Below are 43,765 nucleotides of genomic sequence, written 5' to 3'. Positions count from 1 at the left end.
GCCACCCCCACGTCGCCGACCCCGGTGTCCCGTACACCCGGAACCAGTACAGCCCGGGCCGGCGGCGTTCCCACGTCGGTACGCCGGCCGCCCGTTCGACGGCACCGAGCACCGTCTCGAGGTGCATGATCGCTCGTGCGTCGGCGAGCCCGGCGGCGGACAGCCCGGTGGCCAGCATTTCCAGCGCCAGTGACCGTTGCCGGTCGGTCAGCTCACCCAGCGCGATCCCGGGCCGGGACCGCGGCAGGTACGTGAACGTGCGCCGGTCGGACGCGTCGAACGGCGCGGCCGCCCGCGCCAGCTCGTCAGGGTCGAGCGCGGCGAGGAACGTCGTCGCCGCGGCGGTCATCGGATCCGTCATCGAGCACCACTCTGCCAGGCGCCGGCGGGCCCTCAGGTGGTGCCATCACAAGGTTTCTCGACCGTCGACACGATCGCCGACGTAGTACGACACGAGATTTCGTGCCGAACGGGGTCATCGCTGCGGCAAGGGAATGGCGACGGTGGGACGGTCGCTGACAGTCCTTGTCAGTGTCAGCCCGTCACCATCGGTCCATGGAGACAACGCTGGAAGGCAAGGTCGCGCTCGTCGCGGGGGCGTCCCGCGGCGCGGGGCGGGGGATCGCCGTCGAGCTCGGGGCGGCCGGCGCGACGGTGTACTGCACCGCTCGCAGCACGCGGGCGCAGCGGTCGGAGCAGGATCTGCCCGAGACCATCGAGGAGACCGCGGAGCTGGTGACCGCGGCCGGCGGTACTGGCATCCCGGTGCAGGTCGACCACCTGGTGCCCGACCAGGTGAAGGCGCTGGTCGACCGCATCGACGCGGAGCAGGGGCGGCTGGACGTCCTGGTCAACGACATCTGGGGCGGCGAGCTGCTGTTCGGCTGGGGCGAGACGGTGTGGGAGCACTCCCTGCAGAAGGGGCTGCGGGTCCTCCGGCTCGCCGTCGACACGCACATCGTCACCAGCCACTTCGCGCTGCCGCTGGTGATCCGCACGCCGGGCGGGTTGGTGGTCGAGATGACCGACGGCACGGCGGACTACAACGCGACGAACTACCGGGTGTCGTTCTTCTACGACCTCGCGAAGGCGTCGGTGCTGCGGATGGGGTTCGCCCTGGCCAACGAGCTGGCGCCGCACGGAGCGACGGCGGTCGCGCTGACGCCGGGCTGGCTTCGCTCGGAGCTGATGCTGAGCCATTTCGGCGTCACCGAGCAGAACTGGCGCGATGCGCTCGAGGGGCAGCCGCACTTCGCGATCTCGGAGACGCCGCGATACGTCGGCCGGGCGGTCGCGGCGCTGGCCGCCGACCCGGAGGTCGCGCGGTGGAACGGGCAGTCGCTGTCCAGCGGCCAGCTGGCGCAGGTCTATGGTTTCACTGACCTCGACGGCAGCCGCCCGGACGCCTGGCGGTACTTGGTGGAGGTGCAGGACGCCGGCAAGCCCGCCGACGTCAGCGGGTACCGCTAGGACCGAGAGGCGACCGCGAGGTCGCAGGCGGCGGCGAGTCCCGCAAGGGAAGGGATGGGAGAGTAGATGACGACGGACTCGGCCGGCCGCATCCGCTGGGGCATCCTCGGCACCGGCGGCATCGCCGCCTCGTTCGCCCGCGACCTGCAGCTGGTCGACGACGCCGAGGTGGTCGCCGTCGGGTCGCGCAGCGACGAGAGCGCCAGCGGCTTCGCCGGCCGGTTCGACGTGCCGCGGGCGTACGGCTCGTACGAGAAGCTGGTCGAGGACTCCGACGTCGACGTCGTCTACGTCGCCACGCCGCAGACGGCGCATGCCGCGAACGTCCGGCTCGCGCTCGAGGCCGGGAAGCCGGTGCTGTGCGAGAAGCCGTTCACCGTCACCGGCACCGAGGCCCGCGACGTCGTCGAGCTGGCGCGCGAGCGCGGGGTGTTCCTCATGGAGGCGATGTGGACGCGGTTCCTGCCGCACTTCCGCCGCATCGACCAGCTGCTGCGCTCGGGCGTGCTGGGCGAGATCACGACGGTGGTCGCCGACCACGGCCAGGCCATCCCGGCCAGCGGCGGCCACCGGCTGCATGACCCCGCGCTGGCCGGCGGCGCACTGCTCGACCTCGGCGTCTACCCGGTCTCGCTGGCGTCGTACGTGCTGGGCCGCCCGGCGGGCGTCACCGCCGCCGGCACGTTGCTGCCGAACGGCCTGGACGCCCAGACGTCGGCGGTGTTCACCTACGAGGGTGGCGCGCACGCCGTCGTCACCACCACACTGGGGGCGCGGACGGCGAACCGCGCGGTCATCACCGGCACTGCGGCGCGGCTGGAGGTCGACGACGTCTGGTACGCGCCGACATCGTTCTCGCTGCTCCGGCCGGGGTCGTCGCAGCCGGAGCGGTTCGAGCACACCCGGGTCGGCGGCGGGCTGCGCTACCAGGCCGTCGAGGTCGGCCGGCTGCTGCGCGCGGGCGCCACCGAGAGCGACATCATGCCGCTGGACGAGACGGTGGCGATCATGGAGACGCTCGACGAGATCCGCCGGCAGATCGGGCTGCGCTTCCTCGGCGAGTAGGCGGCCCGCTGGCCCCGAGCACGGTGCGGCGATGTAGGGCATCATCCTCCTGAGGAGGGGGCCATGACATCCATGCTCATGCCGGGCGTGACGGAGACTCGTCATCCGACGCCGCGGCTCACCGTCAACACGCTCACGGTGGCCGGCCGTGACACCGGGCAACCGATCGTCTTCGTCCACGGCAACGTATCGTCCAGCGTGTTCTGGCAGCCGGCCATGCTCGGGCTGCCGGAGCGGTTCCGCCCGGTCGCGGTCGACCTGCGCGGCTTCGGCGGCACCGAGACGCTGCCGGTCGACGCTGCCCGCGGCGTGCGCGACTACGCCGACGACGTCGCCGGGCTGCTCGACACTCTCGGGCTGGACGGGGCGCACCTGGTCGGCTGGAGCATGGGCGGCGCCGTCGTGCTGCAGCTGCTGCTTGATGCGCCGGCGCGGTACCCGTCGGTCACGCTGGTCAACCCGGTGTCGCCCTACGGGTTCGGCGGTACCCGTGGCGCGGACGGCGCGCTGGCCGATCCGGCGGCGGCGGGATCCGGCGGCGGCGCGGCGAACCCCGACTTCGTGGCACGGCTGCGCGACGGCGACCGTGGCGACGACGCCGCTCTGTCGCCCCGTCAGGTCATGCTGTCGTCGTACGTGAAGCCGCCGTTCGTGCCCGAGCACGCCGATGCCTACGTCGAGTCGATGCTGACCACCGCCGTCGGCGACGACCACTATCCCGGCGACTCCGTGGCCACCGACGCCTGGCCGGGCGTGGGGCCGGGCACCCGCGGCGTGCTCAACACGATGGCGCCGACGCACCTGCGGCTCGACGGGCTCGACGCCATCGACCCGAAGCCGCCGATCCGCTGGATCCGCGGCTCCGACGACGTCATCGTCTCCGACACGTCGCTGTTCGACCTCGCCTACCTCGGCTCCATCGGCGCGGTGCCGGGCTGGCCGGGCGAGGAGGCGGCGCCGCCTCAGCCGATGGTCGCGCAGACCCGCGCCGTCCTCGACGCCTACCGCGCGGCGGGCGGCGTCACCAGCGAGACCGTCATCGACGGCACCGCGCACAGCCCGCACATCGAGAAACCGGACGAGTTCGTGGCGGCACTGGTCAGCGGGCTGGACACCCGATGACGCTCGGGGTCGCGGTCGACGGGGGGACGCTCGCGGTCCACGAGCTGGGACGGGGCCCGGCCGGCGCCCCCGTCGTCATGGCGCTGCACGGCATCACCGCGAACGCGCTCGCCTTCGGCGCGGTCGCGCACGCGCTGGACGGTCAGGTCCAGCTGCTCGCACCCGACCTGCGCGGCCGGGCCGACAGCCGGTCGATCCGCGGGCCGTGGGGGCTGGCGGCGCACGCCGCCGACGTCGTCGCGGTGCTCGACGCCGCACGGGTGGAGTCGGCGGTGCTGCTGGGCCACTCGATGGGCGCCTACGTCGCCGCGCTGACGGCGTACCTGTACCCGTCCCGGGTGTCGTCGCTGGTGCTGATCGACGGCGGCGTCGGGTTCCCCGCGCCGGAAGGCGACATCGACGCGGCGCTGGACCAGGTGATCGGGCCGGCCATGCGGCGCCTCACCATGACGTTCGCCGACGAGGCCGCCTATCTGGACTTCTGGCGCGAGCATCCGGCGATCGGCCCGGCCCTCGATGCGTCGTACGGCGACCTGTTGACGGCCTACCTGCGGCACGACCTCGTCGGTCCCGAAGGCGAGCGCCGCTCGTCATGCGTGCTCGACGCCGTGCGGGCCGACGGCGCAGACGTCCTGGCCGACCCGGTCGTGCTGCGGTCACTGCGCGACGGCACGGTGCCGGCAACCTTGCTGTACGCCGCGCGCGGCGTCCAGGACGAGCCGCAGGGCCTGCTCGACGCCGGCCGCATCGCGGCGGCTGGCCTGCCACCGACGGTCCGCGTCATCCCCGCCGGCGGCGTCAACCACTACACCGTCCTGTTCGAACCCCAGGCGGTCCGGCTGATCGCGTACGCCGTCGGCACCTCGGTCTAAGGCCAAGGCCGACCGCGAGGTCCCAGGCGGCGGCGAGTCCCACAAGGGAAAGGAAATCAGCGGGCGGACCAACCGCCGTCGATGACGAGGTCGGTGCCGGTGATCGACTGGGCGGCCGGGCTGGCGAGATAGGCGACCGCCTCGGCGACCTCGTCGGGCTCGATCAGGCGTTTGATCGCCTCGTTGGCCAGCATGATCTCGCTGACGACGCGGTCTTCGGGCAGGCCGTGCACCGTGGCCTGGTCGGCGATCTGCGCCTCGACCAGCGGCGTGCGGACGTAACCGGGATTGACGCAGTTCGAGGTGACGCCGTGGGGCGCGCCCTCGAGCGCCGTCACCTTCGACAGCCCCTCGAGTCCGTGCTTCGCGGCGACGTAGGCCGACTTGAACGGGCTGGCCCGCAGGCCGTGCGCACTGGAGATGTTGACGACGCGGCCCCACTCGCGCGCGTACATGCCCGGCAGCGCGGCGCGGATGAGCAGGAACGGCGCCTCGAGCATGAGCCGGAGCATGAACGCGAACCGGTCCGGTGGGAACTCCTCCAGCCGGGCGACGTGCTGGATGCCGGCGTTGTTGACCAGGACGTCGACGTCGAGCTGGACACTCGCCAGCGCGGCGGTGTCCGCGAGGTCCACCTGCCACGGCTCGCCGCCGACGTCGCCGGCCACGGACGCCGCGCGCTCGCCGTCGACGTCGGCGACGATGACGTGCGCGCCGGCCGCACCCAGCCGCCGGGCCACCGCGGCGCCGATGCCGCTGCCGCCGCCGGTGACCAGCGCCCGCCGCTCGGTCAGATCCAGTTCCACCATGGCCGGACTCTATGCCCTGGAGGATCATCTGACTACGGTCAGAGAATGGATGAGACGATGGTCGCGCAGGTGCGGCGGTTCAACCGGGTCGTCACGCAGCAGGTCGGTGCGCTCAACGACCGGTTCCTGGCCCGCGACCGGCCGCTGGGGGAGTCGCGGCTGCTGTGGGAGATCGGTGCCGACGGCCGCGACGTGCGGTCGCTGCGCACGGCGCTCGATCTCGACTCCGGCTACGTGAGCCGGCTGCTGCGCTCGCTGGAGTCGGCCGGCCTGGTGGCGACGGAGCCCAGCGGGGCCGATCGGCGGGTGCGGCTGGCCCGGCTCACTGACGCCGGGCGGGCCGAGCGGCGGCTGCTGGACGAGCGCAGCGACGAGCTCGCCGCGCTGCTGCTCGCGACGCTGCCGGAGCGGCAGCGCGAGCGGCTGGTCGCGGCGATGGCCGAGGTGGAGCGCCTGTTGACGGCGGCGACGGTGCGCGTCGCTCCGGCCGATCCGGACGACGCCGCGGCGAGGCACTGCCTGCGCGCCTACGCCGCCGAGCTCAACGCGCGGTTCGAGGGCGGCTTCGACCCCGCTCGCAGCATCCGCGCCGATGCCGCCGACCTGCGTCCGCCGGCCGGGCTGCTGCTGGTCGCGACGCTGCACGGTGCACCGGTGGGCTGCGGTGCGCTGAAGCTGCACGGCGCCGAGCCGGCCGAGCTGAAGCGCATGTGGGTCGACGAGTCCGCGCGCGGGCTGGGCATCGGCCGCCGGCTGCTGGCCGAGCTGGAACGGCACGCCGCGGAGCACGGCGCGCCCGCCGTCCGGCTCGAGACGAACGCGGCGCTGACGGAGGCGATCGCGCTCTACCGGTCGGCCGGATACGCCGAGGTCCCGGCGTTCAACGCCGAGCCGTACGCCCACCACTGGTTCGAGAAGCCCCTCCCGCCGCAGGCCTGACGACCCGACCTGCGACAATGGGGTCATGGCGGAACGCAAGCCGCCCGGCATGGGCTTCGAGACGTGGATCGACAAGCAGGTCCGCGAGGCTCAGGAGCGCGGCGAATTCGACGACCTGCCGCTCACCGGCAAGCCGCTGCCGCCCCGCCGTCCAGGCGACGAGTACGCCTGGATCCGCGAGAAGCTGGCCAGCGAGGGCGAGTCCGCCGACGCCCTGCTGCCGACGCCGCTGCGGCTGCGCAAAGAGATCCACAAGCTGCCCGAGACGCTCCGCGACGTCCGGTCCGAGCAGGCGGTTCGCGACGTCGTCGGCGAGCTGAACGAGCGCATCGTGCAGTGGCTGCGCGCGCCGTCCGGCCCGAACATCCCGGTCGGGCCGGTCGACGCCGACGCCGTCGTCGCCGAGTGGCGCGTCGCCAGGGCCGAGCGCCTGGCCGCCGAACGGCAGGTCACTCAGGAACGCGCCGCCGCGGCCGAGCAGGCGGCCGCCGCCGCACGTGCCGCCGAGGAGGCCCGCAGCAGCGGCAACCCGCTCAGCCCGCTCACCTGGCTCAATTGGTGGCGCCGCCAGATCGGACGCCGGGGAGACCGAACGCCCTGACGAGCTCCGGATCGCGGAAGACCGTCACCCGGTCGATCCGGCCGCCGGCCGTCGTCAGCAGCATCAGGCCGTGCGCCCGGTGCACGCCGTCGTCGCCGCGCTTGTACATCGCGTGCGCCGGCTGCCCGTTGGCCCGGGTCTCGATCGTCAGCATGTCGCCGGACGCGCCGAGCCGCGACGCCAGGAACCGGCCGATCGCCTCGGCACCGCGGAACCACGTCGCGTGCGGCGGCATCTCCAGCACGGCGTCGCGGGCCAGCAGCCGGACCAGCCCATCGACGTCGGCGTGCTCGAACGCGGCCACGTACCGGTCCAGCAGCTCGCGCTGCCGCGCGTCGGACGGCTCCGGCGCGACGCGCGCGACGCCGTCCGCGTCGAGCCCGGCCAGTTGCGCCCGTGCCCGCCGCAGCGCGCTGTTGACCGCGGTCGTCGTCGTGTCGAGCAGCCGCGCCACCTCAGCGGCCCGCCAACGCAGCACGTCACGCAGGATCAGCACCGCCCGCTGCCGCGCCGGCAGGTACTGCAGCGCGGCGACCAGCGCCAGCCGGGTGCTCTCCCGGCCGACAGCGATCGCGGCGGGGTCGCCGGCATGCGAGTCGGCGACGGCGTCCGGGAACGGCTCCAGCCATGCCACATCGGTGAGCGGCGGGTCGAGTGGCGCGTCCGGGTCGGCGCTCGGGCTGCCCAGCCCCGACGGCAGCGCGCGGCGGCCGCGGCTCTCCAGCGCGCGCAGGCAGGCCCGGGTCGCGATCGTATAGAGCCAGGTCCGCAGCGACGCCCGGCCCTCGAACCCGTCGTAACCGCGCCACGCCCGCAGGTACGTCTCCTGGACGGTGTCCTCGGCGTCGTGCAGCGAGCCGAGCATGCGGTAGCAGTGGGCCAGCAGCTCCCGGCGGTACGGGTCGGTCTGCCGGGCGAACTCGTCGGCCCGCGCCTCGGACATCACGGTCATCGATCCTCCTCGTCGTGCGCTCTCCATCGGTACAGATCCGCCCGGCCTCGGGAAGTCATCGGTGCGGCGAGTTCCGGAGTGCTCGCGGATCTGCCTGGGTGACGGATTCATGAAACCGAAGGAGTCGCACGATGAGCTCGCGCTCACACCGGGCCTGGGTGCTGGCCCTCACCTCGATCGCCTCACTCATGGTCGCACTGGACACCCTGATCGTCACGGTCGCCCTGAGCACCATCAGGTCCGATCTCGGTGCCACGCTGGAAGAGCTGGAATGGACGGTCACCGCCTACAGCCTGAGCCTGGCCGTGCTGTTGATGACCGGATCGGCGCTGGGCGACCGGTACGGCCGCAAGCGGCTGTTCGCCATCGGCCTGCTGGTGTTCACCGCAGCGTCGGCGGCGTGCGCGCTGGCGCCCGGGATCGGCTGGCTGATCGCGGCCCGGACCGCCCAGGGCGCCGGCGCCGCGCTGCTGATGCCGCTGTCGCTGGCGATCCTCAGCGCGGCGTACCCGCCCGAGCGCCGCGGCCGGGCGATGGGCATCTTCATGGGCGTGACCGGCCTCTCGGTGGTCGGCGGGCCGCTGCTGGGCGGGGCCATCACCGAGGGCGCGTCGTGGGAGTGGATCTTCTGGCTGAACGTGCCGCTCGGGCTGCTGGTCCTGCCGTTCGTGCTGACGCGGATCGAGGAGACCCGCGGCGGTGACACCGGGCTCGACCTCCCCGGCCTCGTGCTGGGCACGGCCGCGGCGTTCGGGCTGGTGTGGGGGCTGGTCCGCGGCAACGTCGCCGGCTGGGGCAGCGCGGAGGTCGTGACGGCGCTGGTGCTGGGCGCCGCGCTGCTGGGAGCCTTCGTGGCGTGGGAACGGCGAGCGCCGGAACCGATGCTGCCGCTGCGCTTCTTCCGATCCCGGGCGTTCTCCGCCGGCAACGCCACCGCGTTCCTGCTGACCGCGTCGCTGTTCGGGACGCTGTTCCTCATCGCCCAGTTCATGGAGATCGGCCTGGGGCGCACGCCGTTCGAAGCCGGCCTGCGACTGGTGCCCTGGACCGGCTGTCTCATGGTCGTGGCGCCGATCGCCGGTGCGCTGGTCGACCGGCTGGGCGAGCGGCCATTCCTCGTCGGCGGCCTGCTGCTGCAGGCCGGCGGGTTCGGCTGGCTGGCCTTGATCGCCGAGCCGGGCATGGCGTACGCACCGCTGGTCGCGCCGCTGGTCGTCAGCGGCGTCGGCATCGCGATGGCGATCCCCGCCACCCAGAACTCCGTGGTGGGCGCCGTGCCCCCGCACATGATCGGCAAGGGCGCCGGCACGAACACCATGCTCCGGCAGCTGGGCGGGGTCTTCGGCATCGCCGTGCTGGTGGCGGTGTTCGCCGGCTGGGGCGGCTACGCGTCATCGCAGGCGTTCACCGACGGGTTCGTCGCCGCCCTGGCCGGCGCCGCGCTGCTGGCCCTCCTCGGCGCCGCCGCCGGGTTGCTGATCCCCCGGCGGCGGACGACGGCGGGCGCCGAGGACGGCGCGACGGACCGCCCGCGCGAGGTGGTCAGGAGCTGAAGTACTCCGTGAGCACCGGGACCTGCACGGCCGCCTTCACCATGTGAGTCTGGCCGGGCAGGGTCCGGTGCTGCGCGTTCGGCAGCACCTCGGCGAGCCGGCGCTGGCTGTTGCGCATGTACTCGGGGCTCTTGCCGCCGTCCATGACCAGCGTCGGCTGGGTGACCGAGGACCACTGGTCGGCCGGGAACGGCTTGCCGTAGCCGGCGTCGCCGAGCACGCGGTAGTCGTACGGGATGGTGTGGGCGACGGCCTTGAGCTTCTTCCACACCGGGGTGAGCCGCATGATCGCTACGACGAACGACGGCGTGCCGACCGTCTTCATGAACAGCTTGACGGCGTCGCTGCGGCGGTCTGCGGCGATCAGCTGCTCGGTGCGCTCGAGCAGGTCGGACGGCCAATGGGCGGCGGTGTTGTCGGTGACGGCCGGCAGCTCGTAGAGCGCGAGCTTCCGGATGCCGGCGCCGGGCCGCTTCGCCGCCTCGAGGGCCAGCGCGACGCCGGACGAGACACCGTACATGAACACCTCGCCGCCGGCCGCGGCGATCAGCGCCTCGAGGTCGTCGGCCTCGCGCTCGACGGCGTACGGCGCGGTGTCGCCGCTCTCGCCGCGGCCGCGCCGGTCGTAGTAGTAGACGGTGAACGTGGGGGCCAGGCCCTTGGCGACGTCGGCCATCGGGCCGAAGTCGCGGTAGCACAAGGCGCCGTCGACGAGGATCAGCGGCGGCCCGGAGCCGACCTTCGTGTACGCGATGGTCGTGCCGTCGGCCGAGGTGACGGTGCTGGACATGAGCGGGACTCTCCTTGGTGGGTTGGTGGTCAACCGAGGACGCGGGTCAGCCAGGCCTGCCAGGCGTCGTCGGTGTGGCGGTGCGCGTCGTCGGCGAAGACGTGGTGGGCGGCGATCATCGGACCCTGGAACCCCTGGAGGAACCGGATCAGCGCGCCGTTGGTGCGGATGCCGAGGGTGTCGGCGTTGACGTAGTAGACGACGCCGTCCTCGGCCGAGCCGTCCGCGAGCCGCAGCCGGACGCCGTCGCCGGGAGCGACCGGTGCGCTGAGCCCGAGCTCGGCGTGCAGCCTGGCCCAGGCGCGCTCCCAGTTGGCGACCGGCGGGCCGAACGCCGTGACGGGCGTGGCAGTGCGGCCGGCGAAGTGGGTGAGGTACTCGAACAGCGTCTGGAAGAACATCTCGTGGCCGCGCGACATCGCCTCGAACTCGTCGGCCCAGTCGTCGCCGGGGAGGAAGCCGCTGGCGACCACCCGCAGCGTGGTGCTGCCGCGGTCGCGGCCCTCGAGCAAGAACTCGTAGGCGACGAACCGGCCGTCGGGCGCCGGCTCGGTGCTGTAGGCCAGCCGCTTGCCGGGCTCCCACGCGGTGACGTCGTGCGCCGGCGCGTAGCCGCCGAAGTCGATCCGGACGCTGCCGTCGGGACCCGGCTCGACGTCGGCCCGGCCCATGAACCACGAGTCGATGCCGGGGCCGGTGGCGATGGCCTGCCAGATCTCCTCAGGAGTGGCGTCGAGGTCGGCCTGGTGCGTGGACCGGAACTCGTGACCCATCGTCAGGCCTCCTTCGACGCGGCGTCGACACTCGGGTGGACGGCGACGACGAGGCGGTGCGTGCGCCCGCCCTCGGCGGACTCGTCGTGGTACTTGGCGACCAGCGCGGTGACCGCGCCGGCCAGTTCCTCGGCGAACGCGGCCCGGTCAGCGGGCGAGGCGAACCGCACCTCGCCGTCGACGGCGAATGTGGCCACCCGCCTGCGCGCCGTCGTGGACGCCGTAAGGAGCAGGCCGACGTCGCGGACCAGCTTCGACGCCAGCGCCAGCAGCCAGCGGGCGGACAGCTTGTCGGGCGACCGCGACGGGTCCGGCTGCACGGCCGCGAGCGCCACCGGAGAGATGACGTACGACGCCGCCGTCGCCTGGAGCACGCGCTCGGTGACGTTGCCCTTCCGCCGCTCCTCGACCAGCTCGACCAGGCCGTGCCGTTCGAGTGTGCGCAGATGGTAGTTCACCTTCTGCCGGGCCAGGCCGACGCGTGCGGCCAGCATGGTGGCCGACCCGGGCTCGGCGAGCTCCGCCAGCAGCCGGGTCCGCATGGGGTCCAACGACGCCTCCGCCGCTGCGGGGTCCTCGATCACCGTGACGTCCTGCATGCCGAGAAGCGTGCCACCGACAAATCCGTTTGTCAAGGCGATGACAGCTGTCGGAAGTGTTGGCATCTCGATGATCTGATGCGAACATGTGTTCGTGGCCAGTCGGGCGACCATCCTGCACGCCGACCTCGACGCCTTCTACGCGTCGGTCGAGCAGCGCGACGACCCCGACCTGCGCGGCAAGCCCATCATCGTGGGCATGGGTGTGGTGCTGGCGGCCAGCTACGAGGCCAAAGCGCGGGGAGTGCGGACGGCGATGGGCGGCCGGCAGGCGCGCCGGCTGTGCCCGGAGGCCGTCGTCGTCTCCCCGCGCATGTCGGCCTACTCGGCCGCCAGCGAGGCTGTGTTCGAGGTGTTCCGGCGGACCACGCCGCTGGTCGAGGGGCTCTCCATCGACGAGGCGTTCCTCGACGTCGGCGGGCTGGCGAAGATCTCCGGATCGCCGGCCGAGATCGCCGCCCGGCTGCGCGCCGAGGTGCTCCGGACCGTGGGCCTGCCGATCACCGTCGGCGTGGCGCGCACCAAGTTCCTCGCCAAGGTGGCCAGCGCGGTGGCCAAGCCGAACGGCCTGCTGGTGGTCGAGCCCGAGCGCGAGCTGGCGTTCCTGCACCCGCTGCCGATCGAGCGGCTGTGGGGCGTGGGGGAGAAGACCGCGGTGAAGCTGCGGCAGCGCGGCATCTTCACTGTCGGCGACGTCGCCCAGCTGGCCGAGCGGTCGCTGGTCGCCATCGTGGGCCCGGCGGCCGGCCGGCACCTGCACGCGCTGGCGATCGGCCGCGACCCGCGCCGCGTCGTCGTCGGCCAGCGGCGCCACTCCATCGGGTCGCAACACGCGCTGGGCAGCCGGCGCCGGTCGGCGGCCGAGCTCGACGCCGTCGTCGTCGGCATCGTGGACCGCGTCGCCCGGCGGCTGCGCGGTGCCCGCCGGGTGTGCCGCACCGTCGTGCTGCGGCTGCGGTTCGACGACTACACCCGCGCGACGCGCTCGCACACCCTTGCCGAGCCGACGTCGCACACCGGCCAGCTGCTCACCGTCACCCGCAATCTCATCGCCGCGGTGGCGCCCACGATCGAGCGGCGCGGGCTGACGCTGGTCGGCGTCGCGCTGAGCAACCTCGAGGACGACGACCCGCTCCAGCTGCCACTGCCCATCGACCGCCATGGCGGCAGCGCGCTCGACGCCACCGTCGACGATGTCCGCGACCGGTTCGGCTCGCGCGCCGTCACCCGCGCCGTCCTGCTGAACAGGGACGAGGGTGTCGTGATGCCCATGCTGCCTGACTAGCCCCGAGGCCGACCGCGAGGTCCCGGGCGGCGGCGAGTCCCACAAGGGAAAGAGAGCTAGTGTCGATTTCGGCTCGGCCCATTCGTAGTGAGGTGGGAGGCGGGATCCACCCGCCGTCGCGAGGAGGAACCATGCCGCACTACCTGCTGTCCGTCCACAGCGTGGCGGGCGAGCCGCGCGAGCCGATGACCGACGAGGAGATGCAGGAGTCGCACCGGCGGCTCGGCGAGATCGAAGAAGGGATGCGGTCGTCGGGCACCTGGGTCTTCTCCGGGCGGCTGCACGAGCCCGACACCGCCACCGTCGTGCGCATGTCCGGCGGCGAGGTGCTGACCGTCGACGGTCCCTTCGCGGAGTCGAAGGAGCAGTTGGGCGGTTTCTACGTCATCCGGGCCGACGACCTCGACGCCGCCCTCGCGCTCGCCGCGAAGGTCACCGCGGCCATCGAGGTCCCCATCGAGGTGCGGCCGTTCGTCGCGGTGGCCGATGCCTGACACCGCCCGGATCGAACGGATCTTCCGGGAGGAGTCCGGACGATCGGTCGCGGCGCTGATCCGGGCGTTCGGCGACATCGACCTCGCCGAGGACGCGGTGCAGGAGGCGTTCGCCGTCGCACTGCGCCACTGGCCGGCCGCCGGGCTGCCGCCGAACCCCGGCGGGTGGATCACCACGACCGCGCGCACGCGGGCCATCGACCGGCTGCGCCGGGAGTCGCGCGGCCGGGAGCTGCTCGGCGAGCTGGCGCTGTTGGCGCCGGGGCGGGACGACGACGGGTTCGGCGGTGCGGACGACCCCGGGCCCGTACGGGACGACCGGCTCCGGCTGATCTTCACCTGCTGTCATCCGGCGCTCTCCCGGGAGGCGCAGGTGGCGCTCACGCTCCGGCTGCTCGGCGGCCTGTCGACGGCCGACGTCGCGCGGTCGTTCCTGGTCAGCGAGGCCACGATGGCACAGCGGCTGGTGCGGGCCAAACGCAAGATCAAGGCGGCCCGGATCCCGTACCGGGTGCCGGAGGCGCACGAGCTGGCGGCTCGCCTGGAACCGGTCCTGGCCGTGGTCTATCTCATCTACAACGCGGGCGTGACGAGTCCGGCCGGGCCGGAGCCGTGGCAGCCGGCCGCGAGGCCACGCGCGAGCGGGGAGGCCAAGCCGTGGCAGCCGGCCGCGAGGCCACGCGCGAGCGGGGAGGCAAAGTTGTGCGGTGAGGCGGTTCGGCTTGCCCGGATCCTGGTGACGCAGCTGCCCGGCGAGCCGGAGGTCGCGGGGCTGCTCGCGCTGCTGCTGCTGACCGAGTCGCGCCGAGCGGCACGGATCGGGCCCGACGGCGGGTTCGTCCCGCTCGCCGCACAGGACCGCACGCGCTGGGACCGCGAGCTCATCGCCGAGGGCCAGGCCATCGTCCGCGCGTGCCTGCGCCTCGACCGTCCCGGGCAGTACCAGCTCCAGGCCGCCGTCAGCGCCGTCCACGCGGACTCGGTCTCCACCGGGCGGACCGACTGGCGGCAGATCCTCGCGCTGTACGACCAGCTGCTGGCCGTGGCGCCGACTCCGGTCGTGGCGCTCAATCGCGCCGTCGCGGTCGCCGAGGTCCACGGCCCGGCGGCCGCGCTGGCGCTGGTGGAGATGCTGGAGCTGGACCAGTATCAGCCGTACCACGCCGTCCGTGCCGACCTCCTGCGGCGGCTCGAGCGGCACGGTGACGCCGCGGCCGCCTACGCGCGGGCGGCCGCCCTGGCCCCCGGCACGGCGGAACGCGAGTTCCTGCTGCGGGGCGGCCGCGGCGATTGATCGCCGCCGGTTCTCGATGCGATCGATTCCTCCTGTTGGACAGCACGGCCGGCACCGGTTGAAGCTGACAGCATGTTGCAGACCGCACCACTAGGCCAGACCGGCATGGACCTCACCCGCGTGGGCTTCGGCGCGTGGGCCATCGGCGGCGGCGACTGGGCGCACGCCTGGGGGCCCCAGGACGACGACGAGTCCGTGCACGCCATCCGCTACGCGGTGGAGTCCGGCGTGAACTGGATCGACACCGCAGGCGTCTACGGGCTCGGCCACTCCGAGGAGGTGGTCGGGCGGGCACTGCGCGACCTCCCGCCGGACGATCGTCCATACGTCTTCACCAAGGGCGGGCTGGTGTGGGACCCAGCGGACCGGTCGCAGCCGGCGAGCCGAGTGGGCCGGCCCGACAGCATCCGCCGCGACGTCGAGAGCTCCCTGCGGCGGCTCGGCGTCGAGCGCGTCGACCTGTTCCAGATGCACTGGCCCGCCGAGGACGGCACACCGGTCGAGGAGTACTGGGCGACGTTCCGCGATCTGGTCGACGAGGGCAAGATCCGCGCTGCCGGGCTGTCCAACCACGACGTCAAGCAGCTGGACGCGGCCGAGTCCGTCGGGCACGTCGACGCCCTGCAGCCGCCGCTCAGCGTGATCCGACGCGACGCCGCCGCCGACGTCATCCCCTGGTCGGCCGAGCACGACACCGGCGTCATCGTCTACAGCCCGATGGCCTCCGGCCTGCTCACCGGGTCGTTCACTGCCGAGCGGGCGGCGTCGCTGGGCGCCGACGACTGGCGCAGCCGCAGCGAGCAGTTCGCCGGCGAGGGGCTGCGGCGCAACTTGGCGCTGGTCGAGGACCTGCGGCCGATCGCCGAGCGCAGGGGCGTCAGCGTGGCCGCGCTCGCGGTTGCCTGGACGCTGTCCGTCCCGGGCGTCACCGCCGCCATCGTCGGCGCCCGCCGGCCGAGCCAGATCGACGGCTGGGTCGCGGCGGCCGGTCTGGAGCTCGACGACGCCGACCTCGACGACATCGCGGCGGCCGTGACGGCGAACGCCGCGGGCACGGGGCCGTTGCGTCCCTGACGTTCTCGGGTAAGGGTTCCACCGTGCGTGCGATGACGGTGGAGCCCGGCCGGCCCGGTTCGTTCGGGGTCGGCGAGGTGCCCGACCCGACGCCAGAGGCCGGCGACGTGCTGGTGCGCGGCCTCGCGGTGGGGATCTGCGGCACCGACGCGGAGATCGTCGCCGGGGAGTACGGTGAGCCGCCGCCGGGGCACGACCGCCTGGTGTTGGGCCACGAGTCGCTCGGGACGGTGCTGCAGGCGCCGGCCGGGAGCACGGTCCGCCCCGGCGACCTGGTGGCCGGCGTCGTCCGGCGGCCCGACCCGGAGCCGTGCCCCGCCTGCGCCCACGGCGAGTTCGACATGTGCCGCAACGGGCGGTACACCGAGCACGGCATCAAGGAGCTGGACGGCTTCGGTTCGCAGCTGTGGTGCGTCCCGGCCGGCGACGCGGTCGTGCTCGATCCGGCCCTCGAGCCGGTCGGCATGCTGGTCGAACCGGCCAGCGTGGTGGCGAAGGCGTGGGAGCAGATCGAGCGGATCGGGTCGCGGGCGTGGTTCGAGCCGGGCTCGGTGCTGGTGACCGGCGCCGGGCCGATCGGGCTGCTGGCGGCGCTGCTGGGCGTGCAGCGCGGGTTGGACGTGCACGTGCTCGACGTCGTGGACGGCGGGCCCAAGCCCGGCGCCGTCGCCGCCCTCGGTGCGACGTACCACCACGACGGGCTGGAACGGGCCGCGGAGAAGGTCCGGCCGGACATCGTCATCGAGGCCACCGGGGTGTCCGACCTGGCGTTCGGTGCCATGGCGAGCACCGCCGCGTTCGGCATCGTCTGCCTGACCGGCGTGTACTCGGCCGGTCGCCGGATCTCCGTCGAGGCCGGCAGCGGCTATCGCGAGATGGTGCTGGAGAACGACGTGCTCTTCGGCTCGGTCAACGCCAACCACCGGCACTTCGCGGCCGCGGCGGACGCGCTGGCCGCGGCCGACCCCGGGTGGCTCGGCCGGCTGGTCACCCGCCGGGGTCCCGCTGCCGGGCGCCGCGGACGCGTTCCGGCCCGATCCCGGCGACATCAAGGTCGTGGTCGATCTGGTCTAGGGGCACCGCCTGGTCCGAGTTGTCCGGAAACCGCCCGCGCGGGGTCGCCCAGCCGGAATGATGGTCACCGTGGCGGCCGACGCTTCCGATCTGCGTGATGACACGCTCTGGCTCGGTGGTGCCTACGAGCTGGCCGTCGAGCTGGGCGAGCGCGACGACGTCCGGCTCGAGGCGGCGCTGACGACGCTGTGGGCGGTGGCGGACGTCGCCGGGTGCCATGCCGCCGACCGCGACGACACGGGGACGTGGACCGAGGCGCCCCTGACCGCGGTGGCGCTGCAGCGGCACGGCCGGCTGGCCGGGCTGGTCACGCTGCCACGGCGGCGCACCGTCGTCTGCGGGGTCCGTGCCGTCCGGCAGGTGTCCGGCACCGACTGGCTGGTGTTCTTCATCCCGGTCGGCGCGCTCGACCTCGCCGAACCGCGCAGCGCCGCGTTCCCGTTCCGCGGCGGCGACTCCCTGCTGTGGCGGCGGCCGCTGGACCGCTGGCTGGCCGGGATCGGCGCCCGGGTGTACGAGGCGGTGCCGTTCCGGCTGGCGCTGATCGGCCCCGAGGTCGCCGGACTGACGACGGCACGGTCGTTGGGCGGTCAGCCGCCGGTCGAACGCTGGGCGGCGTACCTGATCCCGTCCGACGCGGGGCTGGAGTACCACCCGGCCGATCGCTGACGCCGTCGACCCGCCCCCAGCTCAGAGCGCTGCGCCCACCGGGTGCCGCATCCACACGTTGGGCTCGACGTAGACGGCGTGGTCGTGCTCGACGCTGCAGTGCACCGGCACCAGCGCCTGCGGGACGACGACGTCGCCGGTGGTGTCGAACGGCAGGCCGGTCCAGTCGCGCCAGTCCGCGAGCGTGCCTGTGATCACCATCGACCGCGGCGCGACCTTGACGATCGTCGCGCCGGCCCGGGCGTGCACCCGCAGCCACGGGTCGGCCGGCAGCCCGTCGGGGCGGGTGCGGTGGGCGTACTCGCTCATCGGGGTGTGCGGCTCGAGGTGCTTCGCGCTCGGCCGTACCGGCGCGACCAGCTCGGTGAAGCCCAGCCGGCGGACGTTGTCGTGCATCGCCTGGAGCATGGCGGCGGCGAGTCCCTGACCGCGGCGGTCCGGCCGGATGGAGATCTCCAGCGCCGACACCAGGTTGGGCTTCGTGCCGCGGTCGCGGTCCAGTGCGGCCCAGCGGATGACGCCGTCCCAGCCGTCGTCAGGGAGCTGTTCGCGGTGCTTGCCGCCGAACTCGAACGGGACGGTGTACGCCAGCGCGACCGGTGTGTCCGGCGGCTCGTAGGCCACCAGCACGTGCTCCGGATGGTTCCGTTGGACGTCCGCGTAGTACAGGTTGCCTGTTGCGTCATGCTCCATGAACGTCGGCCAGAGCTGGGGCAGCTGCCCCACCAACGCGGCCAGCTCCGGCCGCCGGTCCCGCGGTTCGATGATCAGGTTCCCGGACATGGCCGGATTGTGTCACTCCGGTCAGCGGGGAAGCATGTCCTTTTGCCGGTCGAGCGCCTGCCGTAGCAACGCCGCCACCGCCGCCGGGTGCTCCCGGGCCTGCGTGAACGGCATGCTGCGCAGGTACTGGCCGCCGCCCTCGAGCAGGCGTTCGCGGTCGTCGAGCAGCACGCCCTTGTGGAACATGAGGCTGACGGCGTGCCGGTTCACCGCCACGGCACAGATCCAGTGGTGCCAGTCGCCGCCGGCGGTGAACGTCAGCCGGTTCCACTTGATCGCCTCGTCGAGGTCGCCGGGGGTGGCGTCGCGGATCTGGTCGGCCAGCGCTTCGATCTCTGCGCGGCGCTCGGCGGGCAGCTGGTCGAGCCAGAGATCGATCTGGTGGGGTCGGCCGGTCATGACGCACCTCCTGCTCCCGGCATACCCGCAGCGGCCCGCGCTGAAGCGGATCTGAAGGAAACCGTAAGCCGGGCCCGGCATCGTCAGGGCCATCGGGAAAGACACCAGTCAGGAGGACATCATGCGCAAGATCATCGAGTCGACGTTCATCACCCTCGACGGCAGCATGGGCGAACCGCAGGTGTGGGGACAGCCGTACTGGGACGACCAGCACGGGGCCTACAACGCGAACCTGCTCTCCGGCGCCGACGCGCTACTGCTCGGCCGGGAGACCTACGACGGCTTCAAGGACGCGTGGACGCAGCGCGCCGGCGACCCAGTCGCCGATCGCATCAACGCGCTGCCGAAGTACGTGGCCTCGCGGACGCTCACGGGTGAGCTGGAGTGGAACGCCCAACTGCTGCAGGGCGACGTGGCCCAGGCCATCGCGGATCTGAAGGCGCAGCCGGGCGAGAACATCCTCAAGTACGGCACCGGAGAGCTGGACCGGACGCTGCTGGAGCACAAGCTGGTCGACGAGTACCACTTCTGGACGTACCCAGTGCTGACCGGCGGCGACGGCTACCGGCTGGGTGACGGCTTCGACGTCACCCACCTGAAGCTGATCGACCACACGGTGTTCGACTCCGGGATCATCGTGGGCGTCTACGCCCCCAAGTGATCGGCGCCGGACCGCGGCCGCCCGGCCAGTTCCCGGGCGGCCGCGGTCGTCAGCTGCGCGCCCTCCGCGTAGGCCGCCTCGAACGCGGCCTCGTCCTGCACCGATCGGATCAGCGTCGCGATCCGGTCGGCCTCGCGCTGCTCGGCCGGCGCGAGGGGCAGTCCGTCGGCGTCCCGGGCGGCCCTGGCGGCGCCTTGCACGACGGCGGCGTCGCGCGCCGCGCCGGCCAGCGCCAGCGCACCGGCCGACGCCTCGAGCGTGAACGTCAGATCGCGGGTGGCGGCGAGCTCCTTCCCGATGTCGTAGGCACGCAGGTGCAGCTCCAGCGCCGACGCGGCGTCACCGCGCTCGGCGACGAGGAAGCCGAGCTCGTTGAGCACCATCGCGACGTAGAACGCGGTGCCGGCCTCCGTGGCCTGCTGCTCGGCCGTCCGAAGCAGCCGGGTCAGCTGCACCTCGGCGGCGTCCAGATCGCCGGCCCGGCGAGCGGCGAACGCCAGCCCCAGGGCGGCGAACACCTGTGCCGACTGCTGGCCATGCTCGGCGGCGAGCCGCACCGCCCGTTCACCGTGCTCGCGGGCGGCGGTGTAGTCGCCGGTCTGCACGCCGATCCAGGCCAGCCACGACAGCACCCCGGCGACGTCCGGCCACAGACCGAGCTCTTCGGCCAGCGGCAGGGCGTCGCGGCACCGCCGGACCGCGTCGTCGTACTCGCCGGTGAGGTCGGCCAACCCGATCAGCCAGTCCGTCGCCTGCAGGATGCCCCAGCCGTCGCCGAGGTCGCGGAAGATCGCCAGAGCCTGCGCCGCCGCCCGCTCCAGCGTCGCCGAATCGCCGTGGACGTGGGCGACCCGGGCCCGCATGACCAGGGCGGCGGCCTCGCCCCAGCGGTCGCCGGCGGCCGCGAACCCCGTCGTGGCGAGGTCGAGGAGCCGCTCGCTCGAGGCGAGGTCGCCGAGGTCGAACGTCGCCCAGCAGAGGAACCACTGCGCGCGAGCCCGGAGGGTGGAATCGTCGGCGCGCTCGAACGGGCGCAGTGCGGTGGCGCACCGGGCCGCCCAGTCGTGCTGGTCGCCTTGCAGGATCGCGATGCCGGTGTGCCAGGTGAGCGCGTGACCGCGCAGGGTGGCCGGCGCGTCACCCTCGATGGCCAGCGCCGCCTCGAGCGCCCGGCGGCCCTCCGTGAACCGGCCGCGCAGCAGCCAGTACCACGTCAGGCAGCCGGTGAGCCGCAGCGCCAGCTCCGCGTCGCCCAGCCGCTCGGCGGTGTCCAGGGCCGCGCGCAGGTTGGCCGACTCCGCGTCCAGCGTGTGCAGCCATTCGCCCTGCTGGGGGCCGCGCAGCTCGGCATCCGCCCGCGCGGCCAGACCGGCGTAGTAGTGGGCGTGCCGGATCCGGGTCCGTGCGTGCTCGCCGGTCTCGTGCAGCCGGTTGACGCCGTACGCCGCCACGGACTCCAGCAGCCGGTAGCGCGGCGCGCCGGCCCGCTCGTCGACCACGACGAGTGACCGGTCGACCAGCCGGGCCAGCAGGTCGAGCACGTCGAGGTCGCCGTCGTCGGCGCAGACCGCCTCCGCGGCCGCCAGCGTGCACCCGTCGGCGTGCACGGCGAGCCGCCGAAGCGCGGCCTGCTCGTCCGGCTCCAGCAGGTTCCAGCTCCAGTCGATCGTGGCGGCGAGCGTGCGCTGCCGGGCCGGCCGGTCACGCGGCCCGCTGCCGAGCGCGCGGAACCGGTCGTCGAGGCGGTCCAGCAGCGTGTGGACGCCCAGCGTGCGGACCCGCGTGGCGGCCAGCTCCAGCGCGAGCGGGATGCCGTCCAGCCGCCGGCACAACTGGGCCACGGCCGGGCCGGTGGACGCGTCCAGCGTGAACTCGCGGGCCGACGCCACCGCCCGGGCGACGAACAACCGCACGGCGGCGGACTCGGCGAGCCGGTCGCCGTCGTCGTCGGGTAGCTCGAGCGGCGAAACCTCCCAGAGCACCTCGTCGCTCAGCCCGAGCGGCTCGCGGCTGGTGGCCAGCACGGTCACGCCGGGCGCGGCGTGCAGCAGCCGTCCGGTCAGGGCGGCGGCGTGCTCGACGAGGTGCTCGCAGTTGTCCAGGACGAGCAGCAGCCGCCGGTCGCGCAGCGCTTCGGCCAGCCGGTCCGACGGCGTGGCCGGCCGCTCGCCCGGCTCGGCGGCGTCGCGGATGCCGAGCGCGGCCATGGTCAGCTCGGCGATGTCGTCGACGGCGCGACGGGGGTTGGGTCGCTCCAGCGCAGCCAGTTCGACCAACCAGCCGCCGTCGTCGTAGTCGTCCACGAGCGGGTGCGCCGTCGCCGTCGCCAGCCGCGTCTTGCCGACGCCGCCGGGGCCGGTGAGGGTGACCAGCCGCTCCTTCCCCAGCAGCTCGCGCAGCTCGGCGAGCGCGTCGTCGCGGCCGATCAGCGGTGGCGGCTGCGCCAGGTTGGTGCGCGGCCGCCGCGGCCGCGCCGGTGCCGGGGCGAGGTCCGGGTCCTGCTCGAGGATGGCCTGGTGCAGGGCGGCGAGCTCGGGACCGGGGTCCAGGCCCAGCTCGTCGGCGAGGCCGCGGCGGAACTCCTCGTAGGCGTCGAGCGCCTCGCGCTGCCGCCCGGCCCGGTAGAGCGCGCGCAGGTGGACGGCGCGCAGCCGCTCGCGGAACGGGTGGTCGCCGACCGGCGCGGCCAGCTCGGCGGCCAGGACGGTGTGCTCGCCCAGCTCCAGCCGCGCCTCGGCCAGCAGCTCGAACGAGGCCAGCCGCCGCTCCTCCCAGCCGGCGGCCACGGTGCGGACGAACTCGTGGTCGGCGAAGTCGGCCAGGGCCGGGCCGCGCCACAGGCCGAGCGCCTCCGTCAGGACGTCCTTGCGCCGCTGCGGGTCGTCCGTCGCCTGGGCGCGAGCGACGAGGTCGGCGAAGCGGGCGACGTCGACGGCGTCGGTCTCCAGCGCGTAGCCGGGTGCTCGGGAGACGACGAGGTCGCGGGCGCCCGGCTCGCCGTCGTCGAGGGCCTTTCGCAGCTGCGAGACTCGCACCTGCAGCGCGGCGCCGGGGTTGGCCGGCGCGTCGTCGCCCCAGACGTCCTCGACCAGCCGGTCGACGGAGGCTGCGCGGCCCTGATGCACGAGCAGGTCGGCCAGCAGCGCGCGCACCTTCGTCCCCGGAACCGTGACCTCGGCGCCGTCGTCGGTCCAGACGGCCAGCGGGCCGAGCACTCCGAAGCGCATGCGGCCCAACATAGCCGCGGGATCTACGCCTGCGGCGCGAGGGAACAGGACCGCCATGACTGTGGTGGAGCCTGCCCTGACCGCGGCCCTACGGCGACAGCTCGCGGCGCGCCGGGCGGCGTTGGACGCCGGCGCCCACCGGGTCGGGTGGAAGCTCGGGATGGGACCGCGGGAGCGGATCGGCGCCGGCCCTGTGGTGGGTCACCTGACGTCGGTGACGGTGCTGCCGTCGGGCTCGGTGGTCGCCGCCGGGGCGCTGGCGGCGCCGCACGCCGACGCCGAGGCCGCGGTCCGGTTCGGCCGGCGGGTCGAGCCGTCCGGAGGCGCCGAGATGGTGCGGTCGTGCGTCGACGCGTTCGGGATCGCGCTGGAGCTGTGCGACCTGGGCGGGACCGACGACCCGGAGCAGATCGTGGCGGCGAACGTCTTCCACCGTGCCGTGGCGTTCGGGCCGGACGCCGCCGCGTAGGGCGCTTCGGCGTCGTCGTGGCGGGCTACGATCGGGCATGGCCGTGCGCATGGAGGAACGGTTCGACGGCGACGACCTCGACACGAGCGTCTGGTGTCCCTTCTATCTCTCGCACTGGAGCTCACGGGCCGAGTCGGCCGCGACCTACTCGGTGAGCGACGGCGAGCTGCGGCTGTTCATCCCGCCGTCGCAGGGCCTGTGGTGCGCCGACCGGCACGAGGAGCCGCTGCGGGTGTCGGCGCTGCAGACCGGCGCGTTCTCGGGTCCGGTCGGCAGCACGGTCGGCCAGCAGCCGTTCGTGCCCGGGCTCACCGTGCGCGAGGAGCAGCCGCCGTTCTGGGGGTACACGCCGACCTACGGACGGTTCGAGGCGCGAATGCGCGGCGTCGTGACCGAGCGGTCGATGGTGGCGTTCTGGCTGTCCGGCATCGAGGACCGGCCGGAGCGGTCCGGCGAGATCTGCGTCATGGAGGTCTTCGGATCCGCACCCCACGACGTCGGCATGGGGGTGCACGCGTTCCGCGACCCGGCGCTGCGCGAGGTCTTCGAGACGCCGTGGCTTGACCTCGACATCTCCGACTTCCACCTCTACGGCGTCGACTGGCGGCCCGGCCGCGTCACCTTCAACGTCGACGGCCGGGTCGTGCGCGTCGTGCACCAGGCGCCCGACTACCCGATGCAGCTGATGCTCGGCGTGTTCGACTTCCCCGCCCGCGGCGGCTCGGACGACGACGTCCCGGAGCTCGTCGTGTCGCATGTGAGCGGCCAGCCACTGCAGCAGGTCTAGGCTCGGTGACCGTGGAGCTGGAGTTCACTGGCGAGATCTGGCACTGGCGCGGCCCGTCGCCGTTCCACTTCGTCACCGTGCCGGCCGACGAGAGCACCGAGCTCGCCGAGGCGGCCGCGCTGGTGACCTACGGCTGGGGGATGATCCCGGTCAAGGCCCGCATCGACGGCACCGAGTGGACCACCTCGCTCTATCCGAAGGACGGCGGCTACATCGTCCCCATCAAGGACGTCGTCCGCCGCGGCGAGAACCTGCAGGTCGGCGATGTGGTGACGATCAACCTGTTCGTGGGCGTCTGAGGCGGGTCATCGCGCCCCCACCGCGTACGCAGTGAGTCGGTCGGCCAGCTCGTGCGCGCGGCTGAGCGCGGCGTAATGGCCGCCGTCCATCTCGTCCGGGTCGATGCCGATCCGTTGGCGGGCGTGGCGTCGGGCCCATGCGGCAGGGAACATCCGGTCGTGACGGAGGAGCAGGTACCTGGTAGGCGTGTCCGCCTCGTGGCCACGCTTCCCGGCACGGTCGTTATCGAGTCGTGGTGGTTCAAGCGGCGAGACCTGCATCACATCCGGGGTGGTTTGGAACGCTGCGGCGCGGAAGCGGTCGTCGAGGTCTGGTGTGACGTGCCGGCCGACGTCGCACGCGCCGATACGAAGCAAGGCGTCGCCACGCGGTGCACGACGACGCGCTGCGCGCGGTGCCAGTCGGCCGGTCATGTACGGGGTCGCAGTTGTTCGCCTGCGTCGGCAGCTGCGCTGACCACGCGGCCAGGTGAGCGGTGATGGCAACCCGCGTTCGTGTCCTGCGTTGCGACTCGTGCCGCGCCACCGCTGTCGATGACGGCACGGCCGGGGCCTGGTTCGTGTTCCACGACGGCGACGGCCCCAGCGACGCCCGCTGCCCGGATTGCCTGCCTGTTGGCCGCCGTTGTCGGTGACGATGGGTTGTCGTTGACGTTGACGACCAGGTGTGGACAACCGGTCCGATGTCGGATGGGTCGTGTGCGCCGTCAGCGTGGCGTCGTACGGGGCTGGCGCGCACGGCGACGACGACCGGGTACGGCTTGATCATGGAGAAGGTCGGCTCTGCAGTCGCGGGAAACCCGACCCTTCTCCATGATCAACTCGGTGGCGGCGGCCGGGTGTCCCTGGCCGGGTCGGCCAGGCCCGCGGGCGCGGCCGACGCCGTGACGACGGTGCGCCGGCCGGCGGCGGTCTTCGGCGTGGTGTGGTTCACTCCGGGCTGATGGAACGGCTCGGCCACGCCAGCCCGCGGGCCGCGCTGATCTACCAGCACGCGACCAAGGATCGTGATCGCGCCATCGCGCATGCCGTTGACGCGCTCGCCCACGAGCACAAGGCCAAGACCGACCGGCGCGACGATGACGACCTGCCACTTGCCGGCGCCCCATCGGGCACGTAGCGGGCACGCGCCGTGGAAGCGACCCCCCAACGACGACGGCCCAGTCCAACGACATTGCCGTTGACCTGGGCCGGAATGACCAGAGCGGGTGACGGGAATCGAACCCGCGTTGTCAGCTTGGGAAGCTGGAGTTCTACCATTGAACTACACCCGCAGATGCCGCCCGTGGAGGCGGCACGACGCCGAGCATACCGGTTCCGCCCGCGATCGCACACATCAGCTCGCCCCTGCGGCGACGGGAGCGCGCAGCGGGAGCCGGATGGTGAACGTCGAGCCCGCGCCGACCATGCTGGACACCGTCACCGTCCCGTCGTGCGCCTCGACCAGGTGCTTGGTGATGGCCAGGCCGAGGCCGCTGCCGCCGGTGGCCCGGGTACGGGAGGTATCGGTGCGGTAGAAGCGGTCGAACAGGTGCTCCAGGTGCTCGGGCGCGATGCCGGGACCGTCGTCTCGGACGGCGAGCACCACCTCGTCGGACACCGCGTCGCGCGCCACCCGCACCAGCACGGTGCTGCCGGTGCCGGAGTACTGGACGGCGTTCGCCACCAGGTTGCCCAGCGCCTGCCGCAGCCGCACCGGGTCGACGTCGGCGACAACGTCCGACGGCGCGGCGACCACGAGCTCGACCGACGACGCCGAGGCGGACGGCTGGTGCGCTGCGACCACCTGGCGGGCCAGCTCGGCGACGTCGGCGTCCTCGCGGTGCACGCGGAGCATGCCCGCGTCGGCGAGGGCGAGGTCCTGCAGGTCGTCGATGAGCCGCTGCAGCAGCGTCGACTCCTCCAACAGCGACGACACCAGCTGCGCGTCCATGGGCACGACGCCGTCCTCGGCCGCCTCGAGGTAGCCGCGGACGTTGGCCAGCGGTGTGCGCAGCTCGTGCGCGATGTCGCTGACCATCGCCTTCCGCTGCCGATCGTTCTCCTCGATGGACGACGCCATCGCGTTGAACGCGTGCCCCAGCCGGGCCACCTCGTCGTGGCCGGTCACCTCGACCCGGGTGCCCCGGCCGCCCGAGGCCAGCTGCTGGGCGGCCGCGGTGAGGGTGCGGATCGGGTGCGAGAGCCGCCGGCCGGCGAGGACGGTGACACCGGTGGCGGCGGCGAGCACGCCGAGGGCGGTGAGGACGGTCCGCACCCAGCCGTCGCCGGAGAACGGGTCGAACCGGTCGGTCGAACCGATGTACAGCAGCGCCGGGTCGGCCAGGTACGGCTCCATCGCCTGCTCGTTCGCCCGGACGGAGCATTCGGCAAGGGCTTCGGACGCGGCCAGGTCCCCGGGGTCGACGGCGAACTCGGCCAGACCCTCGGGCGAAGTCACGCGTGTGGCGGCGACGCCGGCGGCGGTGAGGCACTCCTCGGTCAACCGCGCCTGCTCGCGGTTCAGTGCCTGGGCGGCCGCGCTGGGCGTCGACAGGTCCTCCGGCACGCACTCGTGCACCGGGCTGTCGATAGTCTCGGCCGGCTTCACGGTGCTGACCGGGTCGGACGAGGCCTGCAGTACGGTCCCGTCAGGGCCGACGATCCACCTGTCGGCGCCCAGCCGCTCCAGGCACGCGTTGGCCTCCGCGACCAGGCGCTCGCGGTCCGCGGCCTCCTCCTCCGTCAGCCGCCAGTTCAGCGACAGCGCCGGCGGAATGCCGGACGCGGTGACGAACCTCACCTCCGCCTCGCCCTGGATGGTGCCGTTCTCGCCCGACGAGGGCGCCCGGGTGGGCTCCGGTGGCGCGGTGCTCGACGGCGACGGCGCGTCGTCCGCCCGGCCGCCGGCCGAGCCCTCGACGGCCACCAACCCGGCCGAGCTCACCGCCACTCCGCCGGCCATGACCCCCAGCGGCGCCATGGGGTCGATCTCCGCGGTGGGCGTGGACGGCAGCGGCGGAGCATCGCCGCCCCCGGACGCGGCGGAGTCGGCCAGCACCTCGCCGCTGGGGTCGGTCAGCGCGACCCGGCTCCCCGTCGCCGCCGCCAGGTCCTCGACCACCGGGCCGACGCCGTCCCACGAGTCGTGGCCCTGCGCGTAGGCGATCAGCACCCCGTAGACGTCGGAGTCGGCCTCGAGGGTGCTCTCGAACTCGCCGCGCAGCCGCTGGCTGGTGCTCTGGGTGGTGATCCAGGCGGTGGCGGCGATGGAGATGACCGCCACGCCGAGGAACAGCACGAGCAGGCGGACGAACAGGCTACGACGCATCGCGTACTCCTGGTTGATCGGCCAGCTTGTAGCCGACGCCGTACACCGTCAGCAGGAACGCCGGCGCCGCGGGATCGGCCTCAAGCTTGCGGCGCAGGTTCATGACATGCACGTCGACCGTGCGATCCAGCGCGTAGTGGTCGAAGCCGAACGCCTGCTCCAGCAGCTTCTGCCGCGGGAACACCCGGCCGGGCTCCGCGGCCAGACAAGCCAGGATCTTGAACTCGGCCGGCGTGACGTCGACCTCGCGGCCGTCGACGAACACCTGGTGCCGCGCGGTGTCGACCACGAGGTCACCGATGCGCAGCCGTGAGTCGGCGGTCCGGTGCCGGTCCACCCGCCGCAGGATGGTGCGGACCCGGGCCACCAGCTCGCGCGGGCTGTACGGCTTGGTGAGGTAGTCGTCGGCGCCGAGGTCGAGGCCGAGCAGCAGGTCGTCCTCGGTGGACCGCGCGGTCAGCATGATGATCGGCGTGTCCGACTCGGTCCGCAGGATGCGGCACACGTCGAGACCGTCGACGCGCGGCATCATCACGTCCAGCACCAGCAGGTCCGGCTGGCGCCGCCGGGCCTCGTCCAGCGCGGTGCGCCCGTCGTGCGTCACGACGACGGAGTGACCCTCGCGTTCGAGGTAGCGGCGGACGAGCTCGGCCTGCTTGACGTCGTCCTCGGCCACGAGGATCCGGGCTCCCATACTCATCGAGTGTCGCAGGAACCTGTCAGGAACCTGTGAAGAGCGCCGATCTGACGGCTCCTTCACAGGTTCTTCACAGCGCCCTCCGCACCCTGCTGGCATGACGAATTGGCGAGCACGAGCCCGGCTGCTGGCATTCGCCTGCGTGGCCGGCCTGGCCCTGAGCGGCTGCGGCGACGAGGACGGCGGCGGGCAGAACGACGGGACGAACGGCGACTCCGCGGACCAGGCCGGCGGCGACGGCGAGGAGCTGAGCCCGCTGGAGGAGTACATGGGGGAGAACTCCGGGTTCGCGAACGGCGGCGGCCGGGTCATCGCGTTCGCGTCGTCCGCCGAGGCGAGCGAGGAGGAGCGGCAGCAGATGCGGCAGGTCGAGGAGCTGGTCGCCGCGTGCATGGAGGAGGCCGGCTTCGATTACGTCCCGGTCGACCCGTTCGGCGGCGCGGTCGAGGACGATCCGTTCGCCGACGCGTACGCGCTGCCGCCGGACGAGTTCGCCCGCGAGTACGGGTACGGCATGACCACCCTCATGAACCCGGACAAGGGCGAGGAAGAGGCACCCGCCGACCCGAACCAGGAGATCCGCGACGGCCTGTCCGAGGCTGCCCTGGAGGCGTACAACCGCGCGCTCTGGGGCGAGATGGCCGAGATCACCGACGGCGGCGGCGCCGTGGCGATCAAGCCCACCGGGCCGGAGGGCGAGCCGCCGTCGCTGGAGGAACAGGGCTGCCACGGCCAGGCCCGCGCCGAGGTCTTCGGTGAGGACGGCGGCCTGATGCAGGGCGCGGACATGAGCGAGTTCGACGGCCTGTTCGAGGACCTGGAGGCGTTGCGCCAGCGGATCGACAGCGACGCGCGCCTCGTCGAGGCGACCGAGGCGTGGGCGGCGTGCATGGCCGAGGCCGGCTACAGCGAGTTCGACACGACGACCGCGCCCGAGGACTCGGTCATGGAGCGGATGAGCGAGCTGTACGGCTGGGACGACGAGCCGAGCGACGACGCCAGCAGCGGGCCGAGCGTCACCGTCGGCGGCCCCGAGGAGGTCGACGTCGACGAGGAGGCGCTGGCCGAGCTGCAGGAGTACGAGATCGCGCTCGCCACCGCCGACTACGAGTGCGAGCAGCAGGAGTACGCGGACGTCCAGCAGGAGGTCGCGTGGGGCTTCGAAGAGGACTTCGTCGAGGAGCACCGGGCCGAGCTGGAGCGCTATCGCGACGCGATGGCGGAGGGCCCGGTGGGCAACGCCGGTGGCGTCGGGTGACCCGAGGGCGCAGCCGGACCCTGCTCGTCGTGGGCGGCACTGCCGTCATCGCCCTGGGTGCCGGCATCTTCGCCGGCACCCGCATCACCTCGCCCGCCGACGCCATCGCGCGGACGGCCGCCCCCGAGGCGTCCGAGGTCACGGTGCCGGTTGAACTGCGCACGCTGAACAGCGAGGTGGTGACCCGCGGCGACGTGACGTCCGCCGGCGCGGTCGACGTCACGCCGGAGACCGGCGGGCTGGAGACACCGCCGATCGTCACCGGCCAGGTGCCGGAGGTGGGCGCGGAGATCACGGAGGGCGCGGCGCTGCTGGAGATCGTCGGCCGGCCGCTGATCGCACTGGCCGGCGAGCTGCCCATGTACCGATCCCTGCGGCCGGGGATGAGCGGCCCGGACGTCGAGCAGCTGGAGCTCACGCTGGACCGGCTCGGGCTCGATCCGGGCGAGGTCGACGACGAGTACACGGCCGCCACGGGGAACGCCGTGGCGGAGCTGTTCGAGCGGATCGGCTACGAGCCGCCGGCTCCGGACCCGCAGGCCGAGGCCGAGCTGGACGCCGCGAACGACGCGGTCGACCAGGCCGAGGACGCGGTCGAGGACGCCGAGGAGGCGCTCGACGCGGCGGCGCCCGGGCCGGACGGCGCCCCGGCCGACGAGGACGCGCTGGAGGACGCGCTGGACGACGCTCGCGAGCGGCTCGAGGAGGCCGAGGCCGCCCGCGACGAGGCCGCGGCGGCCGCCGGCACGCCGCTGCCCGCGTCCGAGGTGATGTTCGTGCCGAGCCTGCCGCGCCGCGTCGACGAGGTGCACGTGCGCCGCGGCGGCCAGGTCGACGGCGCCGTCATGTCGGTCAGCGGCGCCTCGCTGGTGGTGACGGCGAACGTCGACGAGGCCGACTACGAGCTGCTGGCCGTCGACCAGGCGGTGTCCATCGAGGTCCCGACCGGCGAGCAGGTGCCGGGCACGATCACCGCGATCGCCGAGGCGGAGGGCGAGGGCGCCACCGGCTGGGATGTCACCATCACCCCCGGCGAGCTGACGCCGGAGCAGGCCGAGGCCCTGCGCGGCCAGAACGTGCGCGTCACCGTGCCGATCGAGAGCACTGACGGCGACGTGCTCGCCGTCCCGCTGGCGGCGCTCACCGCCGGGCCGGGCGGGGAGTCGCGGGTCGAGGTCATGCGCGACGGCGTCGCCGAGCTGGTCGAGGTCGAGGTCGGCCTGACCGCGCAGGGCTACGCCGAGGTCACCGCCGTCGACGGCACCCTCGCGGAGGGCGACCTGGTGGTCGTCGGCGACGGTGGCGAGGACACCGACGACGGGAGCGACGAGTGACGCCGCCGGTGGTCGAGATGAGCGGGATCGGCCGGGTGTACCCCGGCCCGCCGCGCGTCGAGGCCGTCCGCGACGTCGACCTCACCATCGCGCCGGGCGAGTACCTGTCGATCATCGGGCCGTCGGGATCGGGCAAGTCGACGCTGCTGCACCTGCTGGGGCTGCTGGACCGGCCGTCGCACGGCATCTACCTGCTGGACGGCGTCGACGTCGGCACGCTGCCGGAACGGCGCCGCACCCGCGTACGCGGCGAACGGATCGGCTTCGTCTTCCAGGCGTTCCACCTGCTGCCGCACCGCAGCGTGTTGGAGAACGTCGAGCTGGCGATGGTCTACCTGCGGGTGCCGCGGAAGGAGCGGACGGCCCGCGCGACGGCCACGCTGGAGCGGGTCGGGCTCGGGCACCGGCTGGACTTCGATCCGATCACGCTGTCCGGCGGCGAGCGGCAGCGGGTGGCCATCGCCCGTGCTCTGGTCGCGCAACCGAGCCTGCTGCTGGCCGACGAGCCGACCGGCAACCTCGACTCCGGCAACGCGGCGTCGGTGCTGGACCTCTTCGACGAACTGCACGCCGACGGCCTCACGCTCGCCGTCATCACGCACGACGACGGCGTCAGCGCGCGAGCACAGCGGCGGGTGCGGATCGTCGACGGCGTGATGTCCGACGTCGCGGCGGCCGGAGTGGTCGCATGAGGCGCTTGTCGGGCCGCGTGCGGCTGCCGCGCTTCCGGCGGCGGCGTGCCGGCGGACGGCAGCGGCTGACCCGCCGGGGCCGCCGGATGACGCTGCGCGACCTGTTCTCCGAGGCGCTGGCCGGCGTGGCCGCCCGGCCGTCGCGGCTGGCGCTGACGACCCTCGGCACGGTGCTGGGTATCGCGGCGCTGGTGGCGACGATCGGACTCGGGCAGACGGCGGCCGGGCAGATCTCCGACCGATTCGACGCGGTCGCGGCCACGCGCGTCACCGTCGAGCCGGGGGAGACCGACGGCCCGGACGGCGAGGTCGCGCTGACCCAGCTGCCGTGGGACGCGCCGCAGCGGTTGGAGCGGCTGGCCGGCGTCGCGTCGGCCGGCACGTTCGCGACCGTCGACGTGGGTGGCGACCCGGTGCGCGGCGTGCCGTACGGGACGCAGGAGCAGACGGTGCCGGTCGCAGCCGCGTCGCCGGGGCTGTTCGATGCGCTCGGCGCGCGGCTGTCCGGCGGCCGGGTCTTCGACGAGGGCCACGACGAGCGCGGCGACGCCGTCGTCGTCCTCGGCCGGTACGCCGCCGACCGGCTGGGCATCAACCGGGTGGACTCACAGCCATCGATCTTCATCGGCGACCGCGCGTTCACGGTGATCGGGATCCTGGACGCCGTCGACTACCGGTCGGAGCTGCAGGACTCGGTGATCATGCCGATGACGACGGCCCGCGAGCTGTACGGGCTGGAGGCGCCCGAGGTGCTCGAGGTGCGGACGGAGCTCGGTGCGGCCCAGCTGATCGGCCGGCAGGCGCCGATCGCCGTCGACCCGAACAACCCCGACCTGCTCGACGTGACCGCGCCGCCCCCGCCGGGGTCGCTGCGCGACAACGTGTCGGCCGACGTCAACGGGTTGTTCCTGGCGCTCGGCGGGCTGGCGCTGCTGGTCGGCGGGCTGGGCATCGCGAACGTCACGCTGCTGTCGGTGCTGGAGCGGGTGTCCGAGATCGGGCTGCGCCGGGCGGTCGGGGCGGGCCGGTCGCACGTGGCCGGGCAGTTCCTGGTCGAGAGCGGGATCGTGGGGTTCCTCGGCGGGCTGATCGGGTCGACGGTCGGCGTGCTGGCGACGGTCGGGGTGTCGGTCGTGCGCGACTGGACGCCGTTGCTGGACATCCGGCTGGCACTGGTGGCGCCGCTGCTCGGCGGGGCGATCGGGCTCGTCGCCGGCGCCTACCCGGCCTGGCGGGCGTCCGCCGTCGAGCCGATCACCGCGTTGCGCAGCGGTTGAGGACCTCGCAGGGCCGATGCTGGTCCGGTGGAGATCTTCGCGGAGCGTACCCAGCTCGCGCTCGACCTCGTCGGAGTGTTCTTCTTCGCGGTCACCGGCGCGCTGCTGGCGGCGCGCAAGGGGTTCGACATCGTCGCAAGCGCGCTGCTGGCGGGGATGACGGGGCTGGGTGGCGGGGTCCTCCGGGACCTGATCATCGGGCTCCGGCCGGCGGCGCTGGAGCACCCGGTGTACCTGGCGCCCGTGGTGCTCGCCGCCGGCGTCGTCTACCTGTACTACCCGCACGTCCCTCGGTTCCGGCGCACGCTGCTGCTGTTCGACGCGGCCGGGCTCGGGCTGTTCTGCGTCACCGGGACGGAGAAGGCACTGGCCGCGGGCGTGCCGGCGGTGTCGGCGGCGCTGCTGGGGGTGACGTCCGCGGTCGGCGGCGGCCTGCTGCGCGACGTCGTGGCGCGCGAGGTGCCGTCGCTGTTCCGCTATGACGACATCTACGCGCTGCCCGCGATGGTGGGCGCCGCGGCGACGGCCGTGCTGTGGCGGCTGGACGCACTGTCGGCGTGGACGGGCGTCGCCGCGAGCGTGGCGACATTCGCGTTGCGAGCGCTCGCCGTCCGGTACGGCTGGCGGGCGCCGCTGGCCTACCGCCGTCAGGCCCCCGACGACTGAGGCCGACCCCATGAACCTGATCATTCCGGCCCGGTGATGGTCGTCGGGCTGGGCGCGTTCACGCTTCACTCGGAATGCATGCCTGGTAGAGCGAACACACCCCTACTTAACGTAGTGTCCCCACATGCTGCTCTCCGACCGCGACATCCGGGCCGCTGTCGAGTCGAAGCGGGTCACGCTCGACCCGTTCGACCCGGAAATGATCCAACCGTCGAGCATCGACGTCCGGCTCGACCGGTACTTCCGCGTGTTCGAGAACCACCGGTATCCGCACATCGACCCGGCCGAGGAGCAGCCCGACCTCACCCGCATGGTCGAGCCGGACGGCGGCGAGCCGTTCGTGCTGCACCCTGGCGAGTTCGTGCTGGCGTCGACGTACGAGGCGGTGACGCTCGGCGACGACGTCGCGGCCCGGCTCGAGGGCAAGTCGAGCCTGGGCCGGCTGGGCCTGCTGACCCACTCGACCGCTGGGTTCATCGACCCCGGCTTCACCGGTCACGTCACACTGGAGCTGTCCAACGTCGCGACGCTGCCGATCAAGCTGTGGCCGGGCATGAAGATCGGCCAGCTGTGCTTCTTCCAGCTGACGTCGCCGGCCGAGGAGCCGTACGGGTCCGAGCGGCACGGCTCGCGCTACCAGGGGCAGCGCGGCCCGACGCCCAGCCGGTCGTACCTGAACTTCCACCGGACGGAGGTCGACAGCGCCTAGTGGGTTACTCGCGGGTAATCTTAGTCGCGAGAACTGGTTGGACCGGCAAGGAGGCCGAACCCCATGCAGTATGTCGCGGTGGTCGCCGCCCTCGGGGTGACGGTGCTGGCGTTGGTGGTGTTCACCGACGCGGTGGTGCGGATGGTGCGGGTGATCCGGTTGGGTGGGCCGGCGCCGGGCCGCAAGCTGAACCCGTCGGCCCGCACCCGCACGCTGGTGCGCGAGTTCCTCGGGCACACGAAGATGGCGAAGCGGCCGGTGGTGGCCGCGGCTCACTGGTTCGTGATGATCGGGTTCTTCGCGCTGTTCTTCACGCTGGTCACCGCCTACGGGCAGTTGTTCGACGCATACTTCGCGATCCCGCTGATCGGGCACTGGATCCCGTTCGAGTGGGGCACCGAGGGGATCGCGTGGCTGACGCTGATCGGCATCGTGGTGCTGACCGTGATCCGGCAGAAGTCGCACCCGCGCCGGCTGGGCCGGGGGTCGCGGTTCTTCGGGTCGGCGTTCTGGCAGGCCTACTACGTCGAGTTCACCATCGCGACCATCGCGGTGAGCATCCTGGTGCTGCGCGGGCTGGAGTACCGGCTCTTCGGCGACGGTGACGTCCTGCACTTCCCGCTGACGGCGTTCATCGGGTCCTGGTTCTCCGGCGTCTCGACGGCGGACGCGGAGCTGACGGTGCACGTGGTGGCGGCGGCGAAGATCATCGTGTCGTGGCTGTTCTTCACCGTCATCGCGTGGAACCTGACCATGGGCGTGGCGTGGCACCGCGGACTGGCGTTCTTCAACATCTGGTTCAAGCGCGACCCCGAAGGCGGCGAGGCTCTGGGGGCGGCCAAGCCGCTGACGGTCAAGGGTGAGCCGGTCGACTTCGAGGCGCTCGACGACCTCCCCGACGACGCGTCGCTGGGCGTGGGGAAGGTCGAGGACTTCTCCTGGAAGGGCCTGCTCGACTTCTCGACGTGTACCGAGTGCGGACGGTGTCAGTCGCAATGCCCGGCGTGGAACACCGAGAAGCCGCTGTCGCCCAAGCTGTTCGTGACAGCGCTGCGCGACCACGCGTACGCGAAGGCGCCGTACCTGCTCGCCGGTGGTGAGCAGGCCGAGCCAGAGCAGCTCGACGCGGTGCCGTCCGAAGCTTTGGCCGAGGCCGACCGCCCGCTGGTCGGCGCGGTCGAGGCGGGCGGCGTCATCGACCCGGACGTGCTGTGGTCGTGCACCACGTGCGGCGCCTGCGTCGAGCAGTGCCCCGTCGACATCGAGCACGTCGACCACATCCTCGACCTGCGCCGCTATCAGGTGCTGATCGAGTCCGAGTTCCCGTCGGAGCTGAACGGGCTGTTCAAGAACCTGGAGAAGGCCGGCAACCCGTGGGGCGTCAACGCGTCGAAGCGTATGGACTGGGCTGCCGGGCTGCCGTTCCAGGTCAAGCGGGTCGGCGTCGAGGTCGAGTCGCTGGACGAGGTCGAGTGGCTGTTCTGGGTCGGCTGCGCCGGGGCGTTCGAGGATCGCGCGAAGAAGACCACCCAGGCGGTTGCGGAGCTGCTGCACACCGCCGGCGTCTCGTTCGCCGTACTCGGCGACGGCGAGACCTGCACCGGCGACCCCGCCCGGCGCGCGGGCAACGAGTTCCTGTACCAGCAGCTGGCGCTGCAGAACATCGACGTGCTCCGCGAGACGCGCGCCGTCCGGGTGGTGTCGACGTGCGCCCACTGCTTCAACACGATCAAGAACGAGTACGCCCAGCTCGGGCTGGAGCTCGAGGTCGTCCACCACACACAGCTGCTGAACCGGCTGGTCCGCGAGGGCGAGCTGACCCCCGTCGCGCCGGTCGGTGACGCCGTCGCCGGGCGGCCGGTCACCTACCACGACCCCTGCTACCTCGGCCGGCACAACCAGGTGTACACCCCGCCGCGCGAGCTGGTCGGCGCGCTGCCGGGTGTCGAGCTGCGCGAGATGCCGCGCAACCAGAAGAACTCGTTCTGCTGCGGCGCCGGCGGCGCCCGGATGTGGATGGAAGAGCGCATCGGCACCCGCATCAACAGCGCCCGCACTGCCGAGGCGATCGACACCGGCGCCGAGGCCATCGCCGTCGGCTGCCCGTTCTGCCGGGTCATGTTCGCCGACGGGCTGACGGAGGCCCAGGCGGCCGGGCGGGGCGAGGGCGTCGAGGTCCTCGACGTCGCCCAGTTGCTGCTCGCCGCCGTGAAGCGCGGCTCCTGACGCCGGCCTGACGTCACCGTGGCGCCGTCTGGCGTCAAGGCGACGCCATCGTGACTTGACGTGACGCCACCATGGCGTCACCATGGCGTCATGGAACTCACTCAGTACGTCGAAGCATTGCGCGGTTCGCTGGCCGCGGCCGGACAGGCCGCCGCCGACGACGTCCGCAGTGCCGCCGAGCGGTTGTCCTACGCCGTCGAGCCGTCGCTGCGGCTGACGCTGCTGGAGGCTCTCGGCGACGCGGCGGCTGAGGTCACCACCCAGCTCGACGGCATCGCCGTCGAGGTCCGGCTGCGCGGCGGCGACCCCGAGATGGTCGCCACCGAGACGGTGGCCGCGCCGCCCCATCCGCCGCAGCCGCCCGCCCCGCCGGCGCCGCCGGCACCACCTGAGGACGAGGGCACGTCGCGCGTGTCGCTCCGGTTGCCCGAGACGCTCAAGGTCCGGGTCGAGGAGGCGGCCGCCGCCGACGGGATGTCCGTCAACGCGTGGCTGATCCGCGCCGTCCTGCAGACCCTCGATCCGCCGCGTTCGTCCAACCGCGTCACGATCGGCCGGAACCTGTCCGGCTGGGTCCGCTGACCTCCCCGACCGTTCGACACCCAGGAGACCCGCCGTGTCCGACATCCTCACGCACACCTTCCCCGCCGACGGGCCGATCAGCCTGTCCATCGGTCAGCGCTCCGGCGACCTCGTCGTCACCGCCGCCGCCACCTCGGAGATCGTCGTCGAGTTGCGGCCGGCCGGCCCCGACGGCGACGACCTCGCCCGGCGCACGCAAGTCGAGCACCGGCCCGGCGCGGTGCGCATCGAGGTGCCGCGCACCACGTCGCTGCTCGGCCGGTCCACGTCGGTCGACATCGCCGTCACCGTGCCGACCGGCAGCACCGTCGACGCCCAGGCCGGCTCCGGCGACATCCGCCTCGACGGCCGCTTCGCCGACGTCGCCGCCAAGTGCGGCTCCGGCGACATCGCCGTCGACATCTGCGACGACCTGCGGCTCAGCACCGGCAGCGGCGACGTCTATGTCACCGAGTCCGCCGGCGCTGTCATCCGCACCGGCTCGGGATCGATCCGGTTCGGCACGGCCGGCGGCACCGTCGACCTCGAGTCCGGCTCCGGCACCATCGAGGTGGAGCAGCCGTTGAGCAGCGGCCGCATCTCCGCCGCCTCCGGCGACGTCCGCATCGCCACCGTCGACGGCCGGGTCGAGCTGAAGACCGCATCCGGCGACATCACCGCCCACCGCGCCGTCGAGGGCGAGCTGCGGGCACGCACTGCCAGCGGCAACGTGGCGGTCGGCATCGTCGCCGGCACTGCCGCCAACCTCGACGTCTCGTCGATCTCCGGGTCGATCCACTCCGACCTCGACCACGCCGACGCCCCGGCCGAGACCGACCGCACCCTGCTGCTGGCGGTCACCACGGTCAGCGGCTCCATCCGCCTGCACCGCACCACCTGAGAGGAGGCCACCATGACGTTCGAGCCCTACGCCGACACCCTGCACCGCGTCCGCGCAGCGGAGTTGCAGCAGGACGCCGTCACCGCCGGGGTCACCCGCCGGGCCCGCCGTGCCCGGCAGCTCGAACTGGCCGCCCGGCTGCTGGACCGCCTGGCCCGCCGGCTCGAAGCCCGGGCCGGCGCCAGCCGGGCCAAGGCCCGCTTCGGCGCCGGCCGGGCCCGCGCCATCTGACCACGCACGACGGCGCGGCCGGGGCAATCGCCCGGCCGCGCCAACATCGGACCGTCAGCCGCGTTCCTCCGGCAGTTCTGTGCTGTCGCCCCGCGACCGCCGCAGGCGCCGGCCCCGGCGCACCAGCATCGCCTGCTTCTCGGCGGCCTTCTCGATCTTCCGGGTGTCGCGCGGTGGCAGCTGGATGGACTCCTCGGCCGGCAGCCCGGCCTGCAACTCCCGCGCCCGTTCGGTCTCGGCGTCGAACTCGGCGCCGAACAGCAGCGCCAGGTTGGTCAGCCAGAGCCACAGCAGGAAGACGACCACACCGGCCAGCGAGCCGTAGGTCCTGTTGTAACTGCCGAAGTTGGCCACGTAGATCCCGAACGCGACCGAACCAAGCGCCCAGACGACGATAGCGATGACTGCGCCGATGCTGATCCAGCGGAACTTCGGCTGGCGGACGTTGGGCGTACCCCAGTACAAGATCGCCACGATCATCACGACGACCAGCACCAGCACCGGCCACTTGGCGATGTTCCACACCGTCACGGCGGTGTCACCGAGGCCGATGGCGTCGCCGATCGCCCGCGCCACGGGCCCGCTGACCACCAGCATCACTGCGGCCGCCAGCACGAGCAGCATGGTCAGCAGCGTGATGGCGAGCATCGCCGGGCGCAGCTTCCAGAACGGCCGGCCCTCCTCGACGTCATAGACCCGGTTCATCGCCCGGCCGAAGGCGTCGACGTAGCCGGACGCCGACCAGAGCGCGGCCAGCAGACCTATGACCAGCGCCCAGCCGGCGCCCGGAGCATTCGTGAGCTGCTCGATCGGGCCCTGGATGTCCGAGGTGACCAGCGACGGAGCGATGTCTTGGACGATCTGTATCAGCTGGTCCGTGGTCCGCTGGCTGTCCTGGCCGATGAGCGCCGGGAGTGAGGCCAGTGCCACCAGTGCCGGGAACAACGACAGCATCGCGTAGTACGTGAGGGCGGCCGCCTGGTCGGGGCACTCGTCGTCGAGGAACTCGCGGACGGCCCGCCGGGCGACGTAACCCCACGAGGGCCTGGTCAGCTGGGTCGGGCTGTCCGGCTTGCGTTCGTCGTGCGGGTGCGGCGCCGCCGCCGGAGCGCCCCGGCCCCCTGCCTCCGTCGCCATGGTGACATCCCCCTAGTGGCGCCGCTTCCAGGCGACGGCACCCGCGACACCGGCCGCGACCACCGTCGCGCCGGCGGCGATCATCGTCACCGGCCGCATGGCCAACATCTTGATCGTCCGGGCCATCGAGCCGGCCTTGTCGCGCACGGTCGTTAGCTTCTCCTGTGCCTGGCTGCGCACGTCGAGCTTGTGCGAGAGTGCCTCGACGGTGCGGCCGAGGTCGGCACGCGTGTGCTCGATGTGCTTCTCGATGTCCTCCGGCGTGGCGTCCTTCGCCGGCTCGCCGCTCGTCATGGTGTTCTTCATCGTGGTACTCATCGGCTCCTGCCTTCCTTGAGTTCCTCGACGTCGCGTTTCACGTTCTCGACGGTGCGCTGCGGCGTGGGCGAGGCCTGCTTGGTCTCGCCGCGGCCGAGCAGCGCGGCGATGCCGGCCAGCACGAACAGCACGGCGGCGACGATCAGCGCCGCGGCCCACACGTCCAGGTCGGTCAGCGACAGCGCCGCGATGGCGGCCGTCACCAGTGCGCCCACCCCGAAGAACGCCAGCAGTCCGGCGCCGCCGAACAGGCCGATCCCCATGCCCGCGTGCTTGGCCTTCTGCGACATCTCCGCCTGGGCCAGCCGCATCTCGTCGCGGATCAGGTGCGACGTCTGCGCCGAGAACTGCCTGACCAACTCGGCGACGGAGTGGTCATCCTGGCTGCGGGTGGTGTCCGTTGCGGCCATGGGGCGTCACCTCCGTGACCTCGGCATCGTGACGCTGCACCGTCGACCGCACCTTGTCGGTGGCGCGGGACGCGGCGTCGGTGAGTTTCTCCTGGAGCTCCGGCGCCCGGGCCCGCACTGCCTCCTGCGCATCGGAGACCTTCTGCTGCACCTTCGGGTCGTGCCACAGTGCGTCGGCGCGTCCCTTCAGCTGCTCATAGCGCTGCCGCCCGGCACGAGTGCCGAGGACGTACCCGACCGCGGCGCCGGCCAGGAGGATCAGCTTTCCCTTCATGGTCCCTCCCTGGGTTCTCGCCGTTGACAGGCGGGTACCCGATCGGGACCTGCGTATGCCGGGCGTTCGTCGAGGTCACGAAGGCGCGGAAAACGAGTTATGCGAGGTTGGCGGGGTTCGTCGTATCGATGATGAACGCGAGCGTGAAAGCCTCGTCGCGCCAGGCGTCGTACCGGCCGGACGGGCCGCCATGGCCGGCGCCCATCTCCGTCTTGAGCAGCACTGGACGGTCACCAATGGCGGTCGCGCGCAGCCGGGCCACCCACTTCGCCGGCTCGTGGTAGCCGACCCGCGGATCGTTGAGCCCGGCGGTCGCCAGGATCGCCGGATACGGCCGCGCCTCGACGTTCTCGTAGGGCGAGTACGACTTCATGTAGGCGTACACCTCGGCCGACTCGACCGGATTGCCCCATTCCTCCCACTCGACGACGGTCAGCGGCATCGAGGGGTCGAGGATGGTGGTGAGGGCATCGACGAACGGCACCTCGCCCACCAGCGTGGCGAAGGTGTCGACCGCCAGGTTGGCGACGGCGCCGATGAGCAGGCCGCCGGCGCTGCCGCCCCGCCCGGCCAGCCGGTCGCGCGACGTCCAGCCGGCCTCGACCAGGTACTCGCCGCAGGCGATGAAGTCGGTGAAGGTGTTGCGCTTGTGCAGCAGCTTGCCGTCCTCGTACCAGCGCCGGCCCAGCTCGCCGCCGCCGCGGACGTGCGCGATCGCGAACACGTAGCCGCGGTCCAGCAGCGACAACCGGGCGATCGAGAACCACGGGTCCATCGACGCCTCGTAGGCGCCGTAGCCGTACAAGACGCACGGGGCGGTGCCGTCGCGCGGGGTGTCGCGCCGCTTGACCAGGGAGATCGGGATGCGGGTGCCGTCGGACGCGGTGGCCCACTCGCGCACCGACTCGTACGCGGAGAGGTCGACGCCGCCGAGGACCGGCTGCCGCTTGCGCAGCGTCAGCTCACGGGTGACGACGTCGTAGTCGTAGACGGAGCTCGGCGTGCTGAGCGACGCGTAGCCGAGCCTGAACACCGTCGTGTCGAACTCCGGGTTGCTGCCGGGCCGGACGGTGCGCACCGGCTCGGCGAACTCGATGTCGCGGCCCGGACCCACCAAGCCGTCGTCCGCCAGTGGCAGGACGTGCAGCTCGGTGCGGCCGTCGCGGCGCATCGACACGACCAGGTGCCCGGCGAACGCGTCGACGCCGGTCACGCGGACACCGGGGGTGTGCGGCAGCACCGGCCGCCAGTTCTCCCGTCCGGGGGCGTCGGCCGGCGCGACGACCAGCTCGAAGTCGACGGCGTCCTTGTTGTGCACGATGAAGAAGGAGTCGCCGGTGTGGTCCAGCGAGTACTCGACGCCCTGCTCGCGCGGCTGGACGACGCGGAACTCGCCCTGCGGGTCGGTGGCCGGCAGCACCCACGTCTCGCTGGTGATCTGACTGCCCAGCTCGATGACGACGTACTGCTCGCTGCGGGTCAGCCCGACCCCGGCGAAGAACCGCTCGTCGGTCTCCTCGTGAACGATGACGTCGGCTGCCGCCTCGGTGCCCAGCAGGTGCCGCCACACGCGGTACGGCCGCATCGCGTCGTCGACGGTGGTGTAGAACAGCGCGCTGCCGTCGGCCGCCCAGGCGGAGCCGTAGTAGGTGCCCGGCACCTCGTCGGGCAGCGTGGAGCCGGTCTCGAGATCCTTGAACCGCAGTGTGTACTTCTCGCCGCCGTCGAAGTCGGTGGAATATGCCAGCAGCCGTCCGTCGGGGCTGACGTCGAACGTGCCCAGCGCAAAGTATGGGGACTCGCCGGCCAGCTCGTTCTGGTCGAGCAGCACCTGCTCGTCGGCGGGCGAGACGATCGGCTCAGCCGGGTCGGCGGGGAGCGCCGGCTCGGTGCGCGAGCGGCAGTGGATCGGGTACTGGCTGCCCTCGAGCGTGCGGGTGTAGTACCACCAGCCGTGGTGCCGCGCCGGCACGGAGAGGTCGGTCTCGAGCGTGCGGCTCTTGATCTCGTCGAAGATCTCGTCCTGCAGCGCCTTCGTGTGCGCCGTCGCCGTCTGCGTGTACGTGTTCTCGGCCTCGAGGTAGGCGACGGTGTCGGGGTCGTCGCGGTCGATCAGCCACGAGTACTCGTCGACGACGGTGTCGCCGTGGACGCTCCGCTCGGCTGGGACCTGCTTCGCCACGGGCGGCGCGGGCATCTCCGTCATGCGCCCGACCGTATCGCACCACTGTGCCGGCCAACTTGTTCTATTAGCACTAGAACAATACAATCGAAGTGTGCTCATCAGACTCGACCCGGCATCCGCCGAGCCGCTCTTCGCCCAGCTGGCCGGAGCGGTTCGTGGTGCCATCGCTCGCGGCGAGCTCGCGGCGGGCGAACGGCTGCCCAGCGCGCGCCTGCTGGCCGAGTCGCTCGGGCTGAACGTCCACACGGTCCTGCACGGCTACCAGCAGCTGCGGGACGAAGGGCTCGTGGAGCTGCGCCGCGGCCGGGGCGCTGTGGTCACCGAGGCCGGCGCGACCGGCCTGGCGCGGCTGCGCGAGGCGGTCGCCGGCGTGGTCGCCGAGGCGCACCGGCTGGGGCTGAGCGCCGACGAGCTCACCGCATTGATCCGGAGGGAGTACTCATGACCGAGCAGACGACGGGCGGTCCGAGCCGTGGTGTCCTGGCGCGGGCGCTGCTAGCGGGCGCCGGGCTGCCGCTCGTGATCGGTGCGGTGGGTGCCGTGCTGGTGCTGAGCTGGCGCGACGAGCTGCCGGCCCGCGTCGCCAGCCACTGGGGCACCGACGGAACGGCCGACGGCTTCAGCTCCGCGTCCACGCTCGCCTGGCTGATCGGCGGGTTCGCCGCCGCGTTCGCCGTCATCGGGCTGGCGCTGGTACTCGCGGTACGGGCGGACGCCACCGTCACTCGGGTGGTCGCCACCACCACGGCCGGCACGACGGCGTTCGTGACGGCGCTCAGCCTGCTGCTGACCGAGCGGCAGCGTGGCCTGACCGACGCCGCCGGCGTCGAGCTGCCCGGCACCGCCATCGCCGGCGCGCTGGCCGCCGGTGTCGCCGTCGCCGTGCTCGCCGCCGTGCTGGTGCCGCGGTGGACGCCGGGCACTCGTCCGCTCGGGCCGCTGCCGCCCGGCGCCACCGAGGCGCCGCATTTGGCCGTCGGTGTCGGCGAGCGGGTGGTCTGGACCCGTTCGGCCGCGACCGGCGGCGTACCCGGCGTCGTCCTCATCGCCGGGATCGGCGTCACGGCCGTCATCGGTGTCGTCGGCCGGCACGTCTCCACGATCGGCCCGCTCAAGGGCACCCGCGGCTACATCCTGCGCGGCGGTGACGCGCTGCTGGTCGAGTGCACCGATGGCGTGCGCACCATCGTCACCGTCGACGACGCCGGCACCGCGGCCGCGCTCCTCAACGCCCTGCTGGAGCGCCGCTTCGGCGGAATCTGAGCCGGTGGCACACAATGAGCCGATGAAGGAGCAGCGGGTTGTGGTGGGCACCGGTCCGGTGTCCTTCGACGAGATCGTGGCGGTGGCCCGCGGCGGCGCCGGCGTCGAGCTGGGCGCCGACGCGCGGGTGGCGGTGGCGCGCAGCCGCGAGGTGATCGAGAAGCTCGCCGTCGCGGACCTGCCGTACTACGGGGTGTCGACGGGGTTCGGGGCGCTGGCGACCAGGCACATCCCGGCGGAGCGGCGCGCGGGACTG

The 43,765-nt window shown here is 72.8% G+C and carries 48 protein-coding genes, 1 tRNA gene and 1 pseudogene; 32 read left to right on the top strand and 18 right to left on the bottom strand.

The genetic code is table 11. The features are described from left to right. Positions 1 to 361 (bottom strand): DUF3500 domain-containing protein (locus tag E1262_RS25670; protein ID WP_132106995.1); only part of this gene is annotated, 361 nt, incomplete at its 3' end. A gap of 194 nt (positions 362 to 555) precedes the next feature. Between E1262_RS25670 and E1262_RS25665 the strand changes: the two genes are divergently transcribed. From E1262_RS25665 to E1262_RS25650, 4 genes are all read left to right on the top strand, one after another. Beyond that, positions 556 to 1,470 (top strand): SDR family oxidoreductase, encoded by a 915-nt coding sequence (locus E1262_RS25665; protein ID WP_132106993.1) that lies wholly within the window; start codon positions 556 to 558, stop codon positions 1,468 to 1,470. Positions 1,471 to 1,536: 66 nt separating this feature from the next. After that, positions 1,537 to 2,535, top strand: a complete 999-nt coding sequence (locus tag E1262_RS25660; RefSeq protein ID WP_132106991.1) for a Gfo/Idh/MocA family protein — start codon at positions 1,537 to 1,539, stop codon at positions 2,533 to 2,535. A 63-nt stretch (positions 2,536 to 2,598) separates the two neighbouring features. Then, a complete protein-coding gene (locus E1262_RS25655; RefSeq protein ID WP_132106989.1) occupies positions 2,599 to 3,657 on the top strand; it encodes an alpha/beta fold hydrolase in 1,059 nt (352 codons plus the stop codon). Further along, a complete protein-coding gene (locus E1262_RS25650) occupies positions 3,654 to 4,529 on the top strand; it encodes an alpha/beta hydrolase (RefSeq protein ID WP_132106987.1) in 876 nt (291 codons plus the stop codon). The genes E1262_RS25655 and E1262_RS25650 overlap by 4 nt, the downstream gene beginning before the upstream one ends. Positions 4,530 to 4,585: 56 nt before the next feature. Here the strand turns inward: E1262_RS25650 and E1262_RS25645 are convergent, their stop codons facing one another. Beyond that, complete coding sequence (locus E1262_RS25645; RefSeq protein WP_132106985.1) at positions 4,586 to 5,338, bottom strand: 3-hydroxybutyrate dehydrogenase; 753 nt, start codon at positions 5,336 to 5,338, stop codon at positions 4,586 to 4,588. 45 nt (positions 5,339 to 5,383) lie between these two features. Here E1262_RS25645 and E1262_RS25640 point away from each other — a divergent pair, with 45 nt between their 5' ends. Continuing rightward, positions 5,384 to 6,277 carry a bifunctional helix-turn-helix transcriptional regulator/GNAT family N-acetyltransferase gene (locus tag E1262_RS25640; RefSeq protein WP_132106983.1) on the top strand — a complete coding sequence of 298 codons (894 nt, stop codon included), beginning with the start codon at positions 5,384 to 5,386 and terminating at the stop codon, positions 6,275 to 6,277. Between the two features lie 25 nt (positions 6,278 to 6,302). Further along, positions 6,303 to 6,878, top strand: coding sequence for a DnaJ family domain-containing protein (locus E1262_RS25635; RefSeq protein ID WP_132106981.1), 576 nt, complete (start codon positions 6,303 to 6,305; stop codon positions 6,876 to 6,878). Here E1262_RS25635 and E1262_RS25630 read toward each other — a convergent pair. Beyond that, the gene (locus tag E1262_RS25630) at positions 6,829 to 7,830 is read right to left on the bottom strand and encodes a sigma-70 family RNA polymerase sigma factor (RefSeq protein WP_132106979.1); all 1,002 of its coding nucleotides are present in this window, start codon (positions 7,828 to 7,830) and stop codon (positions 6,829 to 6,831) included. The two genes, E1262_RS25635 and E1262_RS25630, sit on opposite strands and share 50 nt — an antisense overlap. 131 nt (positions 7,831 to 7,961) lie before the next feature. Here E1262_RS25630 and E1262_RS25625 point away from each other — a divergent pair, with 131 nt between their 5' ends. Beyond that, entirely contained in the window at positions 7,962 to 9,383 is a 1,422-nt protein-coding gene (locus tag E1262_RS25625) for a DHA2 family efflux MFS transporter permease subunit (protein WP_132106977.1), read from the top strand. On the opposite strand, the gene E1262_RS25620 is transcribed toward E1262_RS25625, so the two are convergent. From E1262_RS25620 to E1262_RS25610, 3 genes are read right to left on the bottom strand one after another with little or no spacing between them, the layout of a single operon-like run. Continuing rightward, positions 9,373 to 10,173, bottom strand: coding sequence for an alpha/beta fold hydrolase (locus tag E1262_RS25620; protein WP_132106975.1), 801 nt, complete (start codon positions 10,171 to 10,173; stop codon positions 9,373 to 9,375). The genes E1262_RS25625 and E1262_RS25620 overlap by 11 nt on opposite strands. A 29-nt stretch (positions 10,174 to 10,202) precedes the next feature. Further along, positions 10,203 to 10,946 (bottom strand): SRPBCC family protein, encoded by a 744-nt coding sequence (locus tag E1262_RS25615; RefSeq protein ID WP_132106974.1) that lies wholly within the window; start codon positions 10,944 to 10,946, stop codon positions 10,203 to 10,205. 2 nt (positions 10,947 to 10,948) lie between these two features. Next, positions 10,949 to 11,545, bottom strand: a complete 597-nt coding sequence (locus tag E1262_RS25610) for a helix-turn-helix domain-containing protein (RefSeq protein WP_132106973.1) — start codon at positions 11,543 to 11,545, stop codon at positions 10,949 to 10,951. Between the two features lie 88 nt (positions 11,546 to 11,633). Between E1262_RS25610 and dinB the strand changes: the two genes are divergently transcribed. The 6 genes and pseudogenes from dinB (at position 11,634) to E1262_RS25580 (ending at position 17,435) form a co-directional block, all read left to right on the top strand. Then, positions 11,634 to 12,830, top strand: coding sequence for a DNA polymerase IV (gene dinB / locus E1262_RS25605; protein WP_132106971.1), 1,197 nt, complete (start codon positions 11,634 to 11,636; stop codon positions 12,828 to 12,830). Between the two features lie 131 nt (positions 12,831 to 12,961). After that, positions 12,962 to 13,324, top strand: coding sequence for a YciI family protein (locus E1262_RS25600; RefSeq protein WP_132106969.1), 363 nt, complete (start codon positions 12,962 to 12,964; stop codon positions 13,322 to 13,324). Continuing rightward, positions 13,317 to 14,618 (top strand): RNA polymerase sigma factor, encoded by a 1,302-nt coding sequence (locus E1262_RS25595; RefSeq protein WP_132106967.1) that lies wholly within the window; start codon positions 13,317 to 13,319, stop codon positions 14,616 to 14,618. Before E1262_RS25600 ends, E1262_RS25595 begins: the two co-directional genes overlap by 8 nt. A gap of 72 nt (positions 14,619 to 14,690) precedes the next feature. After that, the gene (locus E1262_RS25590) at positions 14,691 to 15,692 is read left to right on the top strand and encodes an aldo/keto reductase (protein ID WP_203454421.1); all 1,002 of its coding nucleotides are present in this window, start codon (positions 14,691 to 14,693) and stop codon (positions 15,690 to 15,692) included. 23 nt (positions 15,693 to 15,715) lie between these two features. Then, positions 15,716 to 16,766 (top strand): annotated as a pseudogene (locus E1262_RS25585) (glucose 1-dehydrogenase). Between the two features lie 69 nt (positions 16,767 to 16,835). After that, the gene (locus tag E1262_RS25580) at positions 16,836 to 17,435 is read left to right on the top strand and encodes a hypothetical protein (RefSeq protein ID WP_132106965.1); all 600 of its coding nucleotides are present in this window, start codon (positions 16,836 to 16,838) and stop codon (positions 17,433 to 17,435) included. Between the two features lie 21 nt (positions 17,436 to 17,456). On the opposite strand, the gene E1262_RS25575 is transcribed toward E1262_RS25580, so the two are convergent. Both E1262_RS25575 and E1262_RS25570 read right to left on the bottom strand, forming a co-directional pair. Then, a complete protein-coding gene (locus E1262_RS25575) occupies positions 17,457 to 18,218 on the bottom strand; it encodes an N-acetyltransferase (RefSeq protein WP_132106963.1) in 762 nt (253 codons plus the stop codon). A gap of 21 nt (positions 18,219 to 18,239) precedes the next feature. Continuing rightward, positions 18,240 to 18,617 carry a DUF1801 domain-containing protein gene (locus tag E1262_RS25570; RefSeq protein ID WP_162606081.1) on the bottom strand — a complete coding sequence of 126 codons (378 nt, stop codon included), beginning with the start codon at positions 18,615 to 18,617 and terminating at the stop codon, positions 18,240 to 18,242. A gap of 121 nt (positions 18,618 to 18,738) precedes the next feature. Here E1262_RS25570 and E1262_RS25565 point away from each other — a divergent pair, with 121 nt between their 5' ends. Continuing rightward, the gene (locus E1262_RS25565; protein ID WP_132106959.1) at positions 18,739 to 19,278 is read left to right on the top strand and encodes a dihydrofolate reductase family protein; all 540 of its coding nucleotides are present in this window, start codon (positions 18,739 to 18,741) and stop codon (positions 19,276 to 19,278) included. On the opposite strand, the gene E1262_RS25560 is transcribed toward E1262_RS25565, so the two are convergent. Then, positions 19,263 to 22,505 carry an AfsR/SARP family transcriptional regulator gene (locus tag E1262_RS25560; protein ID WP_132106957.1) on the bottom strand — a complete coding sequence of 1,081 codons (3,243 nt, stop codon included), beginning with the start codon at positions 22,503 to 22,505 and terminating at the stop codon, positions 19,263 to 19,265. The two genes, E1262_RS25565 and E1262_RS25560, sit on opposite strands and share 16 nt — an antisense overlap. 55 nt (positions 22,506 to 22,560) lie before the next feature. On the opposite strand from E1262_RS25560, the gene E1262_RS25555 reads away from it, so the two are divergent. From E1262_RS25555 to E1262_RS25545, 3 genes are read left to right on the top strand one after another with little or no spacing between them, the layout of a single operon-like run. Further along, positions 22,561 to 22,974: a hypothetical protein gene (locus E1262_RS25555; protein WP_132106955.1), complete on the top strand. Its 414-nt coding sequence runs from the start codon at positions 22,561 to 22,563 to the stop codon at positions 22,972 to 22,974. A gap of 37 nt (positions 22,975 to 23,011) precedes the next feature. Then, positions 23,012 to 23,761, top strand: a complete 750-nt coding sequence (locus E1262_RS25550; protein WP_132106953.1) for a glycoside hydrolase family 16 protein — start codon at positions 23,012 to 23,014, stop codon at positions 23,759 to 23,761. Between the two features lie 11 nt (positions 23,762 to 23,772). Then, on the top strand, positions 23,773 to 24,060 hold the full coding sequence (locus E1262_RS25545) for a DUF1905 domain-containing protein (RefSeq protein ID WP_132107001.1): 288 nt from the start codon (positions 23,773 to 23,775) through the stop codon (positions 24,058 to 24,060). Positions 24,061 to 24,066: 6 nt separating this feature from the next. Here E1262_RS25545 and E1262_RS25540 read toward each other — a convergent pair whose 3' ends face one another. Beyond that, positions 24,067 to 24,474 (bottom strand): hypothetical protein, encoded by a 408-nt coding sequence (locus E1262_RS25540; RefSeq protein WP_132106951.1) that lies wholly within the window; start codon positions 24,472 to 24,474, stop codon positions 24,067 to 24,069. A 353-nt stretch (positions 24,475 to 24,827) separates the two neighbouring features. Between E1262_RS25540 and E1262_RS30565 the strand changes: the two genes are divergently transcribed. Together E1262_RS30565 and E1262_RS31085 are read left to right on the top strand one after the other, a co-directional pair. Next, positions 24,828 to 25,004, top strand: a complete 177-nt coding sequence (locus E1262_RS30565) for a hypothetical protein (RefSeq protein WP_162606080.1) — start codon at positions 24,828 to 24,830, stop codon at positions 25,002 to 25,004. Next, positions 25,004 to 25,180, top strand: a complete 177-nt coding sequence (locus tag E1262_RS31085) for a hypothetical protein (protein WP_203454416.1) — start codon at positions 25,004 to 25,006, stop codon at positions 25,178 to 25,180. The genes E1262_RS30565 and E1262_RS31085 overlap by 1 nt, the downstream gene beginning before the upstream one ends. Positions 25,181 to 25,263: 83 nt before the next feature. Here the strand turns inward: E1262_RS31085 and E1262_RS25530 are convergent. The 3 genes from E1262_RS25530 to E1262_RS25520 form a co-directional block, all read right to left on the bottom strand. Beyond that, positions 25,264 to 25,334: transfer RNA gene (locus E1262_RS25530), tRNA-Gly, on the bottom strand. A 62-nt stretch (positions 25,335 to 25,396) separates the two neighbouring features. After that, positions 25,397 to 27,370, bottom strand: a complete 1,974-nt coding sequence (locus tag E1262_RS25525; RefSeq protein ID WP_132106949.1) for a sensor histidine kinase — start codon at positions 27,368 to 27,370, stop codon at positions 25,397 to 25,399. Beyond that, on the bottom strand, positions 27,360 to 28,064 hold the full coding sequence (locus tag E1262_RS25520; protein ID WP_132106947.1) for a response regulator transcription factor: 705 nt from the start codon (positions 28,062 to 28,064) through the stop codon (positions 27,360 to 27,362). The genes E1262_RS25525 and E1262_RS25520 overlap by 11 nt, the downstream gene beginning before the upstream one ends. Before the next feature lie 100 nt (positions 28,065 to 28,164). On the opposite strand from E1262_RS25520, the gene E1262_RS25515 reads away from it, so the two are divergent. The 10 genes from E1262_RS25515 to E1262_RS25470 all read left to right on the top strand — a co-directional run bounded on the left by E1262_RS25515 (position 28,165) and on the right by E1262_RS25470 (position 37,922). Next, positions 28,165 to 29,325 (top strand): hypothetical protein, encoded by a 1,161-nt coding sequence (locus E1262_RS25515; RefSeq protein WP_132106945.1) that lies wholly within the window; start codon positions 28,165 to 28,167, stop codon positions 29,323 to 29,325. Positions 29,326 to 29,354: 29 nt separating this feature from the next. Continuing rightward, positions 29,355 to 30,659: an efflux RND transporter periplasmic adaptor subunit gene (locus E1262_RS25510; protein WP_203454415.1), complete on the top strand. Its 1,305-nt coding sequence runs from the start codon at positions 29,355 to 29,357 to the stop codon at positions 30,657 to 30,659. A gap of 17 nt (positions 30,660 to 30,676) precedes the next feature. After that, positions 30,677 to 31,351, top strand: a complete 675-nt coding sequence (locus tag E1262_RS25505; protein WP_132106999.1) for an ABC transporter ATP-binding protein — start codon at positions 30,677 to 30,679, stop codon at positions 31,349 to 31,351. Continuing rightward, positions 31,348 to 32,628 carry an ABC transporter permease gene (locus E1262_RS25500; protein ID WP_203454414.1) on the top strand — a complete coding sequence of 427 codons (1,281 nt, stop codon included), beginning with the start codon at positions 31,348 to 31,350 and terminating at the stop codon, positions 32,626 to 32,628. The genes E1262_RS25505 and E1262_RS25500 overlap by 4 nt, the downstream gene beginning before the upstream one ends. A gap of 27 nt (positions 32,629 to 32,655) precedes the next feature. Further along, positions 32,656 to 33,294 (top strand): trimeric intracellular cation channel family protein, encoded by a 639-nt coding sequence (locus tag E1262_RS25495; RefSeq protein WP_132106941.1) that lies wholly within the window; start codon positions 32,656 to 32,658, stop codon positions 33,292 to 33,294. A gap of 124 nt (positions 33,295 to 33,418) precedes the next feature. Beyond that, complete coding sequence (gene dcd, locus E1262_RS25490) at positions 33,419 to 34,003, top strand: dCTP deaminase (protein WP_132106939.1); 585 nt, start codon at positions 33,419 to 33,421, stop codon at positions 34,001 to 34,003. A gap of 63 nt (positions 34,004 to 34,066) precedes the next feature. Further along, positions 34,067 to 36,229 carry a (Fe-S)-binding protein gene (locus E1262_RS25485; RefSeq protein WP_132106937.1) on the top strand — a complete coding sequence of 721 codons (2,163 nt, stop codon included), beginning with the start codon at positions 34,067 to 34,069 and terminating at the stop codon, positions 36,227 to 36,229. Between the two features lie 90 nt (positions 36,230 to 36,319). Next, the gene (locus tag E1262_RS25480) at positions 36,320 to 36,811 is read left to right on the top strand and encodes a hypothetical protein (protein WP_132106935.1); all 492 of its coding nucleotides are present in this window, start codon (positions 36,320 to 36,322) and stop codon (positions 36,809 to 36,811) included. Between the two features lie 34 nt (positions 36,812 to 36,845). Continuing rightward, the gene (locus tag E1262_RS25475; protein WP_162606079.1) at positions 36,846 to 37,691 is read left to right on the top strand and encodes a DUF4097 family beta strand repeat-containing protein; all 846 of its coding nucleotides are present in this window, start codon (positions 36,846 to 36,848) and stop codon (positions 37,689 to 37,691) included. Between the two features lie 12 nt (positions 37,692 to 37,703). Then, positions 37,704 to 37,922, top strand: a complete 219-nt coding sequence (locus tag E1262_RS25470; RefSeq protein WP_132106931.1) for a hypothetical protein — start codon at positions 37,704 to 37,706, stop codon at positions 37,920 to 37,922. Between the two features lie 54 nt (positions 37,923 to 37,976). Here the strand turns inward: E1262_RS25470 and E1262_RS25465 are convergent, their stop codons facing one another. From E1262_RS25465 to E1262_RS25445, 5 genes are all read right to left on the bottom strand, one after another. Beyond that, positions 37,977 to 39,059, bottom strand: a complete 1,083-nt coding sequence (locus E1262_RS25465; protein WP_132106929.1) for a YihY/virulence factor BrkB family protein — start codon at positions 39,057 to 39,059, stop codon at positions 37,977 to 37,979. 12 nt (positions 39,060 to 39,071) lie between these two features. Then, positions 39,072 to 39,377 carry a DUF3618 domain-containing protein gene (locus tag E1262_RS25460; RefSeq protein ID WP_132106927.1) on the bottom strand — a complete coding sequence of 102 codons (306 nt, stop codon included), beginning with the start codon at positions 39,375 to 39,377 and terminating at the stop codon, positions 39,072 to 39,074. Next, positions 39,374 to 39,787 (bottom strand): phage holin family protein, encoded by a 414-nt coding sequence (locus E1262_RS25455; RefSeq protein ID WP_132106925.1) that lies wholly within the window; start codon positions 39,785 to 39,787, stop codon positions 39,374 to 39,376. The genes E1262_RS25460 and E1262_RS25455 overlap by 4 nt, the downstream gene beginning before the upstream one ends. After that, on the bottom strand, positions 39,753 to 40,061 hold the full coding sequence (locus E1262_RS31535; RefSeq protein WP_132106923.1) for a YtxH domain-containing protein: 309 nt from the start codon (positions 40,059 to 40,061) through the stop codon (positions 39,753 to 39,755). The genes E1262_RS25455 and E1262_RS31535 overlap by 35 nt, the downstream gene beginning before the upstream one ends. A gap of 97 nt (positions 40,062 to 40,158) precedes the next feature. Continuing rightward, positions 40,159 to 42,267 (bottom strand): S9 family peptidase, encoded by a 2,109-nt coding sequence (locus tag E1262_RS25445; RefSeq protein ID WP_132106921.1) that lies wholly within the window; start codon positions 42,265 to 42,267, stop codon positions 40,159 to 40,161. 70 nt (positions 42,268 to 42,337) lie between these two features. Between E1262_RS25445 and E1262_RS25440 the strand changes: the two genes are divergently transcribed. From E1262_RS25440 to E1262_RS25430, 3 genes are all read left to right on the top strand, one after another. After that, positions 42,338 to 42,691 (top strand): GntR family transcriptional regulator, encoded by a 354-nt coding sequence (locus E1262_RS25440; protein WP_132106919.1) that lies wholly within the window; start codon positions 42,338 to 42,340, stop codon positions 42,689 to 42,691. Then, a complete protein-coding gene (locus E1262_RS25435; RefSeq protein ID WP_132106917.1) occupies positions 42,688 to 43,509 on the top strand; it encodes a DUF1648 domain-containing protein in 822 nt (273 codons plus the stop codon). The genes E1262_RS25440 and E1262_RS25435 overlap by 4 nt, the downstream gene beginning before the upstream one ends. Positions 43,510 to 43,531: 22 nt before the next feature. After that, the coding region (locus E1262_RS25430) for an aromatic amino acid lyase (RefSeq protein ID WP_162606078.1) at positions 43,532 to 43,765 on the top strand (234 nt) is incomplete at its 3' end.

Source organism: Jiangella aurantiaca (assembly GCF_004349105.1).
Classification (GTDB): Bacteria; Actinomycetota; Actinomycetes; order Jiangellales; family Jiangellaceae; genus Jiangella; species Jiangella aurantiaca.
This window is presented reverse-complemented; position numbering and strand designations above follow the sequence as displayed.

Coding starts and splice junctions, on each gene's coding strand:
- E1262_RS25665 (WP_132106993.1), top strand. CDS start 556: ATGGAGACAACGCTGGAAGGCAAGGTCGCGCTCGTCGCGGGGGCGTCC.
- E1262_RS25660 (WP_132106991.1), top strand. CDS start 1,537: ATGACGACGGACTCGGCCGGCCGCATCCGCTGGGGCATCCTCGGCACC.
- E1262_RS25655 (WP_132106989.1), top strand. CDS start 2,599: ATGACATCCATGCTCATGCCGGGCGTGACGGAGACTCGTCATCCGACG.
- E1262_RS25650 (WP_132106987.1), top strand. CDS start 3,654: ATGACGCTCGGGGTCGCGGTCGACGGGGGGACGCTCGCGGTCCACGAG.
- E1262_RS25645 (WP_132106985.1), bottom strand. CDS start 5,338: ATGGTGGAACTGGATCTGACCGAGCGGCGGGCGCTGGTCACCGGCGGC.
- E1262_RS25640 (WP_132106983.1), top strand. CDS start 5,384: ATGGATGAGACGATGGTCGCGCAGGTGCGGCGGTTCAACCGGGTCGTC.
- E1262_RS25635 (WP_132106981.1), top strand. CDS start 6,303: ATGGCGGAACGCAAGCCGCCCGGCATGGGCTTCGAGACGTGGATCGAC.
- E1262_RS25630 (WP_132106979.1), bottom strand. CDS start 7,830: ATGACCGTGATGTCCGAGGCGCGGGCCGACGAGTTCGCCCGGCAGACC.
- E1262_RS25625 (WP_132106977.1), top strand. CDS start 7,962: ATGAGCTCGCGCTCACACCGGGCCTGGGTGCTGGCCCTCACCTCGATC.
- E1262_RS25620 (WP_132106975.1), bottom strand. CDS start 10,173: ATGTCCAGCACCGTCACCTCGGCCGACGGCACGACCATCGCGTACACG.
- E1262_RS25615 (WP_132106974.1), bottom strand. CDS start 10,946: ATGGGTCACGAGTTCCGGTCCACGCACCAGGCCGACCTCGACGCCACT.
- E1262_RS25610 (WP_132106973.1), bottom strand. CDS start 11,545: ATGCAGGACGTCACGGTGATCGAGGACCCCGCAGCGGCGGAGGCGTCG.
- E1262_RS25600 (WP_132106969.1), top strand. CDS start 12,962: ATGCCGCACTACCTGCTGTCCGTCCACAGCGTGGCGGGCGAGCCGCGC.
- E1262_RS25595 (WP_132106967.1), top strand. CDS start 13,317: ATGCCTGACACCGCCCGGATCGAACGGATCTTCCGGGAGGAGTCCGGA.
- E1262_RS25590 (WP_203454421.1), top strand. CDS start 14,691: ATGTTGCAGACCGCACCACTAGGCCAGACCGGCATGGACCTCACCCGC.
- E1262_RS25575 (WP_132106963.1), bottom strand. CDS start 18,218: ATGTCCGGGAACCTGATCATCGAACCGCGGGACCGGCGGCCGGAGCTG.
- E1262_RS25570 (WP_162606081.1), bottom strand. CDS start 18,617: ATGACCGGCCGACCCCACCAGATCGATCTCTGGCTCGACCAGCTGCCC.
- E1262_RS25565 (WP_132106959.1), top strand. CDS start 18,739: ATGCGCAAGATCATCGAGTCGACGTTCATCACCCTCGACGGCAGCATG.
- E1262_RS25560 (WP_132106957.1), bottom strand. CDS start 22,505: ATGCGCTTCGGAGTGCTCGGCCCGCTGGCCGTCTGGACCGACGACGGC.
- E1262_RS25555 (WP_132106955.1), top strand. CDS start 22,561: ATGACTGTGGTGGAGCCTGCCCTGACCGCGGCCCTACGGCGACAGCTC.
- E1262_RS25550 (WP_132106953.1), top strand. CDS start 23,012: ATGGCCGTGCGCATGGAGGAACGGTTCGACGGCGACGACCTCGACACG.
- E1262_RS25540 (WP_132106951.1), bottom strand. CDS start 24,474: ATGACCGGCCGACTGGCACCGCGCGCAGCGCGTCGTCGTGCACCGCGT.
- E1262_RS30565 (WP_162606080.1), top strand. CDS start 24,828: ATGGAGAAGGTCGGCTCTGCAGTCGCGGGAAACCCGACCCTTCTCCAT.
- E1262_RS31085 (WP_203454416.1), top strand. CDS start 25,004: ATGGAACGGCTCGGCCACGCCAGCCCGCGGGCCGCGCTGATCTACCAG.
- E1262_RS25525 (WP_132106949.1), bottom strand. CDS start 27,370: ATGCGTCGTAGCCTGTTCGTCCGCCTGCTCGTGCTGTTCCTCGGCGTG.
- E1262_RS25520 (WP_132106947.1), bottom strand. CDS start 28,064: ATGGGAGCCCGGATCCTCGTGGCCGAGGACGACGTCAAGCAGGCCGAG.
- E1262_RS25515 (WP_132106945.1), top strand. CDS start 28,165: ATGACGAATTGGCGAGCACGAGCCCGGCTGCTGGCATTCGCCTGCGTG.
- E1262_RS25505 (WP_132106999.1), top strand. CDS start 30,677: ATGAGCGGGATCGGCCGGGTGTACCCCGGCCCGCCGCGCGTCGAGGCC.
- E1262_RS25500 (WP_203454414.1), top strand. CDS start 31,348: ATGAGGCGCTTGTCGGGCCGCGTGCGGCTGCCGCGCTTCCGGCGGCGG.
- dcd (WP_132106939.1), top strand. CDS start 33,419: ATGCTGCTCTCCGACCGCGACATCCGGGCCGCTGTCGAGTCGAAGCGG.
- E1262_RS25485 (WP_132106937.1), top strand. CDS start 34,067: ATGCAGTATGTCGCGGTGGTCGCCGCCCTCGGGGTGACGGTGCTGGCG.
- E1262_RS25480 (WP_132106935.1), top strand. CDS start 36,320: ATGGAACTCACTCAGTACGTCGAAGCATTGCGCGGTTCGCTGGCCGCG.
- E1262_RS25470 (WP_132106931.1), top strand. CDS start 37,704: ATGACGTTCGAGCCCTACGCCGACACCCTGCACCGCGTCCGCGCAGCG.
- E1262_RS25465 (WP_132106929.1), bottom strand. CDS start 39,059: ATGGCGACGGAGGCAGGGGGCCGGGGCGCTCCGGCGGCGGCGCCGCAC.
- E1262_RS25460 (WP_132106927.1), bottom strand. CDS start 39,377: ATGAGTACCACGATGAAGAACACCATGACGAGCGGCGAGCCGGCGAAG.
- E1262_RS25455 (WP_132106925.1), bottom strand. CDS start 39,787: ATGGCCGCAACGGACACCACCCGCAGCCAGGATGACCACTCCGTCGCC.
- E1262_RS31535 (WP_132106923.1), bottom strand. CDS start 40,061: ATGAAGGGAAAGCTGATCCTCCTGGCCGGCGCCGCGGTCGGGTACGTC.
- E1262_RS25445 (WP_132106921.1), bottom strand. CDS start 42,267: ATGACGGAGATGCCCGCGCCGCCCGTGGCGAAGCAGGTCCCAGCCGAG.
- E1262_RS25435 (WP_132106917.1), top strand. CDS start 42,688: ATGACCGAGCAGACGACGGGCGGTCCGAGCCGTGGTGTCCTGGCGCGG.